Below are 57,671 nucleotides of genomic sequence, written 5' to 3' on the forward strand. Positions count from 1 at the left end.
TCGCATCAGGGAGGAGGGAGCGATCCCGCATACATAGGATGTGTAATCGCGATCAAAGCGTTGACGAAGCCCCACTTCCCCCCTACCGTCCTCCAACGGAGTCGCACACAACCAAACAAATCGCAAGCTCCACCGAGGTGAAGCATGATGCTCCGACGCGCCCTCACCTGTGTGTTGGCCGCCCTCCTGAGCGTGACCGCCCTGCTCATCATCGGCTCAGCCGCCCAGGCGTCCACGGTCGTCATCACCAACGCCACCCAGTTCACCGACACCACCGGCGCCGCCGTCCACGCCCACGGCGGCGGGGTGATCGAAGTCGGCTCGTACTACTACTGGTTCGGCGAGAACCGAAACGCGGACAACACCTTCAGGGCCGTCTCCGCCTATCGCTCGTCCGACCTGAAGACCTGGGAGTTCAGGAACGACGTCCTGACCCAGGCCGGCGCCCCCGAACTGGCGGTCGCCAACATCGAGCGGCCCAAGGTCATCTACAACGCCGTCACCGGCAGGTTCGTGATGTGGATGCACAAGGAGAACGGCACCGACTACAACCAGGCCCGCGCGGCTGTCGCCGTCTCGGACACCGTCGACGGCGACTACACCTGGAAGGGCAGCTTCCGGCCTCCGACCGGCACCACGTCCCGCGACATGACCCTGTTCAAGGACGACGACGGCACGGCGTACCAGATCACCTCCGCCGCCGGCAACGCCGACCTGCAGATCTGGAGACTCACCGCCGACTACACGGCCTACGAGAGCCTGACCGCGAACCCCTGGGCAGGCACCTTCCGTGAGGCTCCGGCGCTGTTCAAGCGGGGCGGCGTCTACTTCATGCTGACCTCCGGCAACAGCGGCTGGAAGCCCAACCAGCAGAGGTACGCCACGGCCGGCAGCATCGCCGGCCCTTGGACGCCCATGACCGATGTCGGCGACGACACCGGCTACGGCTCCCAGACCACGTTCGTGCTGCCCGTCCACGGCACCTCGGGCACCTCGTACCTCTACCTGGGCGACCGCTGGGGCAACTCCATGGGTGGCACTGTCAACGACTCGCAGTACGTCTGGCTCCCGCTGACCTTTCCCACCCGGACCACCATGAACCTGCCGTGGTACCCGCAGATCTCGGTCGACACCGAGGCCGGCACGGTCACCGGCACGGGCGGCGGCCCCTACTACAACCTGGCGGCCCGGCACAGCGGAAAGTGCCTCGACATCTCCGACAACTCCGCCGGCGACGGTGCGGTCGCCCTCCAGTACACCTGCGGCAGCGGCCTCAACCAGCAGTGGCGGTTCAAGGACACCGGCAACGGATACGTCCAGATCCTCGCCCAGCACAGCGGCAAGTGCCTGGACGTCGCGGGCAACTCCACCGCCGACGGCGCCTTCGTGAACCAGTACCGCTGCACCACCGGCACCAACCAGCAGTGGCAGTTCCAGGACCTGGGAGACGGCTACCACCGGCTCGTCGCCCGGCACAGCGGCAAGTGCCTCGACGTGGCGGACGCTTCCACGGCCAACGGCGCACGCCTCGTCCAGTGGCCCTGCGGCACCGGCGCCAACCAGAGGTTCCAGCGGCGCGCGGCGTGACGACCGTCCCGGGTCCACCCGGAAGGCAGATACGGGACCGCTGAGCGACCGGACATCGCATCCGGTGAACACATCCTATGTATCTGGAACTTGACCTGAAGAACCGAACATGCATGCCGCTCGAAAATGCAGGCCTGATCTGGCGATTCTCTTCACGGGTCTAGACAGAGCACCTACTGGCACCCGTTAATACATCCGATGTCGATGTGCCGGAAACACAGTCAGGCCGCCGCCAACCGTCCCCGTACACCGTCACCGCAACCAGCGCCATCGATCGACAGGAGTGGGCCATGTCCTCACCACGAATGAATCGCCGTACGTTTCTCGGCGCGGCGGGTGCAGCCACCGCCGCGACCGCACTGCCGCTCTTCCCCGGCTTCTCCGGCCTGCTGTCGCAGGCGTCCGCCGCGGACGCGCAGACCAACCTGAGCAAGATGGTCGACTTGCGGTTCGGCATGTTCAACCACTTCAGTCTGGGCACCTTCACCAACGAGGAGTGGGCGGAGCCCAACCAGAGCCCCGCCCTCTTCGCTCCCCCGAGCGTCAACTGCGCACAGTGGGCCGACGCGGCGGCCGCCGCGAAGATGAGCTACGGCATCCTCACCACCAAGCACCACGACGGCTTCGCCCTGTGGCCGAGCGCCTTCGGCACCCAGAACGTCGCCAACAGCTCCTACAAGCACGACGTGGTGAAGGCCTACTGCGACGCCTTTCGCGCGAAGGGGCTGAAGGTCGGGCTTTACTACTCGATCTGGGACCGCACCTTCGGCGTCGAGGCGTGGGAGAGCCGGCACAAGGTGTCCGGGCTCCAGATCACCGACGCCATTCAGCCCAAGCACATGGCCTTCGTGCTCGGTCAGATCCGCGAGCTGCTCACCAACTACGGCACCATCGACATGTTCATGACGGACGGTTACGCATGGCAGGCGGGGCAGCAGGCCGTCTCCTACCAGGCGATCCGTTCGCTGGTGAAGGAGCTGCAGCCGGACTGCGTCACACTCGACATCGGCGGACTGTACGAGCCCTTCCTCAGCGACGCGATCTTCTTCGAGGAGCCGCTGGGCGTCACGGCACCTGCGGGCAACACCTATGCCGGTATGCAGGGACAGACCATCAGCAACGGCTGGTTCTGGCACCCCTCCACCCCGACCGAGGGCCTCATGAGCAAGTCCTCGATCCTCTCTCACCTGGCCGACCTGGAACCGAAGTACACCTCGTTCATCCTCAACTGCCCGCCCAACCGCAACGGTCTGCTGGACACCAACGTCGTCAGCCGGCTCGCCGAGGTCGGTGCGGCGTGGAGCCCGAACACCTCCAGGCCGCCGCTGCCCGCCCAGCCTCTTCGCGCGGAGCACCCCGTCACACCGGTCAACGCGTACGCCACCGGCTTCCACACCGGCGAGGGTCCGTTCAACGCCGTCGACGGACTCAGCGACGTCCGCTACGAGACCTGCTGGTCGACCTGGGGACTGCCGGCGCCGCTGCCACAGTCCATCACCATCGACCTGGGCGGTGTGTGGAGCAACGTCTCCACCCTGGAGTACCTGCCCAAGCAGTGGAACCGCAACAACTCCACCGACGGCGACATCACTTCGTACACCATCTCCACCAGCACCGACGGTACGACCTTCACCCAGGTCGCCACCGGCAACTGGACCGGCGGCAACCGCACGCCGAAGCTGACCGAGTGGCCCAACCGGAACGTGGGCTTCGTACGGATCCAGGTCAACGCGGCCACGGGCGGCTACGCCAACGTCAGCGGCCTCAGGATCGGCGGCCGGTCGGTCAAGCCGGCGCTGGTGTCCACCGCGCTGCCCGGCGACGGCACCGTCTACCGACTGGTCGCCCGGCACAGCGGCCAGGCCGCCGACGTGGTGGGCAGGCGCACCACCGACGGCACCCCGATCCAGCAGTGGCCCCTGCTTGACCAGACGAACCAGAAGTGGACCTTCATCAAGACAGGCGACGGCTACTACAAGATCAAGGGAGTGGGCAGCGGGAAGCTCCTGGAGATCGGGGGGCTCTCCCGCGCGGACGGCGGCACCGCCGGCATCTGGGGAGACGCTGCCGCTCCCCAGCAGCACTGGGCCGTCACACCCACCGGTGACGGGCACTTCATACTCGTCAACCGCTACAGCGGGCTCGCGCTCGCCGTGGACGAAGGCAGCACCGCCGACGCGGCCGCCGTCGAGCAGCAGCCCTACACGTCACAGACCCACCAGCAGTGGAAGATCATCCCCTTCTGACCCTGCCGTCCGCGGGCGCGGGTCCTTGGGCACCCCGCGCCCGCGCAACGCATGCCTGATTCCCCTTCCGCCGAGGACGCCGGCACACCGGTCGCCATCGGCGTCCGGCCGTACTTCATCGGGCTCCCCCCAGGACCCCACCCTCATCGAGGCACCCGCAGAAAGACAGGGAACGCACATGTCCGCTGTTCTCGCACGGCTGTCGGCGATGATCGTCGCCGCCTGCCTGCTGTTCACCGCCCAGGTCGTGGCCGCACCCGAACGGGCTGCGGCGGCCGATCCCGGTTACCTGATGACGCACTTCATCGGGGACGGTTCGACCGGTCAGCAGATGTACTTCTCGTACAGCGCGGACGGTCTGAACTGGAACGACCTCAACGGCGGCGGGATGACCCTGCGTTCCACCGTGGGCACGCGTGGAGTGCGTGACCCCGCCCTGGTGCGCTCACCCGACGGCAGCAAGTACTGGATCATCGCGACCGACCTGTGCATCGGCTGCGGGCAGTCGTGGCCGGACTCGATGTCCAACGGCAGCCGCAGTCTCGTGGTGTGGGAGTCGACGGACCTGGTCACCTGGTCCGAGCCGTGGCTGCTCAACGTCGCCGGCGCGATCCCCGACGGGCGCAACGCCTGGGCCCCGGAGGCGATCTGGAACCCGGCCACCAACGACTACGTCCTGTACTGGGCGACGAACGCGACACGAGACGGTGTACTGAAGCACCGCATCTACTACGCGCGCACCAGTGACTTCCACACGATCACCACCCCGCAGCTGTACATCGAGCGTCCCGGCACCCAGAACATCATCGACACCCAGATCGTCGAGGTCCCCTCCGGCGTCGGCAACTACCGCTACGTACGGGCCTCCAGCGCCGGCCAGATCACGTTGGAAGGCAGCAACTCGATCCTCGGCACCTGGACCGACCTCGGCAACCTCTCCGGCATCGGCCTGACCGGTTCGCAGGTCGAGGGCCCGATGTGGATGAAGTTCCGCGACCGCAACGAATGGACCCTCTACCTCGACCAGTACGCCGCCGGAAAGGGATACATGCCGGTCGCGACGACCAACCCGTCCACCGTCGGCACCTACCGGCTTCCGGCGTCGGGAAGCTACAGCCTGGGCACGACCACCAAGCGCCACGGCTCGATCCTGAACCTGACGGCCGCCGAGGACGCCCGCATCCAGGCCCGCTGGGCCAACGTCACGGCCAAGCGACTGCAGTCCTTCAACTACCAGGACCGCTACGTCCGTCACACCAACTTCGACGTACGCATCGACCAGAACGTCACCAACGACGACGCCAAGTTCCGCCCCCGCCCCGGCCTGGCAGGCACCGGCACCGTCTCCTTCGAATCGGTCAACTTCCCCGGCTACTACCTGCGCAGCGACGGAACCGACTTCCAACTCGTCTACAACGACCGCACCACAGCCTTCGCCGAGGACGCCACCTTCCGCCAGGTCGCCGGACTCGCCGACGCCACCTGGTCCTCCTTCCAGTCCTACAACCACCCCGACCGCTACATCCGCCACTACGCGTACCAACTGAAGCTCGCAACGATCACCACCGCGGTTGGACGCAGCGACGCCACCTTCCGGCTGACGAGCTGAGCTGACAGTGCGCCCTGATGACGGCGCACCCCATGGGACTCTGTGCGGTGGATCCGCCATCGAGCGGCACGCACGCGTGGACCGCGATCCGCAGGGATGTCAGGCCAGTGGTGCGGTGAGTTTCCGGGTGCTGGTGCCGGCGCCGAGGTCGGCGGCCAGGCTGCACGCGACGTTGTCGATGCCCAACCGGTAGCCCGCGGTGTCCGGATACTGCACCAGACTGCCGGTCACGCTACCCGCGGGCTGTTCGGCCGCCTCGCGTTCCAGGACCGGCCGGCACAGCGCGGCGGCGGCGTTCTTCAGGGCGGCGTCCGTCGTGTAGCCGCCTTCGAGTTCGGCCACCTTCACGACCTCGGCGTCGTGCGGATCCTCGCACGCCCGCTTCGCCGCCTGTCCGGGCTGGGCGGCATCGGCGTTGAAACAGTCGCCCGTTCGCAGCATGTAGTACGGCACTTCGTCGCCGGCCAGCGGGACGAGCGACTCCAGGTCACTCGGGAACTCGCTCGGCAGGTCGGTGGGGAACTCGCTCGGAAGGCCGCTGGGGAGCCCGGACGGCAACGTGGGCAGCCTGGTGGGAAGTCTGGTGGGCAGTTCGGTCGGGATACTGAACGACGGCTCGGGGGTTCGACTTGAGCTCTGGCTGCCCCCGGGCGGGTTCTTGTCCGGGGTGTCGTCGCTTGCGGAGACCATCAACACCACCGCGGCGACGACTCCGACTGCGACGATCGCCGCGAGCAGGATGAACAGAGGGCTCGGACGCCTGCCGGGGCCCCGGTGTCCGCCCGGGCCGTCGGGCGGTTCGGGCGGCACCAGTGGCAGCCCGCCGCCGCCCTGCACAGGCGGTCCGTCGCCTCCCGGGGGAGGTCCGTAGCCACCGTTCCCGTAGCCACTGTTCCCGTGGCCTTCGTAGGGAGGGCCGTAGCCGCCCCCGGCTGGCGGGCCGAACCCACCGGGAGGTGGGCCGAAGCCACCGCCCGGAGGCGGACTGTCTCCCGGTGGCCCGGGCGGCTGAGGCGGTACGGGCGGCATGGCCATACCGTCAAGACTCGCCGCGAAACGGTCAGCACGCGACCCCCACGCGGAAGTTGATACGGGCTCATGCCATGGACCGCACGATTCCGGAGAAATCCGTGCCAGGCCCGGTCACAGGGGATCAACCGGAGCACAGTTGCATACACCAGTGACCGGGGACGCCCATCGGCAGGACAGGCGTCCCCGGCTCGCGGCTCAGCCTCGCGTGCCCAACAGGTGGTCCATCGCCAGCTGGTCGAGCTGCTCGAAGGCCATCCCGCGTGCGGCCGTCGCCTCCACGTCGAACTCCTCGAAGGCCGAACGGTCGGCGAGCAGGCCCGCGAGCCCGTCCGCAGCCGTCTGCTGCGCCAGCTCGTCCAGACGCGAGGCGCGCAGGGCCGCCTGGACCTCCGGGTCGGCGCGGAAGGCGGTCGCACGCTCCTTCAGGATGAGGTAGTTGCGCATGCAGCCGGCCGCCGAGGCCCACACGCCGTCGAGGTCCTCGGTCCGCGGCGGCTTGAAGTCGAAGTGCTTCGGGCCCGCGTAACCGGCGCTCTCCAGGAGGTCGACCAGCCAGAAGGCGGCACGCAGGTCACCGGCGCCGAAGCGCAGGTCCTGGTCGTACTTGATGCCGGACTGGCCGTTGAGGTCGATGTGGAAGAGCTTGCCCGCCCACAGGGCCTGGGCGATGCCGTGCGCGAAGTTCAGCCCGGCCATCTGCTCGTGCCCGACCTCGGGGTTCACGCCGTACATCTCCGGGCGCTCCAGGCGCTCGATGAAGGCCAGGGCGTGGCCGACCGTCGGCAGCAGGATGTCGCCGCGCGGCTCGTTCGGCTTGGGCTCGATCGCGAACTTCAGGTCGTAGCCCTGGGAGATCACGTACTCGCCGAGGAGGTCGAAGGCCTCCTTCATGCGGTCCAGGGCGACCCGTACGTCCTTGGCGGCGCCGGACTCGGCGCCTTCTCGGCCGCCCCAGGCGACGTACGTCTCCGCACCGAGTTCGACCGCGAGGTCGATGTTGCGGATCGTCTTGCGCAGCGCGTAGCGACGCACGTCACGGTCGTTCGCGGTGAACGCGCCGTCCTTGAAGACGGGGTGCGTGAAGAGGTTGGTGGTGGCCATCGGCACCTTCATGCCGGTCGCGTCGAGTGCCTGGCGGAAGCGCTTGATGTGCGACTCGCGCTCGGCGTCCGAGGACCCGAAGGGGATCAGGTCGTCGTCGTGGAAGGTCACTCCATGGGCACCCAGCTCGGACAGACGCTGCACCGTCTCGACCGGGTCGAGAGCACGGCGGGTGGCGTCGCCGAACGGGTCCCGTCCCTGCCAGCCGACGGTCCACAGGCCGAAGGTGAACCTGTCCTCGGGGGTGGGCTGGTAGTTCATGCCGCGGCTCCTTGCTTGCTCCGACTATTTCGTCATGGCGGTTTACAAATTAGTATGCGGAAGCATCTCTGGGAAGAGACAACGTGTCCCTGAAACGTTTCCCTGAGCAGAGACTGAGGGTGGGGCCGGGTCGCCGCGACCCGGACAAGCACCGGAAAACACCAGGCCAGATCCCGCGGAGCCGCGGAAGAGGGAGAGTCCGATGTCAGCAGCCGAGGGTCCGCTCGTCGTCGGCGTGGACACGTCGACCCAGTCCACCAAGGCGCTGGTCGTCGACGCGGCCACCGGACAGGTCGTGGCGAGCGGCCAGGCACCGCACACCGTCACCACCGGAGCAGGGCGTGAGAGCGACCCGCGGCAGTGGTGGAACGCCCTGTGCGAGGCACTGAGCCAATGCGGTGACGCGGCCCGCGAGGCCGCCGCCGTGTCGATCGGCGGTCAGCAGCACGGGCTCGTCACCCTGGACGCCCAGGGCGAACCGATCCGTCCGGCAATGCTGTGGAACGACGTGCGCTCGGCGCCCCAGGCCCGCCGGCTGGTCGAGGAACTGGGTGGCGCGAAGACCTGGGCGGAGCGCACCGGAAGCGTGCCGGGAGCCTCCTTCACGGTCACGAAGTGGGCCTGGCTCGCGGAACACGAGCCGGAGGCGGTCCGTGCCGTCAAGGCCGTACGGCTCCCCCACGACTACCTCACCGAACGCCTCACGGGCCAGGGCACCACCGACCGCGGCGACGCCTCCGGCACGGGCTGGTGGGCGTCCGGGACGGAGGCGTACGACGCGGAGGTGCTCGCGCATGTGGGGCTCGACCCCGCGCTGCTGCCCCGGGTGGTCCGGCCGGGTGAGGTCGCCGGGACCGTCCGTGACGGCCACGACCTGCCCTTCTCCAAGGGCACCCTGGTCGCCGCGGGCACCGGGGACAACGCCGCCGCCGCACTTGGTCTGGGGCTGCGCCCCGGCACTCCGGTACTGAGCCTCGGCACGTCGGGCACGGTGTACGCGGTCTCGACACACCGGCCGGCCGATCCGACCGGCACCGTAGCGGGCTTCGCCGACGCGCGCGGCGACTGGCTGCCGCTGGCCTGCACGCTCAACTGCACGCTCGCCGTCGATCGCGTCGCGGCCCTGCTCGGACTGGACCGCGAGGCCGTCGAACCCGGTACGGCCGTCACCCTCCTGCCCTACCTGGACGGCGAGCGCACCCCGAACCTGCCGGGCGCCTCGGGGCTGCTGCACGGGCTGCGTCACGACACGACCGGCGGCCAGCTGCTCCAGGCCGCGTACGACGGGGCGGTGCACTCGCTGCTCGGCGCCCTCGATCTGGTGCTCGACGTGGACGCGGACCGCTCGGCGCCGTTGCTGCTGATCGGCGGCGGCGCGCGGGGGACGGCCTGGCAGCAGACCGTACGGCGGCTGTCCGGGCGGCCCGTCCAGGTGCCCGAGGCCAAGGAGCTGGTCGCGCTCGGTGCCGCGGCGCAGGCGGCGGGCCTGCTGACCGGCGAGGACCCGGCAGCGGTGGCCCGCCGCTGGGACACGGCCCGGGGGCCGGTACTGGACGCGGTGGAGCGGGACCAGGCGACGCTGGACCGGATCGCCGGGGTACTCTCCGACGCATCGCCGCTGCTGGAGCGGGGGACGGAGGCCGGCTGACGGCTGCGACGGGCGAACGGGAATCGACGGTGCCGAACCGCCATCCGCCGAAGGACGCCGACGTACATCCGTCCGCGAGCGTCGGCTCACGGACATCGACTGAGGACTGACGGAGGCATGACCGCACCGCTGCACGAGGCCCGTCCGCCCGGCGCCGGCGCCCGGCTGCCCGACACCCAGCAGGGCATGCGCCGCCGCAACCTCGCGCGGGTGATGCACACCGTCAGCGCCGAGGGACCGTTGTCCCGCGCCGGGGTCGCCTCACGCATCGGGCTCACCCGGGCGGCGGTGTCGACGCTCGTGGACGAGCTGATCCGCTCGGGGCTGCTCGAAGAACTGGGCCCCGAGCGGCCCGGCCGGGTCGGGCGCCCCGGGTCCGCGCTCGCCGTGAGCGGGCGTGGTCCGGCCGGGATCGGCGCGGAGGTCGGCGTCGACCATCTCGCGGTCTGCGCGGTCGATCTGCGGGGCGTGGTGCGGGCACGCGCCGTGCGGCACCGCGCCAACCGTGGGCGCTCCCCCGAACCGGTGATCGAGGAACTGACCGGGTTGGTGCGGGAGGTGATCTCCGAGGTGGAGCGTGAGGGCCTGTGGCCGGCCGGCCTCGCGGTCGCCGTGCCCGGGCTCGTGGCCCGCGACGGGCGCACGGTCGTCCGCGCCCCCAACCTCGACTGGCACGACACGGATCTCGGCGCGCTCCTGCCCGCCGGGTTCCCGCTGACCGTGGACAACGAGGCCAACCTCGGCGCGCTGGCGGAGCTCTGGCTCGGAGACTCCACTCCGCCCGACTTCCTGCATGTGTCGGCCGAGATCGGCATCGGCGCGGCGGTGGTCGTGGACGGACGGCTGCTGCGCGGGACTCGGGGGTTCGCGGGCGAGTTGGGACATGTCCCGGTCTATCCGGACGGGCCGGAGTGCGCGTGCGGCGGGCGCGGGTGCCTGGAGCAGTACGCGGGTGAGGAGGCGGTCATGCGGGCGGCGGGGGTCGAGCCTGGCGAGGACCGCGTCGGGCTCCTCGCGGAGCGCGCCGCCCGGGGCGACACGGACGTACGGCGGGCACTGGACGGGGCCGGTACGGCACTCGGTATCGCGCTGACCGGAGCGGTCAATCTGCTGGACCCCGAGATTGTCGTCCTGGGCGGTGCGCTGTCCGGGCTCGCGCCGTGGCTGCTGCCGTCGCTGGAGGCGGAACTGGCCCGGCGCACGGCGGGACCGGCCTGTGCGGTGTCGGTGTCGCGGCTGGGCCCCGAGGGCCCCCTGCTGGGCGCCGCGCACTCGGTGGTGCGGGCTGTGCTGGACGATCCGGGGGCGGAGGCCGGACGGGGCTGAGCGGCCCCGACCGAGGCCTCGATCCCAGCACAGGGCACCACCGTCACCCGTTGGAGTGGCGGAGTTGTCCACGATCACGCGGTCATCCACCGAAATCCACGGGCCGTTCCTGCCCGATCGCGATGCGCCCTGGCGTGATCCACGTGAGGCGCGGCCCCTCATGGTGTTCGGTGGCACTCCAGCGCTGGGCCGAACCGTTCGCGGGCATCTGCATCCACCTGGCACACCCACGCGTCTCACAACCAGTGGTCCCCGGTCCCGTGCCCTCTGTCGAAAGGCATTTCACGCATGGAGCGGTCCAGGTCGTTCCCCAGCAGACGGCGGCTGTTGAAGAGCTCGGCACTCACCGCCGGCACTTACGCCCTCCTCCCCGCTCCCCGGGTCGGCGCACAGCCACGGTCCCTCGACTACCCGCTCGCCACGTGGGAACCGGCGACCACGGCCAACTACACGGCCTCCAGCCGTCCGGACACCCAGGTCGACCTCGTCGTCATTCATGTCACCCAGGCCTCCTACCGCAACACCCTGGCCGTCTTCCAGCACCCGAAGAAGAGGGTGTCAGCGCACTACGTCGTCCGGTCCGGCGACGGACACGTGGCGCAGTGCGTGCGGGAGCACGACATCGCCTGGCACGCGGGCGACTGGAACCACAACCTGCGCAGCATCGGCATCGAACACGAAGGGTGGGTGGACCGCCCCGGCTATTTCACGGACGCCCTCTACGAGCAATCGGCGAGACTCACCGCGACGATCTGCACGCGCTACGGCATACCGAAGGACCGTACGCACATCATCGGGCACTACGAAGTGCCTGGCACCGATCACACCGATCCGGGGCCCGACTGGGACTGGACGCGCTACATACGCCTCGTCAACACCGCCTGAACGAAGCGGTGGTGCCGTCGGTCCGTCTCCTGGCGTCGAAACGGTTGTTCCCGTCCGACCTCCGAGTGACGATGTCACCAGCCGCATCGTCTTCCGGGAGGCCCAGTTGACCGATCCATGGGTGGCCCTGGAACAGGGAGCCGACCCCGTCGAACGGGGGCGGGTGCTGCGTCGCGCGCACGAGACGTTCACCGAGGCGGGGACAGTGACCCGGCCCGTGCGTTCCGTGGTGGCCGACTCCTGGAGACGTTCCGCCAGGGCAGGGGTGGGACCGGACGGCACAGCGTGCGTGGAGTTGGTGGACGGCGATCTCGGTGCCTACCGCGCGGAGCATCCGCTGGCCCGGGTGATGCCCCTGTTCCGCGAGCTCATGGGCACCTTCGCCGCCGACGGCGAGCATCTGCTCGCGGTGTGCGACGCGCAGGGCAGGCTGCTGTGGGTCGAGGGCCATCCGACCACCAGGCGGCAGGCGGGACGGATCAACTTCGTACCGGGGGCACGCTGGGCGGAGTCGGCCGTCGGTACGAACGCGCCGGGTACGGCGGTCGCCGTGGACCGGCCGGTGCAGGTGTTCGCGGCCGAGCACTTCATCCGGCAGGTCCAGCCATGGACGTGCGCGGCGGCTCCGGTGCACGATCCGCGCACCGGGCGGATGCTGGGTGCCGTGGACATCACCGGACGGGACGGGCTCGCGCATCCGCACAGCCTCGGGTTCGTGCAGGCGGTGGCGCGGGCCGCAGAGTCCCAGCTGGCGCTGCTCACCCCGGCCGGCCCCGCCACGGACGCGCTCGAACTGACCGCGATGGGCCGCGACGAGGCTCATCTGCTCGCCGCCGGGCGCGCGTTGAGACTCAGTCGTCGGCACAGCGAACTCCTCGTCCTGCTCGCCCGCCACCCGGAAGGGCTGACCGGGGACGAACTGCTGTGCGCGCTGTACGAGGACGAGTCGGTGACACCGGTGACGCTGCGCGCCGAACTGGCCCGGCTGCGCCGCCTGCTGGCCCCGGGACTGCTGGCGTCGCGCCCGTACCGGCTGACCGTGCCGGTCGAATCGGACATCGGCGTCGTGGAACGCGCGATCGAGACGGGTGCGGTCACGACGGCGGTGCGGGCGTATGCCGGTCCGCTGCTGCCCGGTTCCCGGGCTCCGGCGGTGGCCCGGCTGCGGCGCAGGCTCGCCGACGGTCTGCGCACCGCGCTGGTGGCCCGCCGGGACCCGGACCTGCTGGCCGACTGGGCCCACGCGCCGTGGGGTGAGGACGACCTCGACGTATGGCGTGCGCTCGCGGCAGTGCGACCGACGGCGGCCGTACGGGCACGCCTGAAGGAACTGGAGTCGGAACAGGCGGCGCCGCGGGGTTGGGCACATCAGGCCACCCGGTTCTGACGGAACGCCGGCACCGGAGGCCGGGGGCAGGCCTCATGGCTCACGCGGATGTCCGGCGCCTCGGCCAAGCGCTGCGGCACCCTCGTAGGCATCACGCATCACGCGTCCGTGCCTGATCCCGCATGCGATCGACCGTGTGGCGCCCGTGCGCAACCTCTCTGCAACCTCGGCGCTTCTAGCCTCGCGGCGAGAGCGGCCCAACGGCGGGCGGCTCTGCTGAAGGAGGCAGGCCACATGACCCGTTACGCGGCGCCCGGTACCGACGGCGCGATCGTCTCCTACCAGGCGCGCTACGACCACTTCATCGGCGGCGAGTACGTGCCGCCGACCCGGGGGCAGTACTTCGAGAACCCGAGTCCGGTGAACGGGCAGCCGTTCACGGAGATCGCGCGGGGCACCGCCGAGGACGTGGAGCTCGCGCTCGACGCGGCGCACGCGGCGGCACCGGCGTGGGGCCGTACATCGGTGACCCAGCGGTCCGACATCCTGCTGAAGATCGCCGACCGGATGGAGGCGAACCTCGAAGCACTGGCGGTCGCCGAGACCTGGGAGAACGGCAAGCCGGTACGGGAGACGCTCGCCGCCGACATCCCGCTCGCCATCGACCACTTCCGCTACTTCGCGGGCGCGATCCGAGCGCAGGAGGGTTCGCTCGGCGAACTCGACGACGACACGGTGGCATACCACTTCCACGAGCCACTCGGTGTGGTCGCGCAGATCATCCCGTGGAACTTCCCCATCCTGATGGCGGTCTGGAAGCTGGCGCCCGCGCTCGCGGCGGGCAACGCGGTCGTGATCAAGCCTGCCGAGCAGACGCCTGCGTCCCTCCACTACTGGATGAGCCTGATCTCGGATCTGCTGCCGGCGGGCGTCGTGAACATCGTCAACGGCTTCGGGGTGGAGGCGGGCAAACCGCTCGCGTCCAGTGCGCGGGTGGCGAAGGTGGCGTTCACGGGTGAGACCACGACGGGGCGGCTGATCATGCAGTACGCCTCGGAGAACATCAAGCCGGTCACGCTGGAGCTGGGCGGCAAGTCGCCGAACATCTTCTTCGACGACGTATGGGCGGCGGACGACGACTTCCGCGACAAGGCACTCGAAGGCTTCACCATGTTCGCCCTCAACCAGGGCGAGGTGTGCACCTGCCCGTCCCGAGCGCTGGTACAGCGCGGAAACTACGCCGACTTCCTCCAGGCCGCTGTCGCCCGCACCGAGCTCATCAAGCCGGGACACCCGCTCGACACGGACACGATGATCGGCGCGCAGGCCTCCAACGACCAGCTGGAGAAGATCCTTTCGTATCTGGACATCGGCCGACAGGAAGGGGCCCAGATCCTCACGGGTGGCGAACGCATCGACTACGACGGCGAGTTGAAGGGCGGCTACTACGTCCAGCCGACGATCTTCGAGGGCGACAACCGGATGCGGATCTTCCAGGAGGAGATCTTCGGGCCCGTGGTGTCCGTGACCTCGTTCGACGACTTCGACGACGCGATCAAGATCGCCAACGACACTCTGTACGGTCTCGGGGCGGGTGTGTGGACCCGGGACATGAACACCGCGTACCGCGCGGGCCGCGCGATCCAGGCGGGCCGGGTATGGACCAACTGCTACCACGCCTATCCGGCGCACGCGGCGTTCGGCGGCTACAAGCAGTCCGGGATCGGCCGCGAGAACCACAAGATGATGCTGGAGCACTATCAGCAGACGAAGAACCTTCTTGTTTCGTACAGCCCGAAGAAACTTGGGTTCTTCTAGAGCCTGAAGTCGGTTGCCTGGAGGCGTCGTTGCGCTCCAGGCAACCCGGCACAATAGCCATCCAATGCAATCGGTCCGGTTCTTCTCGTCGGTCTCCGGCGCCCAGCCGTGCTCCACTCGGACCGGTCGCGGACCAAACTGTGCTGGAGAACGTCACCGCGCGAGCCGCCGGATCATGAGCGCAACAACCCGTCGAATGCCCGCAGGTCGTTGACATTTGCGTGCAGGATGTCAACGAGCCTGTAGATGTGGTGTTCTCGGGCTGTCACCGCTGGGAGTCGAGGACGTGATCGACGAAGGCGAGCGGATCCCGGTGCGAGCACGGACGCAGGCAGACATGGTGCCGTGCCCGACTTGTGGGGCACCGTCCGGGCCGGTGCATCGCTTTCACCTACGGACAGTGCTCGATGTACCGGTCGACGGGCGACGAGAAGTAGTCCGCGTGCGGCGACTGGTGTGCCCCAAGCGAGGCTGTCGGCACACCTTCCGTGAGCAGGTGCCCGGCGTACTGGAGCGACACCAGCGACGCACAGCCCGTCCGACCAGGCAAGTCAAGGCCGTGGCCGAGGAGTTGGCGGGCCGGGCCGAGGCTCGTTTGCCGTCGTCTCGCGCAGCCGCAGCTGTAGCTGGGCCAGGAGCATCTGATCGGCGTCATGGAAGTCCAGACCTGACACCTCCCTGATCCGGCGCAACCGGTATCGCAAGGTGTTGACGTGCACCAGCAGTTGGGCAGCAGCGTCCTCGGTCACGCATCCCGCGTCCAGGTAGGCGGCGAGGGTCTCGGTGAGGACGCCGTCTGGTCCGTCGTGCTCGACGAGGCGGCGCAGCGGACCGGTGGCCGGCGGCAGGCCGAGCGACTGGGCGACGTCGCCGAGGCGGTCGAGCAGCACCTGGAGTGCCGTCTCGTCGAGGGTGGCCACGGCGGGCGCCGAGCCCCCGGCACCTCGCAGGGCGCGCAGCACGGCGTCGGCCTGGGCCCGGACGGCGGGCACACGGCCGGGCCCGGCGGCGGGCCCGGCGACCGCGGCCAGATAGTCCCCTCCGGGCCCTCCCGGCGACCGGGCGACGAAGTCCGCGGCCAACGAGCGGGCCGCGGCCAGAATCTCGTCTCGCGACGGCTGCGGCCAGGCCACCAGCACGTACACCGCACGGTCACCGCGCACGGCCACCGCCGACGGGCGCACTGCGGTGAGGTAGAGCGTCAGGGCGTCCTCCAGCCTGCGAAGGCCGGCGGCTGCGACGGCGGCCTCCGCGGAGGCGGTGTCCGAGGCGGCGTCCGAGGCGGCGTCCCGTGGGCGCAGGCCCACAGCGATCAGGCACAGCGCCCCGGTGTGCAGTTGTAGCTCACGGGCCGCGCCTTCCCCGGCCGGGCCCCCGGCGAGCACTGCCGCGGCCAGTTCGCGCCGCTGCTGCCGGGCCCAGGCGGAGCCGTCGGAGCGGGTGTTGGCCAGGTGCAGGGCGACGACCGGGGCGAACAGTTCGAGCCATCGGGTGTGTTCTTCCGGCAGCGGGGCGGTGACGACTGCCCAGACGTAGCCGAGGACTTCGGAGTTGGCACGTACGGCAATCGCCACCCGGGGCAGGAGGCCCGGTTCGTACGATTCGATGTACACCGGCGTGGTGGAGGAGTGCAGCCGTTCGAAGGCGCCCTGCTCCGCGAGCTTGTGCAGCCGGCTCGGATGCACCGCGCGGCTGAGGATCGTCTCCACCCTCGATTCGTCCGTGTCGTCCTGTCCTGCCGACCAGGCCAGCACCGCCGAGGCCGCGTCTTCGATGGTGACCGGGGCCTGGATCATCGCGCTGACCGTGTTGGCCAGCGCGAACAGGTCGCTGGTGGCGCCCGCGGGCTCCCACTGCGCCCGCGAGTGGTCCAGCAGGCGCTGCCGCAGGATCGTCGCGACGTGCATCCATGAGGCGTCCGGGTTGACCTCGACGACCGGCACCGGGCAGTCGGCGATCTCGGCGGGGACCGGTCCCTTCACCGCGAGGCCACGCGCACCGGAGCGCTGCGCGGCGCTGCCGAGGGTGAGCAGCTCTGGCCCCCGGGTCACGCCCACGCACAGCACCAAGCACCCCGCCTCCATTCCCTCCGCGTCGGCCGGGTCGTGAATGGCCACCCCGGCGAGGGGCTGGTCCGCGCCGCCCGGATCGACGGCGAGCCGCAGCAGGGGCTCGCCGATGTCCTGGACGAGGCGATGCAGGGTGGGGGCTTGCTCCATTACGCCACCCTAGTCGGATTGTCGTAGGCACCCAATCGACGACCTCAGGTTTGATGCTCAGCACAAAACCTGGTGGGGCATGATCCGGCAGGCTACAGCCCATGGTCGTGAACACGGAGGTACGGGAGCTGACCGGCGTCGAGGAACTGCTGGCGGCGACCGACCTGATCACCGAGGTATGGCAGGCGGAGATTCCGCCGGTGCCGTTTCCCTTCATGCGGGCCCTCAGCCAAGCCGGGGCACAGGTGCTCGGCGGCCTCGTCGACGGGCGGCTCGCCGGAGTGGCGGTGGGTTTCCTCGGCTCCGATCCGGACGGGCCCCTGCTGCACTCGCATGTGGTCGGCGTCGGTAAGGAGTGGCGGAGCACGGGTGTGGGCCGGGCGATCAAGCTCGGCCAGCGCGAATGGTGCCTGGAGCGCGGCGTCAAGCGGATGGCCTGGACGTTCGACCCGCTGCGGACCGCCAACGCCTCCTTCAACCTGGCCGGACTCGGCGCCACGGGCGTCTCGTACCACGCGGAGTTCTACGGACAGATGAACGACGCCTTCAACCGCGGGATACCGACGGACCGGGTCCTGGTGCACTGGGATCTGGCGGCCGCCGAGCCCAGCCGCTCGCCCGCTCCGGCCCGTTGTGACAGCCCTCTGCTGGATATCGGTGAGACGGGAGGGCCGGTGCGCCGGGCCGTGGACCCCCGGCCCGGTGAGGAGGTGCGGCTGCGCGTCCCGGCGCTGCTGCCTGATGACGTTTCCCTGGTCCTGGACTGGCGCCTCGCTCTGCGCGAGGCGATGCGGCCGCTGCTGCGGTCCGGATACCGATGGACGGGAGCCGACCGGAACGGCACCTACGTCCTCACCACTCCCCTTGACCCGAAGATCCCGACGAGCCCGAGGAACCGATGAACCTGAAGATCGAAGCTGTCGAACTCCGGCGGGTCGCCATCCCGCTGGCGTCCCCGTTCCGCACCTCGTTCAGCACCCAGACCGAGCGCGATGTGCTGCTGGTGCGGGTGATCACCGACCAGGCCGAGGGCTGGGCCGAGTGCGTCGCGATCGCCGACCCGCTGTACTCGAGCGAGTTCACCGACGGTGCGCACCGGATTGTCGCGGACCATCTGCTGCCCCGCCTGTTCGCCGCGGAGCGGCTCAACGCCGATCTGGTGGCCCCGCTGCTGGAGCCGGTGCGCGGGCACCGGATGGCCAAAGCGGCGGTGGAGACGGCCGTGCTCGACGCCCAGCTGAAGGCCGCCGGAGTTCCGCTGAGCCGCCACCTGGGGGCGACCGCGACGCATGTCGACTCCGGCGTGTCGGTGAGCATCTACGACGCCGTACCGGAGCTGCTCGACGCGGTGGCGGGCTACCTGGACGCCGGATACCGCCGGATCAAGCTCAAGATCGAGCCGGGCTGGGACATCGAACCGGTCGCCGCGGTGCGGGAGCGATTCGGCGACGACGTGCTCCTCCAGGTGGACGCCAACTCCGCCTACACCCGCTCCGACGCCCGCCACCTCGCGCTCCTCGACGCCTTCGGGCTCCTCCTGATCGAGCAGCCACTCGACGAGGAGGACATCGCCGGCCACGCCCAGCTCGCCCGCGTCGTGCGGACCCCGATCTGTCTCGACGAGTCGGTCGTCTCCGCCCAAGCCGCGTACGAGGCGATCCGCACCGGCGCCTGCGGAATCGTCAACATCAAGCCCGGCCGGGTCGGCGGCTACCTCGAAGCGCGCCGCGTGCACGACGTCTGCGCGGCAGCCGGCATCCCCGTCTGGGCCGGTGGAATGCTGGAGACCGGGATCGGCCGGGCGGCCAACCTCGCCCTGGGCGGCCTGCCCAACTTCACCCTGCCCTCGGACATCTCGGCCTCCGACCGCTACTTCGAGCAGGACCTGACCGAGCCGATCACGATGACCGAGGACGGCCGCATCGAAATCCCGACCGGGCCCGGCATCGGCGTCGCCCCGATCCCCGAAGTACTGGCGGAACTCACGGTCACCGCGCAGGTGCTCAAGCCATGACCCTCCTGGACGAACTGACCGCGCGCACCGAGGAGATGGCCCGGGCAACCCTCGACCTGTGCCTGGTGGAGTCGCCGTCCGAGGACTTCGGGCGACTGGCCCGGGTCGCGGACCATACCGCCGAGCTGGGCACCCGCCTGCTCGGCCGCGCGCCCGAGTGGATCACCGAGCAGGACCGGCCGGCGCTGTACTGGGAGCCGGCGCCGGGTGGCGTGCTGCTGCTCGGCCACCTCGACACGGTGTGGCCGGTCGGCACCCTGGCCCGCTGGCCGAAGCCGTTGTGCACTCGGACCACCCTCAGTTGCCCCGGCGTCTTCGACATGAAGGCCGGGGTCGTGCAGGGCCTGTACGCGATGGCGGCGCTCGGCTCACCCGCGGGCTGCGGCATGCTGCTGACCACCGACGAGGAGATCGGCTCACCCGTCTCCCGACCACTGATCGAAAGGGTTGCCGCCCGTGCCGGGGCAGTTCTGGTGCTGGAGGCCAGCGCGGACGGCGCACTCAAGACCGGCCGCAAGGGCGTCAGCCAGTATGTGGTGCGGGTTCTGGGGCGGGCCGCGCACGCCGGCCTGGAACCCGAGAAAGGCGTGAACGCGCTCCTGGAGCTCGCCGAACAGGCCCGCACCGTCGCCTCGTTCGGTTCCGGCGGGCTCACCGTCACTCCCACTCTCGCCGCCGCCGGCACCACGACCAACACCGTGCCGGCCGAGGCCCACTTCCACGTGGACGCCCGCGCCGCCACCCGCGCCGAGCAGGACGCCCTGCATGCCAGGATGGCCGCACTGTCTCCGGTGCTGCCCAGTGCCTCGGTCACCGTCGAGGGCGGCCCCAACCGCCCGCCGATGGAGGCGGGACAGGCCCTGCCCCTGCTGGATCTCGCGCGCCTCGCCGCCAGGGACCTCGGTCTCGGAGACATCCGCGCGGTCAGTGTCGGTGGCGCGTCCGACGGCAACTTCACGGCCGGGATCGGCATCCCCACCCTCGACGGCCTCGGCGCGGTCGGCGCACACGCGCACGCCGAAGGCGAGTACGCCGTCATCGCCGAAATGCCCCGCCGGGCGGCCCTCGTCGCCGGCCTCGTCGCCCGCCTGCTGCCACCTGTGTGACGTCGCCGCAGCCCTGTCTTCCGTCCCTCAGTCCAGGAACCGGCGATGCCGAGGCTCTCGGGCCACGGCGTACCACGCACCGTATGTCCGGACAGGGCGCCGGACCGCGCGCGGCATGTGGCCGGACGCACCCCGATGCGCAACGGGCCGACATATCCGGAAAGGGAAACAAGCAGGCTCTCCTCGCCCTCACACGCCGACGCATCAACGTTCTGTGGGCAGTGATCCGCGACAAGCGGCTTGACACCAGTGTTGGAAAGTCCCGTAACTGATCAGGTAAATCGACAGCCCTCCGCTGAACAGCGAGGATGCAGGGTCATCGATCCGTTCGTCCATGGACCACGCGGCCCTGGTAGCTATGACCGATGAGATGGACACGCCGCGTTCCGTCCAGCGCCTTGACGAGCTGCTGATCGACTGACCTCCGCCACCCGCGACTTGACGAGGGATGATCCTTGCCGTGGCTGGTGTGATTGCGGCGTCTGAGCCGTCTCGGGTAGTCCCGTTCACCAGGCTGAGCCCACGACAGTCCGGCAAGATGATCACCGCGTTGAGGCGTGAGGGTGCGGACTCCGTCCGCGAAGGCCGACCGCGGAGTCCGCCGCTGGAGGGCCGGTTTCCACCACGCGATGCTCGGAATCGCTCGCCGTCACCCCGGGCGCGGAGAGGCACAGGGCCACGTTGTGTTGGCCCGTGGATCTGGCGATGGACGCAGGGCCGCTAGCCTGTATACAAATCTGCGTGCGGCAGGGTCGACGAGGAGTGCCATGGTCCGGGCGACGGGCAAGAGCGAAGCGGTCTACGAGCGGCTGAAGGGCGACATCGAGTCGTTGCGCCTGCGGCCGGGGGCCAAGTTGAGCGAGGTCCAGCTGGGAGAGGAACTCGGTGCCTCGCGGACGCCGGTGCGGGAGGCCATCCGACGGCTGGCGGCGGAGGGATTGATCGACTTCGTGCCGGGCGAGGTGGCCCGGGTCGCGCCGATCTCGTTGGGAGGGGTACGGGCTCTGTTCGAGTTCCGGATGCTGCTGGAGCCACGGGCGGCTGCGTCGGTGGCGACGGCGGGCGCGGTCGACGAGCGGGTTCGGGTGCCGTTCCTCGAACTGCTGGAACGGCTGGAGGAGTTCGATGAGTCGTTCCGCGCGTTGGCCCCAGCCGCGCAGGCGCGTTCGTACCAGGAGTTCTACGAGGTGACAGAGGGCTTCGACCAGGCGGTGATCGCCACGTGTCGCAATCCCTACCTCGCTCGCACGATCCGCGACCTGCGCAGTCAGACCGTACGGCTGCGGCACCTCTCGCACAGCGGTCCGCGTCGCATGCTCACCTCGCTGGAGGAGCATCGCGCGATGCTGAAGGCGATCCTGCAGGCGGACGCCCAGGCGGCGGAGGCGGCCTGCCGGCACCACCTGGCGCAGACGCTGCAAGCTCTCATTGAGAGTCTGACCGGCCAGGATTTCATGATCGCCGCGGACGTCCAGCTGGACGTCATCAGCTGAACTCAACGCTGTTCCAGTGAGTGGCGCTGAGGTCTGTGGTTTTCTTGGACGCAGTGATGTATACAGAACTGAATACATTACTGTCCACCGCGAGGGGCCGTTCCATGCCGCCTATTGTCGGCGCCGCCGACCTGTTGGAGTTCGCCACAGCCGCCACCGAGGCCCACGGCGTTCCGCCCGCGGACGCCCGTCTGCTTGCCGACACGCTCGTGACGGCGGAGTTGTGGGGCCATCCGTCCCACGGGATGCTGCGGCTGCCCTGGTACCTCGACCGCCTCGCGAGCGGTGCGACCACTGCTGTCGCTGCCCCGCAGACCGTGAGCGACAACGGCGCCGTCCTCGTCGTCGATGGTCACGACGGCCTCGGACAGGTACTCACCGACCGTGCGGTGACCTGGGGTGTGGAGCGTGCCCGCCTGCACGGGATCAGCGCGGTCGCGGTGCGCAACTCCGGGCACTTCGGCACGGCTGCCTACTTCACCCGCAAGGCCGCCGAGGAAGGCTGTGTGGCGCTGCTGGCCACCAACGCCAGTCCGGCGATGGCTCCTTGGGGCGGGACGGAGAAGCGGGTCGGCACCAATCCATGGTCGATCGCCGCGCCGGGCGGTCGGCACGGCACGGTAGTGATGGACATCGCCAACACCGCGGTGGCGCGCGGCAAGATCTACCACGCCAAGGAGCGCGGCGAGCCGATCCCGAAGGGCTGGGCGGCCGACGCGGACGGGGTGCCGACGACCGATCCGCGGCGCGCCGTCGAGGGGCTGATCCTGCCGATGGCGGGACACAAGGGCTACGCCATCTCGTTCATGTTCGACGTGCTCGCGGGCGTGCTGACCGGCAGCGCCTTCGGCTCGGCGGTGGTCGGCCCCTACCAGCCCACCGGCCGCAGCGGCGTCGGTCACCTGCTGATCTGCGTCGACATCGCGTCGATGGCCGACCCGGACGAGTTCGGGGCACGGATGGAGGCCCTGGTCGAGGAGACCAAGTCCACGCCCGTCGCGCCGGGCACCGCCGAGGTCTTCGTCCCCGGCGAACCCGAGGTCCGCACCGCGGAGCGCCTGCGTCGCGAGGGCATCACCGTCGCCGACGACACCTGGGCCGCCCTTGCACACATCGCCGACACCACCGCGGTACCCCTGCCCCTCCCCGTCCACTCCCAGGAGCTGCCCTCATGATCGCTCTGACCGTGTCCCTCCAGGTGGTCCCCGGCCGTCGTGACGACTTCCTCAAGGCGATCGAGGAGAACGCCGAGCGGTCGTTCAGGGACGAGACGGGCTGTCGCTATTTCGACGTCGTGTGCGACCTGGCCGACGACCACCATTTCGTCTTCCACGAGATCTACGACGACGAGGCCGCAGTCGACGCGCACCGTGCCGCGCCCCACTTCAAGGTCTGGCGCGAGGCGGCGGCGAAGTACGTCGTGCCCGGCAGCCAGGTCAACACGCTCTCCCGCCGTCTGTTCCACCACTCCTGACCTCTAGATCGGAGCCGCCCCGTGTGCACCAAGCCCGCCGAGCCGAACCTGCTCATCGACCCCGACGAGGTCGAACGCTTCGACCGTGGTGGCGGTGTGGCCACCCTCCCCTACGTCGGCAAGTGGAACTCCGGGACGGCCGTCATCACGACCGGCCAGACCGTCTTCCAGCCCGGCACCGGACTGCCCCTGCACAGCCACAACGTCGAGGAGTCCGTGCTGATCCTGGAGGGCGAGGCGACCGCCGAGATCGACGGTGAGTTCTTCGACCTGGAGGCCGGCCGGGCGACCTGGGTCCCGGCGGGCGTCCCGCACCGCTTCTTCAACCGGGGCGAGGGCGTCATGCGGATCTACTGGGTCTACGGCGGCCGGGACGTCACCCGCACCATCACTGCCACCGGTGAGACCTTCGAACACCTCTCGGCGAGCGACAAGGGAGGGGCCCCCACCTCATGAGCGCAACCATCCAGACCCTCGACCCCGCGACGGGCGAGTACCTAGCGACGTACGAAGGCTGGGACGCGGACCGGATCGAAGCCGCCGTCGAGCGTGCACATGCCGCGAGCCGTGCCTGGGCGCTGGTGCCGGTGGCCGAGCGGGCCGCGCGCGCCGCCCGCCTCGCCCGCACCCTGCGCGAGCACAAGGACCACCTCGCCACCCTGGCCACCACCGAGATGGGCAAGCCGGCGGCCGAGGCGGAGGGCGAGGTCGAGAAGTCGGCGGTGACGGCCGACTACTACGCCCGGCAGGGGCCCGGGATCCTCGCCGACGAGCGCGTCGGGGTCGAAGGCGCGGAAGCCTGGGTGGCGTACGAACCGCTCGGGCTCGTCCTCGCGGTCATGCCGTGGAACTTCCCCGTCTGGCAGGTCATGCGCTTCGCCATCCCCTCCCTGGTGGCGGGCAACGGTGTGCTGCTGAAGCACTCCTCCAACGTCACCGGCAGTGCCCTGGCCCTTGAGGCACTCTTCGTCGAGGCGGGCTTCCCCCAACACCTGGTGACCACGCTGGTGATCGCCGACGCGGACGTCCCCGAGGTCACCGCCCGTCTCATCGAGGACGACCGCGTGGCAGCGGTCACCCTCACCGGAAGCAACCGGGCGGGCGCGGCCGTCGGCTCGGCGGCCGGGCGGGCGGCGAAGAAGTCCGTACTGGAACTCGGTGGTTCGGACGCATTCGTCGTCCTGGAGGACGCCGACGTCGAAGCGGCCGCGGCTGCCGCGGTGAAGGCCCGCTTCACCAACTCCGGGCAGAGCTGCGTCTGCGCGAAGCGGTTCATCGTCGCCGCGTCCGTGGCGGATGCCTTCACCGAGGCGTTCGTGACCGGCGTCGAAGCCCTACGCGTCGGCGACCCGCGCGACCGGGACACCCAAGTCGGCCCGCTCGCCCGCGACGACCTGCGCGTGGCGATCCAGCGACAGGTCGAGGAGTCCGTCGCCGCCGGTGCCCGCCTGCTGACCGGAGGCAAGCCTATCCCCGGAGACGGGTTCTTCTACCAGCCGACCGTCCTGGCGAACACCGGCCCGGGCATGCCCGGCTTCGACGAGGAAACCTTCGGCCCACTCGCTGCGATCACCATCGCCCAGGACGACGAGGACGCCGTACGGCTCGCGAACGCCACGGTGTACGGGCTCGGTCTGAGCGTGTGGACGGCCGACGCCGCTCGCGGGGTTGCGCTGGCCCGTCGTATCACCAGCGGGGCCGCCTTCGTCAACGCGGTGGTCGCCTCGGATCCGCGGCTGCCCTTCGGTGGCACGAAGCGCAGCGGTTACGGCCGGGAGCTGGCGTCCGCCGGTATCCGCGAGTTCACCAACACGCGCACCTACTGGGTCACCGTCTGACCGGATCACGTCCACGCCGGACCCTGCCTCGGGACCGGTCTGCCACCACCTCGGCAGACCGGTCCTCGTGCTGCCCGCTCGTGGCTCTGACCTGGTCATCTCTCGCCGATTTAAGGTCGACAGAGCTCTATACATGACTGAATTCATAGCTGTATACAGACACTGTTACGGCTACATAGAGAGGAGATGACCATGCTGGTCCTCCTGGGATTCGCGATGATCGCGACGTTCCTCTACCTGGTCATGAGCAAGCGTGTGGTACCCGTCGCCGCGCTCATCCTGGTGCCCCTCGTCTTCGGCCTGGCAGCGGGAGGAGGGCTCGGGCTCGCCGACGACATCACCAAATCGATCGAGGACGTCGCGCCCACCGCAGCCCTGCTGTTCTTCGCCATCACCTTCTTCGGCATCATGATCGATGTCGGCCTTTTCGACCCGCTGATCAGGGCCATCCTGCGTGTGGTGGGACACGACCCGGCAAAGATCGTGGTCGGCACCGCGCTGCTCGCCACGATCGTCTCCCTCGACGGCGACGGCTCGACGACCTTCATCATCGTGACCTCAGCCTTCCTGCCGATCTACCTCCGTCTCGGCATGAGCCCTGTCGTGCTGACATGTGTGACGGCCACGGCCAACGGAGTACTCAACACCGTGCCCTGGGGCGGTTCCACCGCCCGTGCGGCGGCGGCCCTCAAGGTCTCGCCGATCGACATCTTCGTGCCGATGATCCCCGCGATCGCAGCCGGGCTGATCGCCACCCTGGTCTTCGCCCATCTCCTCGGCCGCAGTGAACGCCGCCGACTCGGCGAGGTCGAGCTCCGTGACGGCGTCCTGCACAAGCGCGGTGGCGCCGGTCAGCCGGCACACACCGGCGATGCCGCGCAGGCCGCTACCGCCGCGACCTCGGGTACGACCCCTGTCGCCCTGGCGACCGGCCCATCCGACGGTGACGGCGGCGCCGAGTCGGGGGCGGACGCGCTCATCTCGTCCGACGGCACCATCAACCGGCCCAGCGCGCGGCCCAGGCTGCTGCTGTTGAACCTTGTTCTCACCCTCGCCGTGATGACGCTTCTGGTCGAGGGCACCCTCGAACCCGCCGTCCTCTTCTTCGTCGCGGTAGCGATCGCACTGGTGCTCAACTTCCCGCGTGTCGCGGAACAGCGCGAGCAACTGCAGGCGCATGCCTCCAGCGTCGTAGGCGTCGTCGGCATGGTCTTCGCCGCCACCGTCCTCACCGGTGTCCTCAGCGGCAGCGGCATGGTGGAGGCGATGGCCGACTGGCTGGTGGGCGTCATCCCTGACTCCCTGGGGGCGCACTTCCCGGTCATCACCGGTCTGCTGTCCATCCCCATGACCTTCTTCACCAGCAACGACGCCTTCTACTTCGGCATGCTTCCGGTCCTCAACGAGACCGCCTCCCACTACGGCGTCACCCCGCTCGAGATGGCCCGCGCCTCCCTCGTCGGCCAACCCCTGCATCAGTCCAGCCCGATCGTCGCGTCCTTCCTGCTGCTCGTGGGCCTGGCCAAGGTCGACCTCGGCGACCACCACCGCAGGACGATCTGGCGTGCCGTCGTCGTCGGGCTGATCATGCTCACCATCGGCGGCCTGACCCTCGCATTCCCCCTCTGACCCGGTCCTTCGCCGCCCGTCAGCGGTCAACACCCTGGAGGCCGACCTGGTCTGCCACACCGGCGAGATCGCGGACAGCACAGCCGAACGCCGCCGCCCCCAAGCCGCCCCACTCGGCAGCACGGTGCAGGCCACTCCGGCCAGGGCCTGCGTCACCGGCAACCGCGAGTACTACGGCGAGGCCCGGGGCAGGGTCGACCTGATGGACGAGCCAGGCTGGGTGCCGCCGCGCAACCGGAGCCCCAGTGGCAGGTGTGGTCCTTGCCCCGCGCTCCCGATGCAGGCCCCCTGGGCCGGTGAGAACGCGAACGGGAGATGGCCCGGTCGACACCGGAACCTGATCGGCCAAGCTCAACACGGCTGCGGCCGACGCCCATTGAGGGGAGTCGGCCGCAGGCGTAGTCGACAAGCGGTGTCGTTCAATCGGCTCTCGACGACACCGCGGAAGCCGTTGACGGTCTCGACGAGCTGTGCGCAAGGATCTGCCGGACGTGTTGAGAGCCTTGGATCACGGAGCGTCCGGTGGGGTGTGGTCCACTCCCCCGCCCGCCCGTCGATCGGGGATCCGGGGCCGCCAGGGCAGCGACGCGCGGTGGGTCATCGCACGTCGAACCGGTCGATCACGAGGTGGGAGCCTCCGGCCTTGGTGAGGGTGAGGCTGTGTCGTCCCTGGGCCAGTCCGCTCACGCTGTAGACCGTCTGTTGGGCGTGGCGCCCGGCGGCCTTGGTGTTGACGGAGCACCGCGAGGTTCCGTCGAGTGCGACCGCGACCCTGCCACCGCCGGGGCTGGTCTCGGTGACCAGGTCGATTCCGGTACCGGTGAAGGTGACGGTGACCGAGTCGCCGTTGGCCGTGGCGGTGTGGACGTCGTCGCCGTAGTCGCCGAGGCCCCGATCGGCGAGGGCCTTCCAGGACGGTCCGGTGTAGGTGACGGAGGCGGCGGTGTCGTTGTACACGCCGGTGACCCGGAAGCCGTCCACGGTCGCGTAGTTGCCGTTGCGCTTGACGACCTGGATGGTGTGACTCCCCACCGACAGACCGCTGACGCCGTAGACGGTCTGCTGTGCCTGGCGGGTGGGTGCGGAGGTGTCGAACAGTCCCTTGGAGACGCCGTCGAGGAAGACCTCGATCTGGCCCTGGTCGCTGTTCTTCTCCCCGATGACGGAGACCCCGGTGCCGGTGAAGGTCAGGGTGGCGCTGTCACCGTCGACCGTGGTGGCGTGCAGCGCGTCGTGGAGGTCACCGAAACCGCGGTAGCCGCTGCCGCTCCAGTACCCGGTGTAGCTGATCGCGGTGTCGTTGTCGTCGACCAGGCCCGTGAGCGGCCGGTACGCGGCTGTCGGGCCGGCCGCCGCGATGATCGCGCGGGCCGCCGCGGGCCAGGCGCCGGCGGAGACGATCGTCGACTGGACCAGGGTGATGTCGGTGCCCCGGTTGTCGTACGACGACCGGTCGGAGTAGTTGTCGTGGATGTTGTTGTCGTGGATGGTCGGCGTCCACATGCCCACCCAGTTGCCCCCGCCGATGCGCCCGACGTTGTCGTGGGTGTTCCAGTAGGAGCTGCCCTCGTCGTGGTAAATGATCTGGTTGGTGTGGTTGGTCACCTCAAGCAGGTTGCCCGAGGTCACGGAGGTGGCGGAGCCGTCGCCGTTGCCCTGGCCGCCGTTGGTGTAGATCGGGCCGCCGTCGTGCAGCACGTTCATCACGTCGTGGACGTGGTTGTCCAGGATCCGGTTGTGGCCCGCGTAGATCGTGCCGTGGCGGCAGGTGGTCAGGCCCTGGGCCGCCTGCATACCGCAGGGGGAGGCGTAACCCCAGCCCCAGCCGAGCGATATGCCGGAGTAGGGGGTGTGGCCGATGTCGTTGTTGGCGATGGTCAGATCGCGGGTGTAGCCGCCCCAGACACCGACCGCGTCGCGGTAGTCCAGGCCGACGTGCTCGATCAGGTTCTGCGAGACGGTGTCGCCGGTGGTCATGCGGGTGGTGTCGGTGAGGTAGTAGTCGTCGACCTCGCCGACGTAGACCCCGCCGCCGGAGGTGTCGTGGATGAAGTTGCCGGTGACCGAGGTGTCCTGCGTGCCGTCGGCCAGGTCGACGCCGTTGCCGCCGAGGTGGGCGATCTCGTTGCCGGTGAGGACGATGCGGGAGCCGCGGTGGATCTGGACGGCCGCCGGGATACGGAGCGGGGCCTGGGTGTCGGCGTCCCAGAGCACACCGGCCTGGTTGTCGATGTAGCCGACGGTGGAGGGCAGCATCCAGGTCGTGTAGGCGAAGGTGAGGCCCTGGAAGGTGATGTCGTGCACCGGGGCCATGGTGTCGGGGACGACGGTGAAGCCGTCGATCACCATGTACGCGCCACCGGTCTTGACCAGCTTGATGGTGTGCTGCCCCTTGGGCAGGCCGGACACGGAGGCGATGACCTGCTGGGCGAGCCTGGTGGAGCCGGCCGCACTCACGCTCCGGGTCCTGCTGCCGTCGACGTAGACGTCGATGCCGCCCTCGTCGCTGTTGACCTCGGAGAGTACGTCCACGCCGGTGCCGGTGAAGGTGTAGCTCACCGAGTCGCCGTCGGCGGTGGCGGCGTGCACGTCGGCGTACAGGTCACCGTAGGGGCGGTCGGTGTAGGCCTTCCAGTCGCCGGTATAAGTGATGCCCGGGTCACTGTCGTTGACCGGGGTCAGGTGCCCCGGGGTGCCGCTCGCGTCCACCAGCTTGTCCAGGACGGGAAGTTCCACGTCCGCGTTCTTGAGATTCTCCCCCGTGCGCGGCATGTAGTAGAGGCGGCCGGCCGCGCTGTCCAGATAGAACTCGCCCTTCTCGTCGAGGAGTTGGTAGGCGTTCTCGACCCAGGTGACGCCCTCCAGCTTCGGCAGGCCGGCCCCGTTGAAGGGGAAGCCCCGGTTGACCACCGAGGTGTTGTTGTCCACGAAACAGGCGGGGTCGACGTTCAGGCTGGACCCGCCGCCGCTGGGCACGGTGATGCTCGCCAGTGGGCACCTCATGTGCTTCCAGTCCCTGTCGTACGCGACCTCGACCGAGGAGGTGTTGGTGAACGACGCGTAGGAGGTGTCGCTGGTGGTGAAGCTGGACCCGCTGAGAGTGAAACCGCCCGGGTTGAGCGGACCGCGGGCCCGCTGGGCGCGTACCCCGTCGACGAACAGCTGTCGGCTCCGCGTACCGACCGGCACCGAGGCCCGGTAGATGTTCTTCGCGCTGTCGTACAGCGAGAACCCGGTGACCTTCCTGGCGCCGTTGAGTACCGGCTTCTCGCCCGGATAGGCGGTGTAGACGACCTGATGCCCGTTCTTTCCGGAGTCCGAGGGTCCCAGGGTGAACGCCTTCGACAGGCGGTAGTTCCCGCCTCGGAGATAGACGTCGATGTCGGCGGCCATCCTGGAGGCCATGCCACGGACCTTGTTCTTGGCACCGTCCAGGCTGCAGGGCGCCTTGAGCGTGCAGGCGATGCCCGATCCTGCGGGTGACGCGTACAACCGGGTCGGCGTGGCGGCGGACGCCGGGGTGACCGTGACCGCGGCAGCGGCGATCAGTACGGCGCCCACCGCGCCGATGCCGCGGACAGATCTGCGGCGGAACAGCAGCATTGATGCTCCTTCAGGGGAGTGCGTGACAATCCGCCGCCAGGAGCGGCGGGGGTTGACCGTCGTGCGTGCGCTGGGCTGTGGCTACTCTCAGCATCAGCGACATAGATCCGATGACTCAAACGTCAGGAGTGACCATTCCCGTCGGCCGGCAAGGAAGGCGAAGGGCGAGTCGCGCACAGCCCAATGCATCAACTTACGCCGTTCACATTGCAGTCGAGAGCATCACGCTTGCGGTTGACGTCCAGCTTGCACACGTCAGTCATCGGATCTATAGCGAACAGCGGGGAGACTACGGCGAAGTTGCCGTTGTCGGCAAGAGCTGAGGGCCACGGGAGCCGGCGGGTTCCCAACAGGGTGCGGCTCAGTGGCAGTCGACGCGGAAGTGGACGTGGGCAGGAAGCGTCACTGCGGTCGGTGCGGCCATGGCGGAACTCCGTGTGCCGGTGCGGAGGCCGCACCGGCACACGGAGTTCGTTTCGGAGATCGTGACCCGAACCCGCTCCGTCAGCTGACGGAGAACTGGCTGAAGTTCGCGGTGCCGATGGTTCCGGCGTGGGCCGTGGAGAACATGCCCGCGTCCAGGGTGGTGTTCGCACCGGTCAGTGTCGCGGTGCCGACAGTGGTCCAGGTGGTGCCGTCGGCGGAGTACGCGCCCGTGACCGACGTACCGCTCCTGACCAGGCGGAGCCAGACCGGGGCGATGGCGGCGGTTCCCGTCTTGAGGACGTTGGTGTCGAGGTAGCCGTCGCTGTTGGAGTCGTACGACAGGGCGATTCCGTTGCCCGGGGTGGCCGCGAGGACGAGGTACCCGGTGGACGAACCGGCGGAGGCGACGCTGTTGCGCAGCATCAGACCGGCCTTGGCCCAGCTGTTGGTCTTGTCCTGGCTGTCGACGTGGACGATGACGGTGGAGGAGGTTCCCGCGACCCCGGTCCGGTAGGCGGCGGCGTACTCGTCGTCGTACTGCGTGCCGGAGCGCCAGACGTCGATGCCCGCGCTGGTCAGGGAGGTCACTCCGCCGTGCTGGTCGACCGCGGCCGGAGTCGAACTGTAGGCCTTGTACGGCGAGGTGACGATCTGCAGGTTGCTGAAGGTCGCACTGCCGATGGTGGTGCTGTGGGCGGTGTGGATGACGCCGGCGTCCTGGGTGGCCGCCATGGACGACAGGGTCACCGTCGAGCCGACCTGGGTGAAGGTGGATCCGTCGGTGGAGTAGTAGGCGGACACCGTGGTGGCGGTGCGGGTGAGCCGTACCCAGACCGGCGCCGTGACGGTGGCAGCCGTGGAGGTGAGCTGGTCGAGGTAGCCGTCGCCGGTGGAGTCCCACTGGAAACTGACGCCGTGGCTCGGGGTCGCCGTCACGACCGCGTATCCGGCGGAGGAGCCGTCGTCCGTGAGGTCGTTGCGCAGGACGACTCCGGCCTTCGCCCAGCCGTTGGTGTTGTCCACGTTGTCGACCCGGGCGGTCACCGAGGTGCCGTTGACGGCCGAATCGGCCTGATAGACGGTGCCGTAGGCGTCGTCGGTCTGCCCGCCGGCACCCCAGATGTCCGCGCCCGCGTCGGTGATGGTGAAGACGCCGCCGCTCTGGCCGGTGGTGGCCGGAGTGGAGGAGTAGGCGCTGTAGGGCGAACCGACCGGGTCGGTGGTCAGCGGACGGTACAGCGGCTGGATGCCGGCACTGTTCATGGCCGTCCGCGCGCCCGACGGCCAGTTGCCGTTGCTGACGACGACGGTGCCGCTCACCACGTCACCGCGGCCGTTGGTGTTGGTGATGTTCGCGGAGCTGTTGTTCGTCCAGTTGTCGGTGAGGGTCAGTGCGCCGGTGTTGTTGGTCGAGCTGCTGTTCTCGTGGCCCCAACTGCCGGTGTTGCGGAAGACGTTGTTGGTGTCCGTGAAGTTCCGGGAGCCCTCGTCGTGGTAGAAGCCGAAGTAACCGCTGTTGCTGTGGCAGTAGTTGCGTTCGAAGGTGCTGCCCGGTGACGCCGACAGGGTGTACATGCAGCCGCCGTCGGTCATCTGCTGCATGATGTCGTGGATGTAGTTGTCGGTGACGTGGTTGTTCGCGGCGGTGGTCGCGGTGGTGTAGGTGGGCTGGTAGCTGTACAGGCCCCGGTTGACGTAGTCCTGGCTGCCGCCGATGTCGTTGACGCCCCAGCCGTAGCCGATGGTGAGGCCGGAGTAGGGCAGGTTGTACACCTCGTTGTGCGAGACGGTCGCGCCGTTCACGTAGGTGACGAGGATGGCCGACATGTCGCGGTACTCCAGCGCCACGTCATGGACGAGGTTGTTGCTCAGGGTGATGTTCTTGTTGGTCATCCGGCTGTCGCTGGGGTGGTGCGCATCCGCCTGAAGACCGCCGACGACGATGCCGCCGCCCGCGTCCTGGGTGAAGACGTTGCCGGTCGCGGTGACGCTGTCGGCGCCGAGTCCCACGCCGGTAGTGTGGGCGTTGGCGTCGTTGCCGATGCCCAGGCCGCTCTGGCCGAGCTGGGTGAACCGGTTGCCCGTGAACGTGATGTGGTCGGCGGCCGACACCTGGACGGCGGAGGGCATCTGCTCCCAGTGGGGGCGGGTGGCCTCGAAGAGCGGGCAGCCGCTCTGGCAGGAGGTCAGCGCGTCCGACGGGCGGTCCCAGGTACCGGTGAGGTACGCGCCGGTCTGCTGGCTGGCGTAGCCGTGGGTGGTGGGGTCCAGCCAGCTGGTGCCCGAGAACTGCAGCCCTGAGAAGGCGATGTGGGTGGCGGGTGAGGAGTAGGTCCCTCCGATGTTGATGAGCGACTGGAGCTTCGGCACCTCGACGTCGGCAGTGCTCATGTCCTGTCCGGCGAGCGGCTTGTAGTACAGGGTGCCGGTGGCGGTGTCGAGGTACCACTCACCGGCCGCGTCGAGGAATTCGTAGGCGTTCTCGATGTAGAGGGGGCCGGCCCGGAAGGGGCTCGTCAGGGTGTCGTAGCCGAACGTGTTGTTGTTCCACGAGGGCTGGGCCATGGTGATGGTGCCGCCGCTGATGCCGGTCACCGGGGCATAGCGGTCGGTGAAGGATCCGATGCCGTGGATCTCGGTCCGGGCGGGCTGCGCGAGGCTGTTGAGGTAGCTCAGCGAGCTGCTGGTGAACGTGTAGCCGCTGGTGGTCGCGGTCAGGTCGGAGCGGGTGATCGCGGCGCGGGCCCTGGTGGCCAGGACGCCGTCGACGGACAGGTGGCGGGTGTCGAAGCCGGTGCCGACGTTGCTCTTCCAGATGTTCTTGGCCGAGTCCTGCACGGTCCAGCCGGTGGCCTTCTGAGCGCCGGTGATGACGGGACGGGCGCCCGGCGCCGCCTTCCAGTTCACCGTGTAGCCGCCGGTGCCGGAGTCCGCCGAGGTGAAGTTGAGAGGCGCGGAGATCCGGTAGGTGCCATCGGCGAGTTCGACGGTGATGTCGGCCGTCATGGAGCTGTTGAGCGCCCGCACGTTGGTCTTGGCCTGGGTGATCGAGCACGGCGCGCTCGCGGAGCAGGCGGTGCCGGAGCCGCTCGGCGAGGCGTAGAGCGTCGCGCCGGCCGCGAAGGCGGGGCCTGCCTGGACGAGGACCGTGGCGGTCGAGGCGGTGAGGACGGCGGCTGTGGCCAGCCATGATCTGAGCCGATGGGTGACCGAGGGGCGGATGCGGGTTGTTCGCACGTGACACCTTCCGGGTGGTTCAGAGGGGCCTGCGTGCCCACGACGGGCAGGGGAGAGCCCAGAGGCACAAGGAGGGGAAGGGAAATAGGGCTGTAACATTAGACGTCATATGAATTTCGTCAATAGATCGCGCACGCGGACTTGACCGGATCCACCGGAGCCAGCCGGAGCCGGTCGGAGTTGGCCCGGGCATACGAACGCCCCCGGCCCGGTCGGCTCGGGGGCGAGGTCGGTGCGGGTGCCCTCAGGAGGCGGGGGAGCTCACGTTCGGCAGGCGACGGCGGCTCCACGCGGTCTGGATATGTGCCGCCATGGCCTGCGCGGCACCGTCGGGGTCCCGGGCCAGCAGTCGCTCGGCGACCGCGCGGTGCTCCTCGTTGGCCCGCTCGCACGCGGTCGTGTCCGGCGTGCCGTTGTACAGGAACGTCGTGCGCGCCTGGGCGTGGAGGATCCGGATGATGGAACGGCCGAGCCTGTTGTGGGACGCCTGCAGGATCCGGTCGTGGAAGGCCACATCGGTCTCGATGAAGCGCGCCGGGACGGCGGTCTCCTCGTCGAGCCGGGCGAGCAGCCTCTCGATGGCTCGCAGGTCGTCGTCGGTGGCCAGCTCCGCGGCCTGGGCCGTCATCTGGGCCTCAAGCGTCGACCGAATGTCGACCAACTGGTCGAGGACGACGAGCTGGTCGTCGTGCTGGACGGTCGCGGCGAGCACGACGGGGTCGAGAAGGTTCCACTCCTCGGGCGGGGTGACGCTGGTGCCGTAGCCCTGCCGGGCGAGGACCAGCCCCTTGGCCTCCAGGGACTTGACCGCCTCACGGATCGTGATGCGGCTGACGCCGAACGTCTCGCAGAGCTCGGGTTCCACCGGCAGGGTCGATCCCGGAGGAATGACACCCGACACAATCGAGTCGGTCAGGCTCTCCATGACGGCCTGCGCCAGTCGGGCCGGACGCTTGGGCCAGGGCTTGAGAACGGGAGACTCTCCTGCTCTGCCGGCACTGTCCTTGGCCATGCGTGTCCCCCTTGCTGATGCGGATGACGGCGAGTCTACTGCTTGGGACTTCTTGACAGCATTCGTATGACGACTTATGTTACACAAAAATTTCGCAGCAGTACTTCCTGCTCCAAGGGGTGCAAGCCGTGCGCGTTACCGAAGTCGAGTGCCATCCGGTCCGGGTGCCGGGAGCCAGTCCGCCCTTCGTCTGGCGGGACGGACTCCTCGGCAGCCCGTCCGAGGGCGAGGCCTCGGTGCTGCACATCCGCACGGACGAAGGGGTCGAGGGGGTGGCGATGGCCCCTCGGCGGGGCAGCGGCGTCATCCTGGCGGACCTGCTGGACCGCGTGCTCCGCAAGGAGTTGGTGGGGCAGGACCCGCTTCAGCGGGAATGGCTCTGGCACCGCATGTGGGAGCTGGACCGCACGGAGGAGCTACCGCTCTATCTGCTCGGGCTGGTCGACACCGCACTCTGGGACCTGGCCGGACGGCTCGCCGACCTGCCGACCTGGCAGCTGCTCGGCGGTTACCGCACCTCGATACCCGCCTACGCCTCCACCGTCACCTACTCCTCGGTGGAGGAGTACCTGGACATCGCCGACCAGGCCCTGGAGCTCGGCTACCCCGCCATCAAGCTCCACGCCTGGGGTGACGCCCGCCGCGACGCCCGCCTGTCGGTGGCTCTGCGCGAACACGTGGGGGACGACATCCCGCTGATGTTCGACGGGTCGGCGGGCTTCGACCTCCCCGACGCGATCCACCTGGGGCACGCCCTCTCGGACGCCGGCTACCTCTGGTACGAGGAGCCGATGAGGGAGTTCAGCATCACCGCGTACAAGCGCCTCGCCGACGCGGTGGCCGTTCCCCTCCTCGTGGCCGAGACCTCCGACGGGGCGCACATGAACTCGGCCGACTTCATCCAGGCCGGCGCCGCCACCTTCGGAGTCCGCGCCTCCACCCAGTTGCGCGGCGGCTTCACCGGCGCGATGCGCACCGCCCACCTCGCCGACGCCTACCGGCTGCGCGCCGAGGTGCACGGGCCGGAGATCCCCAACCGTCATCTGTGCATGGCCATCTCGAACACCACCTACTACGAGTCGCTGGTCATGGGCAACCCCATCAGCCGCGAAAGTGGCATCGACGCCCAGGGGCTCGTCCATGCCCCCACCGGTCCCGGCGTCGCCCTCCCGGCGGGCCTGGACTACCCCACCGTCCTTGAGAAGTTCGTCGACACGGAGACCGTCACCCCACCCCGGGCCTGATGTCCGGAACCCAAGGCCCGACCGCCTGCCCCGAACACCAGAACCACCCGAACGCGGCGCCTCTCACCGCTGTGCGCCATCTCCCGAGATCCGAGGTCAGTCATGAACAACGACGTTCCGGTTTCCTCCCGCCGCCAGCTCAGACACACGGCCGTCGCCGTCCTGGGCGCCGTCTCCCTGCTCGCGCTCGCTGCCTGCGGCAGCGCGGACCCCACCCCCGCGGCGACTTCCTCCCGGGCCGCGTTCAAGCCCGTCACCCAGCAGGAGGGCAGTGAGATCACGGTCTGGGCGGACGCCGGCCGTGTCCCCGGCGTGCAGGCGTACCAGAAGGCGCATCCTGACGTGAAGATGAAGATCGTCACTTACAGCGGCGACGCGAACGGGGCCAACGACCTGCAGACCAAGGTGCAGTTGTTCGACCGGACCGGCAGCGGCTGGCCCGACGTGGCCTTCAGCGCCAACGTCAACGACGGCAGCTGGGCCGCCCAGGGCAAGACGCCCTACGCCGCGCCCGTGAACAAGGGCCTGGTTCCGCTGTCGGTCCTGAACGGCTTCGCGTACGGCGCCCTGAGCCCCTGCAAGTTCGACGGCGGCACCTACTGCCTGCGCAACGACCTTGCCCAGAACGTGCTCTGGTACAACAAGGCCCTCATGGACAAGTTCGGGTACACGGCCCCGACCACCTGGGAGGAGTACCAGACTCTCGGCGAGAAGGTCGCCAAGGAACACCCCGGGTACCTGGTCGGAACCGCAGGAGACGCCTGGAGCCCGGAGGTCTACTTCTGGGCAAGCCAGTGCCCCGCCAGCACCACGACCGGGGCCAGGAAGGTCACCGTCGACCTGCAGGACCCCAAGTGCACCCGGATGGCCAAGCTGCTCGACGGTCTGATCGCCAAGGGCTCCGTCTCCAAGGACACCGTCTTCAGCGCCGGGTTCATCAAGAACCAGGCGGCCAAGGTCCTCATGCTCCCCGGCCCGTCCTGGTACGGACAGGTGCTCTTCAACTCCACGTTCAAGATCCCCAAGGGGCAGATCGCCGCTGCCGCACCGCTGAAGTTCGAGGGCGACGACAAGAACTACACCGGCAACGTCGGCGGTGGTCTGTGGTTCGTCTCCTCCCACAGCAAGAACCTCAAGGCGTCCTCCGACCTGGTCACCTGGATGACGACCTCCGACGACTACCAGGCCACCGCGGGCACCTACCCCGCGTACAAGCCGGCGGCCACCAAGTGGCTCGCCGGCCAGCTGAAGACCGGCTACTTCGCGGGCGACATCGGCCCCGCCTTCGAGGAAGCCGCGGAACTGATCTGGCCCGGCTGGTCCGCCACCCAGTACAGCCAGGAGGCGATCTACTCCTCGACCGTGATCCCGGCCCTGAACTCCGGTAAGACCCTCACCGACACCCTGGGCACCTGGCAGACGGCCATCACCGACAAGGCCAGGTCCCTCGGTTACACCGTCAACTAACGAAGCGGACCGATGACCACCCACCTCGCAACGGAACGGAGCGGCCGCCGCGGCGGCCGCTCGGCCCGCAACCCGGTCGGACGCGCCGGTTACGTCTTCGTCTCCGGATACGTCCTCCTCCTGTTCGCCTTCGGCGTCCTGCCCACCGGATACGCGGTGTGGCTGGCACTGTCCAACTCCCGCAACCAGCTCGTCGGGATCGGCAACTTCACCCGTACGTTCACCGACTACCGCTTCGGTCCGGCCTTCCTCCACATCGGCCTGTACCTGGTGATCTGGCTGGCCAGTCTGATGATCCTGGTGGTGCTGCTCTCCCTGATGCTGCACGGCCGTATGCGCAGGGCCTCCACCACTCTGCGGTTCCTGTTCTATCTGCCGGGTGCCCTCGCCGGGGTGGCGAGCGTCCTGCTCTTCCTGATCCTCCTCGACCCGGCCGCCAGCCCCGTCGGCTGGCTGCTGAAAGCCTTCGGCTGGGACACCCTCGCCCAGGTCAACGCGCCCGGCCATCTGCCTGTGCTCTTCACCGTCATCGCCTTCTGGACCGGGGCCGGCGGCTGGATCGTGGTCATGTACGGCGCGCTCAACAGCATCCCGGACGAGATCCTGGAGGCCGCCCGCATCGACGGCGCGAGCACGCTCCAGATCGCCCTGCGCATCCAGATCCCGATGATCACCAAGTGGATCGCGTACATGCTGATCCTGGCCTTCGCGGCCGGCACCCAGCTCTTCGTCGAGCCGCAGTTGGTCTCCCTCGCGAGCTGGGGCATGATCCCCGACAGCTGGTCACCGAACCAGCTCTCCTACCAGTACGCGTTCCAGGCAGGCGACTTCAACGGTGCGGCGGCACTCTCCGTCGACCTCCTCGTCCTGGGCCTCGCCTGCGCGGCGCTCGTCGTCTTCCGCACCGGTCTGTTCGACAAGGACGAAGGATGACCACAGCTCCCACGACCACGGCTCCCCGCCCAACAGCCCGCCGAACCCCGCCGCGTCACAGTGCCGGCGGCCCCACCAGCCCGAGGAAGCCCATGCGCCGGACGCGCCGCCCACGCTCACTGGCCGCCCGGCTGGCCTGGTTCATCGTGATGGGCCTGGCCGTGCTGTTCTTCTGTGTGCCGGTGGTGTGGCTCCTGCTGGCCACGACCAAGACCGACGGCCAGATCGTGCGGGACAACCCGTTCTCCTTCGGTTCCCTCACCGCGATCGCCGACGCCTGGCACCATCTCTACGCCTTCCAGGACGGCGCCATCCTCACCTGGCTGAAGAACTCGGCGCTCTACACGTTCGGCGCGCTGCTCCTGACCCTGGTGACATCGATCCCCGCCGGGTACGCGCTGGCTCTCACCCGGTTCATCGGGCGCCGGATGCTGCTGACCATCACCATGCTCGTGATGCTCATGCCGACGGCCGCGATGGTGCTGCCCCTGTACCTGGGGATGAACGCCGTGCACCTGGACGGCACGGTCTGGTCGGTGATCCTGCCCTTCTCCTTCTTCCCGTTCGGGGTCTACCTCACCTACATCTACTTCTCCTCCAACGTGCCCTCCGACCTGTTGTCCGCCGCTCGCATCGACGGCTGCTCGGAGTGGCAGGTCTTCCGGCTCATCGCGATGCCGCTGGCCAAGCCCGTGATCGCCCTGGTCGGCTTCTTCAACTTCGTCGGCAACTGGAACAACTTCTTCCTGCCGTTCGTGATGCTGCCCGACAGCTCGCAGTATCCGGCGCAGGTGGGTCTGAACAACCTGCTCGCCGCCTCACCGCTGTTCAACACCTCCAGCGGCACGGGAAACCAGATCATGCGCCCCGAACTGGCGCTGGCCACCCTGGTGACCATCGTCCCCGTGCTGATCGTGTTCCTCTTCTCCCAGCGTGCTCTCGTGGCCGGAATGCTCGCCGGCGCGACCAAGGAGTGAGGTGCGGCGGCAGCCGCACCATCGGCGCCGCCGTGTCCGACCGGCGTTCCCTGACGCCGTGTCGTACCCAGCACCACGCCGTGCGGACGGTCACGCCCGTGCGTCACCAGGCATGCCCGCGGCGAGCTGTCCGGCAACGCCGCCCGCACTCACCGGAAGGACCCCGATGAAACGGGTTGCCCAGACGATCCGCCTGCGGCCGGAGCACCGTGACCTGTATCTGCGCCTGCACTCCGCGGTCTGGCCGGGCGTCGAGGCCGCGCTGCGGGCCGCGAACATCCGTAACTACAGCATCTTCCTGCGCGAGGACACGCTGTTCGCCTACTTCGAGTACCACGGCGACGACTTCGAGGCCGACATGGCCGCGATCGGCGCCGACACGACGACCCGGGCCTGGTGGAAGCTCACCGGCCCCTGCCAGGAACCCTGGGCCGATACCGGCACCGGGGGCAACTGGTCGGACCTGACCGAGATCTGGCATCTGAGCGATCCCGGCACACCGTGACGGTCGTCCCCCCGTCCCTGACCCCTCTTCCCTCGCCCGAGCCACCTGACAACCACCCATGGCAAGGAAACGCCCAGTGAAACTTCTACGAGTCGGCGCGCCCGGCGAGGAGCGTCCCGCCGTCCGCACCGAGGAGGGCCGGCTGCTCGATCTGTCCCCCGTGACCGGCGACATCGACGGCGCTTTCCTCTCCTCGGACGGTGTCGACCGGGCCCGGGCTGCGGTGGCGGCGGGAAGTCTGCCCGAGCTCGACGTGGACGGTGTGCGGATCGGAGCACCCGTGGCCCGCCCCGGAAAGATCGTCTGTATCGGGCTGAACTACCGCGACCACGCCGCCGAGACGGGCGCGGCGATCCCCCCGCGGCCGGTGGTGTTCATGAAGGACCCGGGGACCGTGGTCGGGCCGTACGACGAGGTGCTGATCCCCCGCGGCTCGGTGAAGACCGACTGGGAGGTCGAGCTCGCGGTCGTCATCGGACGGCGGGCCCGCTACCTCGACGGTCCGGAAGCCGCGCGGTCCGTGATCGCGGGGTACGCGATCAGCCATGACGTCTCCGAGCGCGAGTTCCAGCTCGATTACTCGTCCCAGTGGGACCTTGGCAAGTCCTGCGAGACCTTCAACCCGCTCGGTCCGTGGCTGGTCACGGCCGACGAGGTGGGCGATCCGCAGGACCTCGGGCTGCACCTGAGCGTCAACGGCGTGAAGCGGCAGGACGGCCACACCGGCGACATGGTCTTCCCGGTCGGCCACATCGTGTCGTACCTGAGCCGGTACATGGTCCTGGAGCCGGGCGACGTGATCAACACCGGTACTCCCGCGGGCGTGGCCCTCGGCCTTCCCGGCACCCCCTACCTCCGCCCCGGCGACACCGTGGAGCTCTCCGTCGAGGGCCTCGGCGCCCAGCGCCAGACCTTCGGCCGAGCGTGAAAGGCGCCCCCTTGAGCAAGTCGAGTCAGTTGAGCAGCTTGAGCGGCCTGTCAGGGCTCAGGGCCGTCGTCACCGGGGGCGCGTCCGGGATCGGGCTGGCCACGTCCCGGATGCTGGCCGAGCGCGGCGCCACGGTGGCCGTCCTCGACCTCTCCCCCTCCGGTGTCCCCGAGCCGCTGATCGCCATCGAGGTCGATCTCGGCGACGACGCGTCGGTACGAGTCGCCGTGGAAGCCGCTGCCAGGCAGCTCGGTGGCCTGGACATCCTGGTCAACAACGCGGGCATCGGCGCCGTAGGGACCGTCGAGGGCAACCCGGACGCGGAGTGGCACCGCGTCCTCGACGTCAACGTCCTCGGAACGGTGCGCGCCACCCGTGCCGCCCTGCCGTATCTGCGGCGGTCGTCGCACGCGGCGGTCGTCAACACCTGCTCGATCGCGGCCACCGCGGGCCTCCCCCAGCGTGCCCTGTACTCCGCGAGCAAGGGCGCCGTGCTGTCACTGACCCTGGCGATGGCAGCGGACCACGTCCGTGAGGGCATCCGCGTCAACTGCGTGAACCCCGGCACCGCCGACACCCCCTGGGTGACCCGGCTCCTGGACGCCGCCGACGACCCGGAGGCGGAACGGGCCGCCCTCGACGCTCGTCAGCCCCTGGGCCGCCTGGTCACCGCCGACGAGGTGGCGGCGGCCGTGGTCTATCTGGCGAGCCCCGCCGCGGCCTCCGTCACCGGCATCGCCCTGGCCGTCGACGGTGGCATGCAGGGGCTCCGGCCGCGCCTGGCGGTCGGCTCATGAGAGCGACCGCGCTGGGCACCACCGGCGTCAGGGTCACCGAGCTGTCGTTCGGGGCCGCCGCCCTCGGCAACCTCTTCCGCCCGGTCACCGAGGAAGCTGCGTCCGCCGCGGTGGAGGCGGCCTGGAGCGCGGGCGTGCGCACCTTCGACACCGCCCCGCACTACGGACTCGGGCTGTCCGAACGCCGCCTGGGCGCCGCACTGCGCGACCACGACCGCGACACGTACACCGTCTCCACCAAGGTCGGGCGGCTGCTCGAACCCCACCCGGAGGGCTGCCTCGGTGACGATCTCGCCCACGGCTTCGCCGTGCCCGCCACCCACCGCCGGGTCTGGGACTTCAGCTCCGACGGCGTGCTGCGCTCCCTGGAAGCGAGCCTGGACCGCCTCGGCCTGGACCGGGTGGACATCGCCCTGCTGCACGACCCTGACCAACACGCCGAACAGGCCCTCACCGAGGCCTACCCGGCGCTGGAACGGCTGCGCGGCGAAGGCGTCGTCAAGGCGATCGGCATCGGGGTGAACCAGTGCGCGCTCCCCGCCCGCTTCCTGCGCGAGACCGACATCGACGTGGTGCTGCTCGCCGGCCGCTACACCCTGCTGGAGCAGGAAGGGCTCGCGGAGGTACTGCCGGAGGCCGCAGCCCGCGGCAGGAGTGTCATCGTCGGCGGGGTGTTCAACTCGGGTCTGCTCACCGACCCCAAGCCCGGGGCCACATACGACTACGCACCCGCCCCACCAGCCGTACTGGACCGGGCACTTCGCATGAAGGCGGTCACCGAACGCCACGGCGTACCGCTGCGCGCAGCCGCTCTGCGCTTCCCGCTCGGCCATCCGGCGGTCGCGAGCGTACTGTCCGGCGCGCGCTCCGCCGAGGAGGTCCGCGACACGGTGGACCAGCTGCGGCGAACGGTTCCGGCCGCGCTCTGGGACGGACTGCGCGCCGAGGGGCTGCTGCCCCCACAAGTCCCCGTCCCTGTAACCGCACCGGTCGAAGAAGCCGATCGGCCGAGGGACGAGCCGAGGAGTCGTGGAGGTGACCGCCATGAACCTGGGGGCGAACACCGCTGAGGGCGTCATCGACGCACACCACCACGTGTGGGACCTCTCCGTCCGCGACCAGGGCTGGATCACCGGACGTGAACTCGCCCCGCTGCGCCGCGACTTCCTGCTCGCCGACCTGGAACCCGAGGCCCGGGCCGCCGGCGTCACCGCGACGGTCCTGGTCCAGACGATCGACGTTCCGCAGGAGACGCCCGAGTTCCTGGCGTTGGCCCGGGACAGCGACATGGTGGCCGGCGTCGTGGGCTGGACCGACCTGACCTCCCCGGATGTCGCCCGTGCGCTCGCCGCGCTGCGCGAGGGGCTGGGTGGCGAGTACCTGGTGGGCATCCGCCACCAGGTACAGGGCGAATCCGACCCTCGCTGGCTGCTACGGCCGGACGTGCTGCGCGGGCTCGCCGCGGTGGCCGAGGCGGGGCTCGTCTACGACCTGGTCGTCAGGCCCCACCAGCTCGCGGCGGCCCACGAGACCGCCCAACTGCTCCCCGGTCTCACCTTCGTGCTCGATCACGCGGGCAAACCCCCTGTCGCCTCTGGCGAGTTGCGTCCGTGGGCGGAAGCGGTGCGCCTGCTGGCCTCCCTGCCCAACACCGTCTGCAAGCTCTCCGGCCTGGTGACCGAGGCCGACCGGGAGGAGTGGAGCGTCGAGGACCTACGGCCGTACGCGGACACCGTGCTGGACGCCTTCGGACCGCGGCGGCTGATGTTCGGCTCCGACTGGCCCGTCTGCCGCCTGGCCGCCACCTACGCCGAAGTCGTCTCCGCAGCAGGGGAGTTGACGGCCGCACTTCATCCCGCCGAACGCCACGAGGTCTTCGCCCGAACCGCCCTGCGGACCTACGGCCTGACCGTCACCGGCTCCTCCGGGGCCGATCAGGAAGCACCGTGCGCATAGTTCTCCCTGGGCGGCGGACGCGGCCGAGGCGAACGCCATCGTCACGCGTCTGGTCCGGGCGACCGGCGAGAGCGCGGTCGTCAGGGTCAAGTCGCTGGCGACCCAGGAGATCGGCATCAACGAGGCGCTCGCCGAAGCGGGCGTCCGCGCCCACGAGACCGATCTCGCCGAACTGATCGTGCGGTTGGGCGGCGACCGGCCCTCGCACATCCTCGTACCGGCCATGCACCGGAGCCGTTCCGAGATCCGCGAGATCTTCCGGCAGCAGATGGCGGAGTGGGGCCGGTGATCAATCGGGCGGTTTCCTCCTGGGGCCGTTTCCTGGCTCCATCGCTCACTCACCCACCGGCCGGAATCTGCACAGCCTCCGCTACCCGGCCGGTCTCGGCCGGCAGCCCAGTGGACCGCGGCCCATGCCGCCGCAAGCAGCGGATGAATCGCCTCGGACATGCCGTCAGCCTGGACCCGGCCGCGCCGCCCTGGCCCCTGTACGGCCCCTGGGTCCTGGCATCGCACCTCAGGGCAGGCGCCGCCCGGCCGCCGAACCCGACCTCGATCACCCGCTCCACCGCAGGTTCAGAGGCGTCGAAGCTCCCCCGCGCCGTCCCTCCGCCTCGCCGGGGATTCGGAACGTCAGTCGGCTGTCTCCCGTGCTGCCCAGTCGCGGATGAGGCCGATCGCGCGATCGGTCCGCTCCTCGTGAAGGTAGTGGCCGGTGTTCGGCCAGTGCTCGACGCGTGAGCCGGGCACCCGCAGCGTTCCGCGTTCCCACGCGGCGGCCTGCGCGGAGGTCCAGACGGTCAGCGCCGGCTGGGGGCGGCGGCGCAGATACGCCTCGCTGTGCGGGCGGACACCCACCGCGCCGTGGTTGGTGTACATCCCCGCGTAGGTCTGGGCGATCACATGGTCCGGCGTACCGAGCATGGTGCGGACGTGCGCGGTGCGCAGGCCGGGCGGGGCCTGCGGCGAGAACGCGTCGGCCACGAAGTCGGCGGCCGCGCGGGCCCCGTGCTGCTCGTACTCGGCGAGCCGGGCGGGGATCTGCTCGACCTCGGCGCCGTCCGCGCCGTGGGCCGGGTCGAGGGCGATGACCGAGCGGACGTGGTGCGGGTGGCGGACGGCGAGCAGGTTGACCACCTGGCCGCCCATCGAGTGTCCGACGGCGGTCACCGGTCCGGTACCCGAGGCGTCGATCAGCGCCGCGAGGTCGGCGGCCATCTCCGCCGGGGTGTTGCCCGCGTCCAACACCTCGGAACGGCCGTGGCCGCGCAGGTCGGGGACGAGGACGCGGAACCGGCCGGCGAGCGCCTCGCCGTGCGGTGACCACTCCCTCCCGTCGCCGCCCCAGCCGTGGACCAGGAGCAGAGCGGGGGCGTCCGGCGGGCCGAGGTCGGTGGAGAAGAGGCGGATACGGCCGAGGTCGAGAAGGGTCATGAGAGGTGGTCCGGTTCGGTGCGGTAGGTGGCGTGGGTGAAGTCCGCGTGGACGCCCGCGCCGTCGAGGTCCTGGACCCACAGTCCCAGCATGGCGCCCGTGAAGCCGAGGACCCTCAGCTGTCCGTCGTGGAATTCGTCGGCGTGCTCGTCCGACAGGACGGTGGCGTCGAGACACGGTCCCAGTGGCCGGATACCTCTGCGGCCGGTGTCGTACGAGAAGTGCAGATCAGAACCGTCGAGTTCGGCACGCAACAGGACGGGGTGCCCGGCTTCGATCGGGATGACGGGAGGGTGCGCGGTGAGCTTTCCGGCCGCACAGCTCAGGGCTCGCAGTACGGGGGATCCGTCGTCCTCGGCGGTGACGTACAGGTAGTGCCAGTTGCGGGTGTTGTAGTAGGCGGTGAGTCCGGCCAGGTGGTCGGGCGTACGAGGGGTGAAGGTCAGTGCGGTCTCGAAGGAGCAGTTCCGGGCCGTCACCCGGCGGGCGACCAGGCTGGGGGTGCGGCGGCCGGCCGGGGACTGGCCGCCCCGGATACGGAGCCGCCCCGATGCCGGTTCGATCCACTCGGGGCCGGCGGGGCGGCGCAGGGTCGACCAGTCGGGTCCGAGGGCCGGAGCGTCGAAGTGGTCCGTCACTGGAGGTTCGAGGACAGGGGCGGGCATGAGGTCCGGTGCCGGAACCGTGACGGCCGGGATCGCGCCCGCGATGCGTGGCCAGCCGTCCTCGGTCCAGGTCACGGGTTGCAGAGCGGTCTCCCGGCCGAGCACACAGCGTCCGCGCTCGGTCTGGGGGCGGGCGGTGATGTGGGCCGCGTACCACTGGTCCGTCGGCGTCCGGACCAGCGAGCAGTGGCCGGCTTTCTGGAGTTCCAGCGTCGCATCGTGCCGGGAGGTGAGCAGGGGTCCGGCCGGGTCGGGCTCGTACAGGCCGAGCAGTTCGCGGGAGCGGGCGACGGCCGCCCCATGCTCGTAGCCGGTGCCGCCTTCGGCGTGCACCAAGTAGTACCAGCCGTCCCGGTGGTACAGGTGCGGGCCCTCGGCGACCCCGGCGGCGGTGCCCACGGAGATCGTCCGGACCTCACCGAGCAGGGCGTGTGCCGCGCGGTCGTACTCCTGGATTTCGATGCCCGCGAACGACTCGTGCTCGGGCCTCCAGTCGTAGCGCATGTTCAGCAGCCAGCTCCGGCCGTCGTGGTCGTGGAACAGAGAGACGTCGAAGCCCCGCCCGTGCAGCGGTACCGGGTCGGACCACGGGCCCTCGATGGCGGGGGCGGTGGTGACGAAGTTGGGCAGGTCCTTCCAGCCCTCGGCATACGTGTCGACGACGGTGAAGACGAGGTGGAACAGGCCGTCGACGTACGACAGTCCGGGCGCCCAGATGCCTCCGGAGTCGGGGACGCCCGTCAGGTCGAGGAGTCGGGTGCTGTCCAGGATCCCGCCCAGGGAGCGCCAGTTGACGAGGTCGCGGGAGTGGTGGACGCGTACGCCCGGGTACCACTCGAAGGTGGACGTGGCGAGGTAGAAGTCGTCGCCGACCCGCAGGATCGCCGGGTCGGGTTCGAAGCCGCGCAGGACGGGGTTGTGGATCACACGTACCTCACTTGAGGCTGCCCATGAGGATTCCGCTGCGCCAGTACTTCTGGAGCGAGAACATGAAGACGGCGAGCGGCACGATGGACAGCAGCGATCCGGTCAGGACGAGGGTGTTCATGTCCCGGGCGTTCTGGGCCTGTTGGAGCCAGGAGTACAGGCCCAGGCTGACGGGGAAGGTCCGCTCTCCGGTGAGCATGAACAGGGGCAGGAAGAAGTTGTTCCAGATGTCGATGAAGACGAGCATGAAGATGGTGACGCCGCCGGTGCGCATCAGCCGCAGCGCCACCGCCCAGAAGATCCGCAGCTCGCTCGCGCCGTCGATACGGGCGGCCTCCATCAGCTCGGTGGGCACGGAGCTGTCCGCGTACACCTTGCCCAGGTAGACCGCGAACGGGTTGATGAAGTACGGGATGAGCACCGACCAGATGGTGTTGGTCAGGCCGATCTTCGCGAAGACGAGATAGAGCGGGAACGCCAGCAGGGTGCTCGGCAGCAGCGAGGCTCCGACGATGACCGCGAACAGCGCGCCCCGGCCCCGGAACTCGAACTTCGACATCGCGTAACCGGCGGCGAGCGAGATGAGCGTGCAGCCCGCCGCGCCGAGCGTCGAGTACAGGATCGAGTTGCCCATCCAGCGGGTGAACACCCCGTCGTGGTAGGTCCAGATGCCCTTGAGGTTGCCGGTCAGGTGGTTGTCGGAGAACCACAGGCCGAAGGTGGAATAGAGGTCGGTCTGGTTCTTGGTCGCGGAGACGATCAGGAACCAGGTGGGGGCGAGCGAGTACAGCACGAAGAGGACCAGCAGCCCCGTGGTGAGGGCCACCGCCCGGCGGGTGGGGCGCGCTCCGCCCCCGGTGGTGACGCCGCTCATGACACCTTCCTGTTCGTGACGTGGTAGAAGACGAAGGCGAGGATTCCGGTGACCACGGCCAGGACCAGCGACTCGGCCGCGGCGTACTGGTAGTTGCCGGTCTTGAACGCCTTGTCGTAGATCTCCATCATCGGCGTGAAGTCGGTGTTGATCGACTCCGGTGCGATCTGCCGCAGCATCAGCGGTTCGGCGAACAGCTGGAGCCGGCCGATCAGGGAGAACATGCCCGTCAGGACCAGGATGCCGGTGATGTTGGGGATCTTGACGGACCAGGCGATGCGCCACTCCCGGGCCCCGTCGAGCCGTGCCGCCTCGTACAGCTCACGCGGCAGCGCCTGCAACGCGGCGGAGATCAGGATCATGTTGAAGCCGACGCCCTGCCAGGTGAGCAGATTGCCCAGGGAGAGGTAGGTGTTCAGGCCGCCGAAGAAGTCGATGTCCGCGCCGGCCCGGTGGGCCATGTCCAGCAGCGGGGAGCCGGTCGGGCTGTAGAGGAACAGCCACATCACGGTCGACACCACGGCGGGCACGACGTACGGGATGAGCAGCGCCGCCCGGAAGAACCGCACCGCGCGGGCTGCCACCCCGTCCAGGAGCAGGGCGAGCAGCAGGGACAGCCCGAGCATCACCGTGAGCTGCGCCGTGCCGAACAGCAGGGTGCGCAGCATGCTCGACCAGAAGGCGCCGTCGCCCAGGACCCCGGAGAAGTTGGCGAAGCCGCTGAAGACGACCCGGGTCGGGCCGAAGCCGAGACCACTGCTCTTCTTCTCGTACAGGCTCTGGCTGAGGGCGTAGCCGATCGGTACGACATAGGTGGCCACGAAGCCCAGCAGAAAGGGCAGCGCGAAGAGCAGCCCGTTGCGGGCTCCCCTTCTCCGGGGCCGGGGGGAGGAGCGCCGGCCCGGGGAGCCGGTGGCGACCTTCGCGGGTCGCGTGAGGGTGGACACGGGTGTCTCCAGGGATGGGTCCTGCGGGGTGGGGTCAGCTGCCGGCGACGGCCTTGATGCCCTTGGACTTCAGGTCGTCCAGGGTCCACTTCTGCAGTGAGGCGAGCATGTCCTTCACCTTGAGCTGCTTGTTCATGACCTTGCCCCACTGCTTCTGCATCTCGGAGTACATGGACGCGTAGTCGGGCCCGTACTGCCACTGGTCGCCGACCCGGGCGGCGGCCGTGGTGATCACCTGCGCGCTGTCCGACTTCCCGTTGAACATGTCGGTCGGGATGATCTTGTCGACGTACGGCGAGACGTCCTTGACGGCGGGAAAGAGGCCGGACTTGGAGGCGGGGTCGGTGAGCGTCGTCAGCGACTCCTTGCTGCTGGACAGCCAGGCGGCGAACTCGGCGGCGCGGTCGGGGTACTTGCAGCCCTTGAGGACGGCGGTGGTGTCGAAGTTGCTGGACGTGCGCGGCTGGGCGGTGTCGAAGACGGGTGCGTCGGCGAGCTGCCACTTGCCCTTCGACTTGGGGAAGTTGGTGTCGTAGATCGGCAGCTGCCAGGTGGAGGTGGTCATCGCGATCGTCTTGCCGAGGTCCCAGGTCTTGAAGACGCCCGGGTCGGCGTACGAGGCGTTGGACGCGAGGTCGTTGTCCACCAGCTGCTGGACGACGTCACCGGCCCTCAGGGCCGCGGGCGAGGTGAGGCCGATGACCCAGTGGTCGCCGTCGACCTTGTACCACTGCGCGCCCGCCTGCCAGGACAGGTCCACGAGGGTACTGGGGTCCTCACCCGCCATGTTGAAGATCTTGACGTTCTTGTTCTGCTTCTGGGCCTTCTTGCCGGCGGCGATCAGGTCGTCCCAGGTCTTGGGTGCCACGATGCCGTACTTCTGGAAGAGGTCGGCCCGGTAGGCGGTGAACAGCGGCGAGGAGCCGGCCGGGATGCCGAAGGTGGTGCCGCCGGGGCTGACCGCGTTCCACGCCGGTGCGGTGTACGCGCTCCTGTACTTGGCCGCCACCTTGGTGATGTCGGTCAGCAGGCCGTCGGCGGCGAAGTTCGCCAGGTTCATTCCGTCCATCTTCGACAGACAGGGCGCGGTGCCCGCGTTCACCGCGGCCCGCAGTTTCTGGTAGGCGGAGTCGCCGGCCACGTTGACGAACGTGACCTGGGTGTCGGGGTGCTCCTTGTTCCACACCTTGGTCTGGGCCTCGATGCCCTCGGTCCAGCTCCAGAACTGCAGCGTGACCTTGCCCTTCGTGCTCTTGCCGGCGGAGTCGGAGTCACCGCCGCCACCACAGGCGGCGAGCAGGACGGACAGGGACGCCACGGTGGCCACCGAGGCGAGAGCTCTGGTACGGAACAGGGACATCGGCCCTCCACACAGGGAACTGGACGGCGCTCGCGGTGGGGGAACCGGCGCGGTCGGATAGTAATCGTTTGCCGTGGACCGTAAGACGGGAGACGTGCGGACCACAAGAGGCTCCGATGGGATTGTTTCGTCAAACTTTCCAGAACGTTACCTAACTACCATTTTGGCCTGGGTAATCACGCCATCTCAACACGTTCCGTATCCATTCATGTCGATCAAGTGACGTTGTTTTGAATGTTGACCTCCCCCGTGGTGGCTCCGTAGCTTGGAATACGTTTACTTAAAGAGCAGGAGTGCCATGTCCACGTCCCCGCTGCCCGCCACCGTGTTCGCGATGAACCCGGTACATCTGCCCGAGCTCTTCCCGCCATCCCTCATGGTCCGGCTGCAGGAGCTGGCGACGATCGAACCGGGCCTCGTCGTCCAGGACTTCACGGATCCCGCGGCGGCCCGCGCACTGGCTCGGGCCGAGGTGCTGATCACCGGCTGGGGCTGTCCTCACATCGGTGCGGAGGTGCTGGACACGGCTCCCCGGCTACGTGCCGTCCTGCACACGGGTGGCAGCGTACGCAGCATGGTCGGGGACGCCTTCTGGGACCGCGGGCTGACCATCTCCAGTGCGGTCGACGCCAACGCACTGCCCGTCGCGGAGTACACGCTCGCCGCGATCCTGCTCGCCGGGAAGGACGCCTTCGGGCTTCGCGAACGCTTCCGCGCCGAGCGAGTCCACCCGGCTCCCGGCGACTACGCCACGGTCGGCAACCTCGGCCGCCGGGTCGGGATCGTCGGCGCCTCCCGGGTGGGCCGCCGCGTGCTGGAACTTCTGCGGCCCTTCGACCTCTCGGTCAGCCTGTACGACCCGTACGTGGCCGACAGCGACGCCCGGGCGCTCGGCGCCGTACCGCTGCCCCTCGACGAACTGCTCCGCACCAGCGACGTGGTCAGCGTGCACGCGCCCGACACCCCTGAGACGTACCGGATGCTCAGCCGTGACGGGCTCGCCCTGATCCCCGACGGGGGTGTGCTGATCAACACCGCGCGGGGCGCCCTCGTCGACACCGAAGCCCTCACGGACGAGCTGGTCTCCGGCCGGATCAGCGCCGTACTGGACGTGACCGAACCGGAGCCGCTCCCCGTCGACTCCCCTCTGTACCGCCTGCCCAACGTCTTCCTCACCCCGCACATCGCCGGTTCTCTCGGCAACGAGCTGGCGCGCCTCGGCGGCGCGGTCGTGGCGGAACTCGAACGCCTCGTGGCCGGCCTCGAACCGGCCCACGCCGTGCGCCGGGCCGAGCTGGCCATCAGCGCCTGATTCTCCGCTCACCGGGCCGCCGCCCCGCAGCCGGCGCCCGGCCCTCTCCTCCACGGGCCGCCACCACTCCCGGTGGCCGAAGCCGCACCCGAAAGGAAACCCGCCCATGTCCGAAGCTCCCCTGCCCGAAGCTCCCCTGCCCGAAGCCCTCCGGCGCAGATCCCTGCTCAAGCTGGCCGCCGGTGCCGCCAGTGTCCTGACCGCCGGCCAGCTGTGGCAGGCCGGCCCCGCCGGTGCCGCGGAAGACGCGGCCTCGGCGCTCGACACGCTCGTCCTCGGCGACAGCGCGTCCGAGACGGCCCACGGGCTGACCGCCACGCTCTCCTCGGTCGTCACCGGCGGCCTCGACCAGCCGGCCCGGGTGCTCGACCCGAAGGACACCCCGGACTTCTGGGGCGGCACGCTGGCCGTGACCATGGCCTGCAGCCCCCGGGGCACCACCTACGTCACGATCAAGCTGTGGGGCTCGGACGCCGGCGAGGACCTGGGCCGACTCCAGCTGTTCGCCGCGGGCAAGCAGGTCGGCCACTACCACCTGGGCGCAGTCGACCCGCTCGACATCGCCGCCGACGACCCGCGCACCCCGGAGCGGTTCTACTTCCACACCCTGCCGCTGCCCGCCGACCTCACCGAGGGCAAGGAGTCCATCGCCCTGGAGGTCCGCTCCATGGGCCGGATCGCCGGGTACGCGCAGTCCGCCTCCGACTACTACAAGCCCATGTCCCGCCCCAGCCGCGGCGTCTACCGCCTCTACACCCACGACGAGCCGTACTTCAGGCTCGCCTCCGACGACGTCACCGGCACCCTGCCGGCCCTGGAGACGCGCTCGTCCCCGGGCCACGAGACCGTGACCGCGGTCAACAACCGGGTGGTCGCCCAGGCCGCCGCCGAGGCCTCCCGCACCTCTCCCCAACTCGACCTGTGGTACCTGGAGTTCCTGGCCCGCGCCTACACCATGCCGTCCACCGCCGCGTACCGGAACAGTGCGGTCCCGCTGCAGCTCATCAGCAGCCTGGACGGCGTGTACTGGAGGTACGTCGCGGACAGCACGGTGATGACGAACTCCAGCCAGCAGTGGATGGGACTGGGCCGGATGGGCCTCGTGCTCCTCCAGCTCGGCGACGCCCTCGGGCCGCTGCTGGACGAGCCGGTCATCGGCTCGCCGGGGACCGTGTCCAACGGCGGGTTCGAGTTCGGCACCTCCCTGCCCACCGGCTGGCGGGCGGTGACCTGGGCGGGCAGCGGCACCGTCGGCCGCGACACCACTGTGGCTCGCGGCGGGTCGGCCTCGGCGAAGGTGACCATCCCCTCCTCCGGCACGGTGGGTCTCGCCCCGGGCTCCCGCATCCCGCTGGAGCAGGGCACCTACACCTACGGCGCGTGGATCAGGACGGACGGCGTCGGCACCAACGGCGCCTACCTCGACGTGCTCTTCTACAACGCGTCCGGCACCCTGGTCGGCGGCGACAACAAGTTCTACGCCTCGGCGGGCACCCACGACTGGGAGCACGTCACCGCCACCCTGACCACGCCCTCCACCGCCACTCAGGCCGAGGTGCAGGTGCGTCTGGCGACCGCGGGCACCGCCTGGTTCGACGACCTCACCCTCACCCCGCCCGGCACCGCGACCGCCCAGCCGGTGATCCGCCGCGCCGCGTGGACGAAGATGCTGCTGGACAGCCGCGAGTACTGGCGTCAGCGCTTCCCGCAGTACACCAACCAGGCCATCATCTGCGCCATCGGCCTCTACCTCGCCGACCGAGGCCTGAGTCTCCTCGGCTCGGACCGGGCCTGGGGCGAGGCCAAGGCCCGCGACTACATCCGCCAGTCCGTGGGCCTCGTGCCCTGGCTCGGCCCGGAGAACGAGGACGGCACCCCGACCAAGCCCCTCGGCGGCTCGTACTACCAGGTCACCAAGGCCGGCATCTCCAGGGAACTCGGCTACGCCGGCAACTACGGCGAACTCCAGGACTGGCTCGCCCTGGTCCACGACGCCGTCATCGGCATTGGTGGCATCCAGGACGACTCCCTGCACGACCACCTGGTCAAGATGGTCAAGGCCCGCGCGGTCTTCCACCACCCCGCACTGGACGCGGACGGCTACCGCACCATGCGCATCGAGGCCGTCACCGGCTGGCGCGACGGCGAGTACCCCGGGGCGATCGCCTACGACGAGGGCAACAAGTGGGACGGCCACCCGCTGCGGCTCGCCTCACTGCTCAAGGACCCCGACCTCACGTCGTACGCGAAGCAGTCCATCACCGAGGGCCAGTTCTTCCACGTCCTCCAGGAGACGTACGACCTCGGAGCCTCCGCCCGCACCAACCTCAACCTCCTCTCCACCGCCGACGACTACGCGTACATCAGCGGCGCCACCGGCAGCGGGGCCCTGCTGCCCATGAGCCCCGGGCAGCCCGGCTTCGTCTTCAGCGACGAGGAGAACGGCCTGGTCGCGGTCAAGCACGGTGACGAGATCCTCTACGCCTCGCTGTACTGGCGGGCCCGGTGGGGCGTCAACCGCCTCGCCCGCGTGCACCTGATCGGCGCCGACGGAATCGAGCACTCGGCGACTGTGTCGCAGGAAGTCAAGTACGTCCCCGACGGCCGCGCGTACGCCGAGCCCGACTGGGTCAACTTCGAGTTCGCCGTGGGCGACCTGACCATCCCCGACGGCGGCTTCCCGCCGCCCGGCGACACCTTGCACCAGGCGTTCGCCGGCCAGGTGCTGCCGCTGGCCAAGGCACCCGCCGACGTACCGGACCTCCCACTGGGCACCGAGAGCCCGTACGCCGGCCGCGCCTCTTTCTACCGTTGTGCGTACGGCCCGTATCTGATCGCCATGAACACGACCTCGGACCGCGAGTACACCTTCAGCACGAAGGGCTTCGGTGCGTCCGTGAATCTGGCCACCGGGGCCAAGGTGAGCGGTAACGCCGAGCTGCGGGTGAAGGCGGGGACGACGGTGGTGCTGCGCAGGCGCTGACGGGCGGACCACCGCGTGTGACGTCGGCCTTCAGGACCAGGTGTGGTTCCGAAGGCCGACGTCGGCTGTTACCGGGCCTCTTCGCGAAAGGCGAGCAGTACGGCCGACCGCTCGGCGGGAAGGCCCACCCACAGGGCGCGGTTGTCCGCATCCCACCGGCACACCGGCTGCGGACCGGCGGAGAACAGCACGTGCGGCCCGTCGCCCGCCACCCGCGGCAGTGGAACGGTCACCGTCCCGGGCGCACCGTCGCGGCGCCACAGAGCCAGCAGGGTCGTACCGTCCTCGCTGGTCAACGCCAGCGCAAGCCAGCCGTGGCGCCAGCCGGGCAGGCCCAGCGGCCAGTACGGCTCAGTGCCGGGCAGCAGATGGCGGTAGGTCTTGTACGTGGCCACCGCCCGCCGCACCACGGACGCCTGATCCGGCGTCAGCAGGTCGGGACGGCCGCTGAGGTGAACGCGGCCGAGCATCGCCGAGACCATCACCATGCCCAGTTCCGCCTCGCCGTGCTCCGGCAGCGGGTACGCCCAGATCGCGCCCTGTTCCGGGGTGACCGCGGTGGGTGCGGCGGCCGCGACGGCGGGGATCAGCCGGAAGTCCTGCTGGTCGGTGACGGAGTGGATCGGCAGCCGGGAGAGGATCGCGTGGTCGGTACGGCTGCCTCCGGCCGCGCAGCTCTCCACGACCAGGGCGGGGTAGCGGTCAAGGACGCAGTCGAGCCAGTCGAGGTAGGCGCGGTTGTGGCCGAGGAGCCCGTGACCCGGTCCGTCGCCGGGATCGGGCCCGTCCGTACCGGGGCCGATGTCGATGTTGTGGTCGAGCTTCAGATAGCCGACCCCGTAGTCGCGCACCAACCGGTCCACCACCTCGTCGAGGTGGGCGCGGGCGGCCGGATGGCGCAGGTCGAGCTGGTGGCGGCCCCACTCCGCGAGCCGTACGCCGTCCCGCCGGAAGAAGGCCTCGTCGGGCAGGGCGGCGGCAACAGGGCTGCGGACGCCGACGACCTCGGGTTCGAGCCACAGCCCTGGGATCATGCCCGCCGCGCGGATGCGGTCGAGCACCTCCTTCAGCCCGCCCGGGAAGCGCCGGGACGACTCCTCCCACTCCCCCGGGGCGTCCCACCAGCCCGGTACCCCGCCGGGGCCGACCACGCCGGGCGGCTCGTCGTCGAACCAGCCGGCGTCGACGCAGAAGTACTCGGCTCCCGCCGCTGCCGCCGCGTCGACCAGGGGCAGCAGCGCCTCGGTGTTCGGCTCTCCCATCAGGCTGTTCATGAAGTCGTTGAAGACCACCGGCAGACCCTGGTGATCAGGGTGCGGTCGCCGGGTGGCGCGGCGGTGGCGGGTCATCGCGGCGAGGGCGGCCTCGAACCCGCCCTCCTCGACGAACGCGACGGCGGCCGGGACGGTGCGGAACGACTGTCCGGGGGCGAGGCGGCGGCGCCATTGGTGCTCGCGGTCGGTGGGGCCCGACAGGGCGACGTACACATCGCCGAAGCGGTCGCCGAGTTCGGCGTGCCAGGAGCCGTTGTGCTCGATCTGCCAGAGCAGGGCCCGCCCGGTCTCGGTCTCCTCCAGGCAGCCCATGGGCAGGTGTTCGGAGGAGGACCAGGCGCCGGTGCTGGTGAGGGCGACACGGTTCTTGGAGCCGGTCTGGCCGAACGGCACCATGCCCACGTCGTACAGGCCGCGTTCGGCCAGTGTGGCCCTGGACCAGCGGAACTCGCCGCTCCAGGGGTTGGCCGCCTGCCACAGGGCGAGGCCGTCCTCCCAGTGCCCGCCGTCGGTGAGGTGACGGGCGAGGTTGGCGAGGGCGAAGGACGAGACGTACTCCAGGGTGAGAGGGCGCTCGCCGTCGTTCTCCACGGATGCCTCGACATGCAGGACCGGCAGTCCCTCACGCACCCGGTGGATGGCCGTGACGCGCAGACCGGTGGTCTCGTCGGCCAAGTGGACCCGCAGGATGTGCAGGTCCGCGTCACCGGTCGGGTCACTTTGTTCCTCGTGTCCGGTGTAGCGCAGGGCGCGTGCGGCGGCGCCGTCCACATGGCGCTTGCCCGAGGTGCCGATCCGGCCGCCGCCGGCGAGCTGGATCTCGACCAGGGGCAGAGCCCGATGGGCGTACCGGGCGCACAGCTCGGGCTCGCGGGTGGGGTCGGGCAGTCCGGCGGCCGCGCCCACCGCGAGCAGTCGTACGGGTCCGTCGGGGTCGTGCGCGAGGAGCAGGGACAGTTCGTCCGTACCCCAGCGCAGGTAGGTGGTGGTGGACATGGGAGGTGGACTCCGGGGTGCTCAAGGGAGATAGGAAACGTTTACTGCATCTGGACAGTAGTTCCAGCCCTCTCGGCCCGCAAGAGTCGCTCCATGCAGTAACGTCGGACCGTGACGGACAACGGAAACGGCTCTCCGAAGAACAGAGAATCCAGACGGCCCAAGCGTGGACGCAGCGGCAGCACCCCCATCGGTGACCGGCCCAGCACCATTCGCGATGTGGCCGCCAAGGCGGGTGTCTCGGTAGCAACCGTTTCCCGTACTCTGGCCGGCAACTACCCCGTCTCCGCCGCCACCCGCGACCGGGTCATGGCGGCCGTGGACTCCCTGCACTACGTGGTGAACGTCCACGCCAAGGCGCTGTCCGGCCAGGTGGCAGGTCCGATCGCGCTGGTCATCCGTGACATCACCGGGCCGTCGCTGGCCCATGTCGCCGCCGGGGTGGAGCAGGAGGCCGCGGACCGCGGCAGGCTGAGCCTGGTCTGCGCCACCCACGGGGACGTGGCACGCGAGGACGACCTGGTGCAGCTGATGCGTGAACAGCACGCGGGCGCGGTCGTCCTGGTGGGCGGAGTGGTGCAGGACGACGCCTATCACGCGCGGATGGCCGAGTACGCCAGGGCCCTGGACGCCGCGGGCTCCCGGCTGGTGCTGGTCGGTCGCCCGCCGCTGCCCGACGCCCTTCCGTTGACGGTGGTCGACTACGACAACCGCGGCGGCGCCTTCCAGGCCGCGGACCATCTCCTCACCGCCGGCCACCGGCGCGTCCTCTTTCTCGGCGGCGACCCCCTGCTGAGCACCGCCGAACGCCGCCGGGACGGCTGGCTGCACGCGCTGCGCGCGCACGACGTCCCCCACGCCGAAGAACTCGACATTCCCGGCCCGTACACCCGCGTCTCCGGTTACCAGCGCACACGTGAGGCGCTGGCCAACAGCCTGGACTTCACGGCCGTCTTCGCCGGCACCGACATGGTGGCGACCGGCGCCCTGGCCGCCCTGCGCGAGGCCGGCCTCGACGTCCCCGGCGACGTCTCACTCGTCGGCTTCGACGACGTGCCCTTCGCGGCCGACCTCAGCCCGGCTCTCACCACGGTCCGGGTGCCCTACGAGGACCTGGGTCGCACCGCGGTCAGACTGGCCCTCGACCGCGCGGAGCGTCTGGCGGCCGACGACCACGTGGTCCTGAGCACCCAGTTGGTGA

General features: G+C 69.6%; 41 protein-coding genes and 4 pseudogenes (1 of these 45 cut by a window edge). 33 read left to right on the forward strand and 12 right to left on the reverse strand.

The genetic code is table 11. The annotated features are described in order from the left end of the window. Positions 1-147: 147 nt before the first annotated feature. From OHN74_RS04330 to OHN74_RS04340, 3 genes are all read left to right on the forward strand, one after another. The gene (locus tag OHN74_RS04330; RefSeq protein WP_327699980.1) at positions 148-1,587 is read left to right on the forward strand and encodes an RICIN domain-containing protein; all 1,440 of its coding nucleotides are present in this window, start codon (positions 148-150) and stop codon (positions 1,585-1,587) included. A gap of 290 nt (positions 1,588-1,877) precedes the next feature. Then, positions 1,878-3,833 (forward strand): RICIN domain-containing protein, encoded by a 1,956-nt coding sequence (locus OHN74_RS04335; RefSeq protein ID WP_327693185.1) that lies wholly within the window; start codon positions 1,878-1,880, stop codon positions 3,831-3,833. A gap of 178 nt (positions 3,834-4,011) precedes the next feature. Next, positions 4,012-5,442, forward strand: coding sequence for a glycoside hydrolase family 43 protein (locus tag OHN74_RS04340; protein WP_327693186.1), 1,431 nt, complete (start codon positions 4,012-4,014; stop codon positions 5,440-5,442). A gap of 99 nt (positions 5,443-5,541) precedes the next feature. Here OHN74_RS04340 and OHN74_RS04345 read toward each other — a convergent pair whose 3' ends face one another. Then, positions 5,542-6,279, reverse strand: a complete 738-nt coding sequence (locus OHN74_RS04345) for a hypothetical protein (RefSeq protein WP_327693187.1) — start codon at positions 6,277-6,279, stop codon at positions 5,542-5,544. 390 nt (positions 6,280-6,669) lie between these two features. After that, the gene (xylA, locus tag OHN74_RS04350) at positions 6,670-7,836 is read right to left on the reverse strand and encodes a xylose isomerase (RefSeq protein WP_327693188.1); all 1,167 of its coding nucleotides are present in this window, start codon (positions 7,834-7,836) and stop codon (positions 6,670-6,672) included. Positions 7,837-8,038: 202 nt separating this feature from the next. Between xylA and xylB the strand changes: the two genes are divergently transcribed. The 6 genes and pseudogenes from xylB to OHN74_RS04380 form a co-directional block, all read left to right on the forward strand. Continuing rightward, positions 8,039-9,484: a xylulokinase gene (xylB, locus tag OHN74_RS04355; protein WP_327693189.1), complete on the forward strand. Its 1,446-nt coding sequence runs from the start codon at positions 8,039-8,041 to the stop codon at positions 9,482-9,484. Between the two features lie 117 nt (positions 9,485-9,601). Then, a complete protein-coding gene (locus OHN74_RS04360; protein ID WP_327693190.1) occupies positions 9,602-10,810 on the forward strand; it encodes an ROK family transcriptional regulator in 1,209 nt (402 codons plus the stop codon). Between the two features lie 288 nt (positions 10,811-11,098). Further along, positions 11,099-11,695, forward strand: a complete 597-nt coding sequence (locus OHN74_RS04365) for an N-acetylmuramoyl-L-alanine amidase (protein ID WP_327693191.1) — start codon at positions 11,099-11,101, stop codon at positions 11,693-11,695. Between the two features lie 106 nt (positions 11,696-11,801). After that, entirely contained in the window at positions 11,802-13,082 is a 1,281-nt protein-coding gene (locus OHN74_RS04370) for a GAF domain-containing protein (protein WP_327693192.1), read from the forward strand. A 234-nt stretch (positions 13,083-13,316) separates the two neighbouring features. After that, positions 13,317-14,840: an acetaldehyde dehydrogenase ExaC gene (gene exaC, locus OHN74_RS04375; RefSeq protein ID WP_327693193.1), complete on the forward strand. Its 1,524-nt coding sequence runs from the start codon at positions 13,317-13,319 to the stop codon at positions 14,838-14,840. 215 nt (positions 14,841-15,055) lie between these two features. After that, positions 15,056-15,438: pseudogene (locus OHN74_RS04380) on the forward strand (ISL3 family transposase); the annotation flags it as partial. Here OHN74_RS04380 and OHN74_RS04385 read toward each other — a convergent pair. Continuing rightward, positions 15,392-17,059: a PucR family transcriptional regulator gene (locus OHN74_RS04385; protein WP_327693194.1), complete on the reverse strand. Its 1,668-nt coding sequence runs from the start codon at positions 17,057-17,059 to the stop codon at positions 15,392-15,394. The pseudogene OHN74_RS04380 and the gene OHN74_RS04385 sit on opposite strands and share 47 nt — an antisense overlap. Before the next feature lie 101 nt (positions 17,060-17,160). Between OHN74_RS04385 and OHN74_RS04390 the strand changes: the two genes are divergently transcribed. From OHN74_RS04390 to OHN74_RS04440, 11 genes and pseudogenes are all read left to right on the forward strand, one after another. Beyond that, positions 17,161-17,961, forward strand: a complete 801-nt coding sequence (locus OHN74_RS04390; protein ID WP_327693195.1) for a GNAT family N-acetyltransferase — start codon at positions 17,161-17,163, stop codon at positions 17,959-17,961. Continuing rightward, entirely contained in the window at positions 17,958-19,073 is a 1,116-nt protein-coding gene (gene menC / locus OHN74_RS04395) for an o-succinylbenzoate synthase (RefSeq protein WP_443060341.1), read from the forward strand. The genes OHN74_RS04390 and menC overlap by 4 nt, the downstream gene beginning before the upstream one ends. Then, positions 19,070-20,179 (forward strand): M20/M25/M40 family metallo-hydrolase, encoded by a 1,110-nt coding sequence (locus tag OHN74_RS04400; protein WP_327693196.1) that lies wholly within the window; start codon positions 19,070-19,072, stop codon positions 20,177-20,179. Before menC ends, OHN74_RS04400 begins: the two co-directional genes overlap by 4 nt. 460 nt (positions 20,180-20,639) lie before the next feature. After that, positions 20,640-20,795: pseudogene (locus OHN74_RS04405) on the forward strand (IS5/IS1182 family transposase); the annotation flags it as partial. A gap of 151 nt (positions 20,796-20,946) precedes the next feature. Continuing rightward, on the forward strand, positions 20,947-21,672 hold the full coding sequence (locus tag OHN74_RS04410; protein ID WP_327693197.1) for a GntR family transcriptional regulator: 726 nt from the start codon (positions 20,947-20,949) through the stop codon (positions 21,670-21,672). A 104-nt stretch (positions 21,673-21,776) separates the two neighbouring features. After that, positions 21,777-22,847 carry an Ldh family oxidoreductase gene (locus tag OHN74_RS04415; protein WP_327693198.1) on the forward strand — a complete coding sequence of 357 codons (1,071 nt, stop codon included), beginning with the start codon at positions 21,777-21,779 and terminating at the stop codon, positions 22,845-22,847. Further along, positions 22,844-23,146, forward strand: coding sequence for a putative quinol monooxygenase (locus OHN74_RS04420; protein ID WP_327693199.1), 303 nt, complete (start codon positions 22,844-22,846; stop codon positions 23,144-23,146). The genes OHN74_RS04415 and OHN74_RS04420 overlap by 4 nt, the downstream gene beginning before the upstream one ends. Positions 23,147-23,167: 21 nt before the next feature. After that, positions 23,168-23,602, forward strand: coding sequence for a cupin domain-containing protein (locus OHN74_RS04425; RefSeq protein ID WP_327693200.1), 435 nt, complete (start codon positions 23,168-23,170; stop codon positions 23,600-23,602). Beyond that, positions 23,599-24,984 (forward strand): aldehyde dehydrogenase family protein, encoded by a 1,386-nt coding sequence (locus tag OHN74_RS04430; protein WP_327693201.1) that lies wholly within the window; start codon positions 23,599-23,601, stop codon positions 24,982-24,984. Before OHN74_RS04425 ends, OHN74_RS04430 begins: the two co-directional genes overlap by 4 nt. 192 nt (positions 24,985-25,176) lie before the next feature. Further along, entirely contained in the window at positions 25,177-26,613 is a 1,437-nt protein-coding gene (locus OHN74_RS04435; protein ID WP_327693202.1) for a CitMHS family transporter, read from the forward strand. 25 nt (positions 26,614-26,638) lie between these two features. Then, positions 26,639-26,851 (forward strand): annotated as a pseudogene (locus tag OHN74_RS04440) (metallophosphoesterase); the annotation flags it as partial. Positions 26,852-27,210: 359 nt separating this feature from the next. On the opposite strand, the gene OHN74_RS04445 reads toward OHN74_RS04440, so the two are convergent. The 3 genes from OHN74_RS04445 to OHN74_RS04455 all read right to left on the reverse strand — a co-directional run bounded on the left by OHN74_RS04445 (position 27,211) and on the right by OHN74_RS04455 (position 34,891). After that, complete coding sequence (locus tag OHN74_RS04445) at positions 27,211-30,216, reverse strand: hypothetical protein (protein ID WP_327693203.1); 3,006 nt, start codon at positions 30,214-30,216, stop codon at positions 27,211-27,213. 504 nt (positions 30,217-30,720) lie between these two features. After that, positions 30,721-33,879, reverse strand: a complete 3,159-nt coding sequence (locus tag OHN74_RS04450; protein WP_327693205.1) for a DUF1349 domain-containing protein — start codon at positions 33,877-33,879, stop codon at positions 30,721-30,723. Between the two features lie 244 nt (positions 33,880-34,123). After that, positions 34,124-34,891 carry a FadR/GntR family transcriptional regulator gene (locus OHN74_RS04455; protein ID WP_327693206.1) on the reverse strand — a complete coding sequence of 256 codons (768 nt, stop codon included), beginning with the start codon at positions 34,889-34,891 and terminating at the stop codon, positions 34,124-34,126. A 128-nt stretch (positions 34,892-35,019) separates the two neighbouring features. On the opposite strand from OHN74_RS04455, the gene OHN74_RS04460 reads away from it, so the two are divergent. The 10 genes and pseudogenes from OHN74_RS04460 to OHN74_RS04505 form a co-directional block, all read left to right on the forward strand. Then, entirely contained in the window at positions 35,020-36,135 is a 1,116-nt protein-coding gene (locus OHN74_RS04460) for an enolase C-terminal domain-like protein (RefSeq protein WP_327693207.1), read from the forward strand. Between the two features lie 102 nt (positions 36,136-36,237). Then, positions 36,238-37,602, forward strand: coding sequence for an ABC transporter substrate-binding protein (locus OHN74_RS04465; protein WP_327693208.1), 1,365 nt, complete (start codon positions 36,238-36,240; stop codon positions 37,600-37,602). A 12-nt stretch (positions 37,603-37,614) separates the two neighbouring features. Beyond that, a complete protein-coding gene (locus tag OHN74_RS04470) occupies positions 37,615-38,535 on the forward strand; it encodes a carbohydrate ABC transporter permease (protein ID WP_327693210.1) in 921 nt (306 codons plus the stop codon). A 92-nt stretch (positions 38,536-38,627) separates the two neighbouring features. Then, positions 38,628-39,512 carry a carbohydrate ABC transporter permease gene (locus OHN74_RS04475; RefSeq protein ID WP_327693211.1) on the forward strand — a complete coding sequence of 295 codons (885 nt, stop codon included), beginning with the start codon at positions 38,628-38,630 and terminating at the stop codon, positions 39,510-39,512. A gap of 166 nt (positions 39,513-39,678) precedes the next feature. Then, positions 39,679-40,017 (forward strand): L-rhamnose mutarotase, encoded by a 339-nt coding sequence (locus OHN74_RS04480; RefSeq protein ID WP_327693212.1) that lies wholly within the window; start codon positions 39,679-39,681, stop codon positions 40,015-40,017. Between the two features lie 76 nt (positions 40,018-40,093). Continuing rightward, complete coding sequence (locus tag OHN74_RS04485; RefSeq protein ID WP_327693213.1) at positions 40,094-40,945, forward strand: fumarylacetoacetate hydrolase family protein; 852 nt, start codon at positions 40,094-40,096, stop codon at positions 40,943-40,945. Positions 40,946-40,983: 38 nt separating this feature from the next. Then, a complete protein-coding gene (locus OHN74_RS04490; protein WP_327699982.1) occupies positions 40,984-41,742 on the forward strand; it encodes an SDR family NAD(P)-dependent oxidoreductase in 759 nt (252 codons plus the stop codon). Next, on the forward strand, positions 41,739-42,812 hold the full coding sequence (locus OHN74_RS04495; RefSeq protein WP_327693214.1) for an aldo/keto reductase: 1,074 nt from the start codon (positions 41,739-41,741) through the stop codon (positions 42,810-42,812). Before OHN74_RS04490 ends, OHN74_RS04495 begins: the two co-directional genes overlap by 4 nt. Beyond that, a complete protein-coding gene (locus OHN74_RS04500; RefSeq protein ID WP_327699983.1) occupies positions 42,787-43,698 on the forward strand; it encodes an amidohydrolase family protein in 912 nt (303 codons plus the stop codon). Before OHN74_RS04495 ends, OHN74_RS04500 begins: the two co-directional genes overlap by 26 nt. A 7-nt stretch (positions 43,699-43,705) precedes the next feature. Beyond that, positions 43,706-43,984: pseudogene (locus OHN74_RS04505) on the forward strand ((4Fe-4S)-binding protein); the annotation flags it as partial. A gap of 347 nt (positions 43,985-44,331) precedes the next feature. Here OHN74_RS04505 and OHN74_RS04510 read toward each other — a convergent pair. From OHN74_RS04510 to OHN74_RS04530, 5 genes are read right to left on the reverse strand one after another with little or no spacing between them, the layout of a single operon-like run. Next, positions 44,332-45,132 (reverse strand): alpha/beta fold hydrolase, encoded by an 801-nt coding sequence (locus OHN74_RS04510; RefSeq protein ID WP_327693215.1) that lies wholly within the window; start codon positions 45,130-45,132, stop codon positions 44,332-44,334. Then, a complete protein-coding gene (locus tag OHN74_RS04515; RefSeq protein ID WP_327693216.1) occupies positions 45,129-46,724 on the reverse strand; it encodes a glycoside hydrolase family 43 protein in 1,596 nt (531 codons plus the stop codon). The genes OHN74_RS04510 and OHN74_RS04515 overlap by 4 nt, the downstream gene beginning before the upstream one ends. Positions 46,725-46,731: 7 nt before the next feature. Continuing rightward, positions 46,732-47,598 carry a carbohydrate ABC transporter permease gene (locus OHN74_RS04520; RefSeq protein ID WP_327693217.1) on the reverse strand — a complete coding sequence of 289 codons (867 nt, stop codon included), beginning with the start codon at positions 47,596-47,598 and terminating at the stop codon, positions 46,732-46,734. Next, a complete protein-coding gene (locus OHN74_RS04525; RefSeq protein ID WP_327693218.1) occupies positions 47,595-48,545 on the reverse strand; it encodes a carbohydrate ABC transporter permease in 951 nt (316 codons plus the stop codon). Before OHN74_RS04525 ends, OHN74_RS04520 begins: the two co-directional genes overlap by 4 nt. A gap of 34 nt (positions 48,546-48,579) precedes the next feature. Continuing rightward, entirely contained in the window at positions 48,580-49,905 is a 1,326-nt protein-coding gene (locus OHN74_RS04530) for an ABC transporter substrate-binding protein (RefSeq protein WP_327693219.1), read from the reverse strand. 298 nt (positions 49,906-50,203) lie between these two features. Between OHN74_RS04530 and OHN74_RS04535 the strand changes: the two genes are divergently transcribed. Both OHN74_RS04535 and OHN74_RS04540 read left to right on the forward strand, forming a co-directional pair. Next, the gene (locus OHN74_RS04535; protein WP_327693220.1) at positions 50,204-51,217 is read left to right on the forward strand and encodes a hydroxyacid dehydrogenase; all 1,014 of its coding nucleotides are present in this window, start codon (positions 50,204-50,206) and stop codon (positions 51,215-51,217) included. A gap of 106 nt (positions 51,218-51,323) precedes the next feature. Beyond that, positions 51,324-54,200 carry a Tat pathway signal protein gene (locus tag OHN74_RS04540; protein WP_327693221.1) on the forward strand — a complete coding sequence of 959 codons (2,877 nt, stop codon included), beginning with the start codon at positions 51,324-51,326 and terminating at the stop codon, positions 54,198-54,200. A gap of 68 nt (positions 54,201-54,268) precedes the next feature. Here the strand turns inward: OHN74_RS04540 and OHN74_RS04545 are convergent, their stop codons facing one another. Further along, positions 54,269-56,470, reverse strand: a complete 2,202-nt coding sequence (locus OHN74_RS04545; RefSeq protein WP_327693222.1) for an alpha-galactosidase — start codon at positions 56,468-56,470, stop codon at positions 54,269-54,271. A gap of 111 nt (positions 56,471-56,581) precedes the next feature. Here OHN74_RS04545 and OHN74_RS04550 point away from each other — a divergent pair, with 111 nt between their 5' ends. Further along, positions 56,582-57,671: the 5' portion of a LacI family DNA-binding transcriptional regulator gene (locus OHN74_RS04550; RefSeq protein ID WP_327693223.1), read on the forward strand. The gene runs 29 nt beyond the window's last position; the window shows 1,090 of its 1,119 coding nt (coding positions 1-1,090); it begins with the start codon at positions 56,582-56,584; its stop codon lies off the right edge, out of view.

It is taken from the genome of Streptomyces sp. NBC_00459, assembly GCF_036013955.1.
Lineage (GTDB): Bacteria > Actinomycetota > Actinomycetes > Streptomycetales > Streptomycetaceae > Streptomyces.

Excerpts from the sequence above, each read along its gene's own strand:
- OHN74_RS04360 (WP_327693190.1), top strand. The coding sequence starts at position 9,602 with ATGACCGCACCGCTGCACGAGGCCCGTCCGCCCGGCGCCGGCGCCCGG.
- OHN74_RS04480 (WP_327693212.1), top strand. The coding sequence starts at position 39,679 with ATGAAACGGGTTGCCCAGACGATCCGCCTGCGGCCGGAGCACCGTGAC.
- xylA (WP_327693188.1), bottom strand. The coding sequence starts at position 7,836 with ATGAACTACCAGCCCACCCCCGAGGACAGGTTCACCTTCGGCCTGTGG.
- OHN74_RS04390 (WP_327693195.1), top strand. The coding sequence starts at position 17,161 with ATGGTCGTGAACACGGAGGTACGGGAGCTGACCGGCGTCGAGGAACTG.
- OHN74_RS04335 (WP_327693185.1), top strand. The coding sequence starts at position 1,878 with ATGTCCTCACCACGAATGAATCGCCGTACGTTTCTCGGCGCGGCGGGT.
- OHN74_RS04535 (WP_327693220.1), top strand. The coding sequence starts at position 50,204 with ATGTCCACGTCCCCGCTGCCCGCCACCGTGTTCGCGATGAACCCGGTA.
- OHN74_RS04410 (WP_327693197.1), top strand. The coding sequence starts at position 20,947 with ATGGTCCGGGCGACGGGCAAGAGCGAAGCGGTCTACGAGCGGCTGAAG.
- OHN74_RS04530 (WP_327693219.1), bottom strand. The coding sequence starts at position 49,905 with ATGTCCCTGTTCCGTACCAGAGCTCTCGCCTCGGTGGCCACCGTGGCG.
- OHN74_RS04340 (WP_327693186.1), top strand. The coding sequence starts at position 4,012 with ATGTCCGCTGTTCTCGCACGGCTGTCGGCGATGATCGTCGCCGCCTGC.
- OHN74_RS04470 (WP_327693210.1), top strand. The coding sequence starts at position 37,615 with ATGACCACCCACCTCGCAACGGAACGGAGCGGCCGCCGCGGCGGCCGC.
- OHN74_RS04330 (WP_327699980.1), top strand. The coding sequence starts at position 148 with ATGCTCCGACGCGCCCTCACCTGTGTGTTGGCCGCCCTCCTGAGCGTG.
- exaC (WP_327693193.1), top strand. The coding sequence starts at position 13,317 with ATGACCCGTTACGCGGCGCCCGGTACCGACGGCGCGATCGTCTCCTAC.
- OHN74_RS04445 (WP_327693203.1), bottom strand. The coding sequence starts at position 30,216 with ATGCTGCTGTTCCGCCGCAGATCTGTCCGCGGCATCGGCGCGGTGGGC.
- OHN74_RS04415 (WP_327693198.1), top strand. The coding sequence starts at position 21,777 with ATGCCGCCTATTGTCGGCGCCGCCGACCTGTTGGAGTTCGCCACAGCC.
- menC (WP_443060341.1), top strand. The coding sequence starts at position 17,958 with ATGAACCTGAAGATCGAAGCTGTCGAACTCCGGCGGGTCGCCATCCCG.
- OHN74_RS04400 (WP_327693196.1), top strand. The coding sequence starts at position 19,070 with ATGACCCTCCTGGACGAACTGACCGCGCGCACCGAGGAGATGGCCCGG.
- OHN74_RS04420 (WP_327693199.1), top strand. The coding sequence starts at position 22,844 with ATGATCGCTCTGACCGTGTCCCTCCAGGTGGTCCCCGGCCGTCGTGAC.
- OHN74_RS04500 (WP_327699983.1), top strand. The coding sequence starts at position 42,787 with ATGAACCTGGGGGCGAACACCGCTGAGGGCGTCATCGACGCACACCAC.
- OHN74_RS04365 (WP_327693191.1), top strand. The coding sequence starts at position 11,099 with ATGGAGCGGTCCAGGTCGTTCCCCAGCAGACGGCGGCTGTTGAAGAGC.
- OHN74_RS04510 (WP_327693215.1), bottom strand. The coding sequence starts at position 45,132 with ATGACCCTTCTCGACCTCGGCCGTATCCGCCTCTTCTCCACCGACCTC.
- OHN74_RS04465 (WP_327693208.1), top strand. The coding sequence starts at position 36,238 with ATGAACAACGACGTTCCGGTTTCCTCCCGCCGCCAGCTCAGACACACG.
- OHN74_RS04545 (WP_327693222.1), bottom strand. The coding sequence starts at position 56,470 with ATGTCCACCACCACCTACCTGCGCTGGGGTACGGACGAACTGTCCCTG.
- OHN74_RS04475 (WP_327693211.1), top strand. The coding sequence starts at position 38,628 with ATGCGCCGGACGCGCCGCCCACGCTCACTGGCCGCCCGGCTGGCCTGG.
- OHN74_RS04430 (WP_327693201.1), top strand. The coding sequence starts at position 23,599 with ATGAGCGCAACCATCCAGACCCTCGACCCCGCGACGGGCGAGTACCTA.
- OHN74_RS04435 (WP_327693202.1), top strand. The coding sequence starts at position 25,177 with ATGCTGGTCCTCCTGGGATTCGCGATGATCGCGACGTTCCTCTACCTG.
- xylB (WP_327693189.1), top strand. The coding sequence starts at position 8,039 with ATGTCAGCAGCCGAGGGTCCGCTCGTCGTCGGCGTGGACACGTCGACC.
- OHN74_RS04540 (WP_327693221.1), top strand. The coding sequence starts at position 51,324 with ATGTCCGAAGCTCCCCTGCCCGAAGCTCCCCTGCCCGAAGCCCTCCGG.
- OHN74_RS04385 (WP_327693194.1), bottom strand. The coding sequence starts at position 17,059 with ATGGAGCAAGCCCCCACCCTGCATCGCCTCGTCCAGGACATCGGCGAG.
- OHN74_RS04520 (WP_327693217.1), bottom strand. The coding sequence starts at position 47,598 with ATGAGCGGCGTCACCACCGGGGGCGGAGCGCGCCCCACCCGCCGGGCG.
- OHN74_RS04455 (WP_327693206.1), bottom strand. The coding sequence starts at position 34,891 with ATGGCCAAGGACAGTGCCGGCAGAGCAGGAGAGTCTCCCGTTCTCAAG.
- OHN74_RS04495 (WP_327693214.1), top strand. The coding sequence starts at position 41,739 with ATGAGAGCGACCGCGCTGGGCACCACCGGCGTCAGGGTCACCGAGCTG.